The sequence below is a fragment of the Eubacterium sp. CAG:156 genome, from assembly GCF_000434315.1.
GTDB classification, from domain to species: domain Bacteria; phylum Bacillota; class Clostridia; order Lachnospirales; family Lachnospiraceae; genus Eubacterium_U; species Eubacterium_U album.
On sequence record NZ_FR878160.1, the window covers coordinates 1 to 40,961 of the forward strand.

At 30.8% G+C, this 40,961-nt stretch carries 45 protein-coding genes; 42 read left to right on the forward strand and 3 right to left on the reverse strand.

Features of this window, described 5'->3' with window-relative positions; translation table 11 throughout:
- The first annotated feature begins 37 nt into the window (after positions 1 to 37).
- The 3 genes from ABMA45_RS06135 to ABMA45_RS06145 all read left to right on the forward strand — a co-directional run bounded on the left by ABMA45_RS06135 (position 38) and on the right by ABMA45_RS06145 (position 2,418).
- A complete protein-coding gene (locus tag ABMA45_RS06135; protein ID WP_022089006.1) occupies positions 38 to 826 on the forward strand; it encodes a transporter substrate-binding domain-containing protein in 789 nt (262 codons plus the stop codon).
- Positions 827 to 962: 136 nt separating this feature from the next.
- Positions 963 to 1,679: an amino acid ABC transporter permease gene (locus ABMA45_RS06140; RefSeq protein ID WP_117910202.1), complete on the forward strand. Its 717-nt coding sequence runs from the start codon at positions 963 to 965 to the stop codon at positions 1,677 to 1,679.
- Positions 1,666 to 2,418: an amino acid ABC transporter ATP-binding protein gene (locus tag ABMA45_RS06145; RefSeq protein WP_022089008.1), complete on the forward strand. Its 753-nt coding sequence runs from the start codon at positions 1,666 to 1,668 to the stop codon at positions 2,416 to 2,418. Before ABMA45_RS06140 ends, ABMA45_RS06145 begins: the two co-directional genes overlap by 14 nt.
- 189 nt (positions 2,419 to 2,607) lie before the next feature.
- On the opposite strand, the gene rlmH is transcribed toward ABMA45_RS06145, so the two are convergent.
- Positions 2,608 to 3,087, reverse strand: coding sequence for a 23S rRNA (pseudouridine(1915)-N(3))-methyltransferase RlmH (gene rlmH / locus ABMA45_RS06150; RefSeq protein ID WP_022089009.1), 480 nt, complete (start codon positions 3,085 to 3,087; stop codon positions 2,608 to 2,610).
- A 364-nt stretch (positions 3,088 to 3,451) separates the two neighbouring features.
- Here rlmH and ABMA45_RS06155 point away from each other — a divergent pair, with 364 nt between their 5' ends.
- Together ABMA45_RS06155 and ABMA45_RS06160 are read left to right on the forward strand one after the other, a co-directional pair.
- Positions 3,452 to 4,165 carry a hypothetical protein gene (locus tag ABMA45_RS06155; RefSeq protein ID WP_022089010.1) on the forward strand — a complete coding sequence of 238 codons (714 nt, stop codon included), beginning with the start codon at positions 3,452 to 3,454 and terminating at the stop codon, positions 4,163 to 4,165.
- Positions 4,166 to 4,308: 143 nt separating this feature from the next.
- The gene (locus ABMA45_RS06160; protein ID WP_022089012.1) at positions 4,309 to 5,283 is read left to right on the forward strand and encodes an ATP-dependent 6-phosphofructokinase; all 975 of its coding nucleotides are present in this window, start codon (positions 4,309 to 4,311) and stop codon (positions 5,281 to 5,283) included.
- A 182-nt stretch (positions 5,284 to 5,465) separates the two neighbouring features.
- Here ABMA45_RS06160 and ABMA45_RS06165 read toward each other — a convergent pair whose 3' ends face one another.
- Positions 5,466 to 6,515 carry a polysaccharide deacetylase family protein gene (locus ABMA45_RS06165; protein ID WP_022089013.1) on the reverse strand — a complete coding sequence of 350 codons (1,050 nt, stop codon included), beginning with the start codon at positions 6,513 to 6,515 and terminating at the stop codon, positions 5,466 to 5,468.
- Positions 6,516 to 6,678: 163 nt separating this feature from the next.
- Here ABMA45_RS06165 and ABMA45_RS06170 point away from each other — a divergent pair, with 163 nt between their 5' ends.
- The 24 genes from ABMA45_RS06170 to ABMA45_RS06285 all read left to right on the forward strand — a co-directional run bounded on the left by ABMA45_RS06170 (position 6,679) and on the right by ABMA45_RS06285 (position 25,832).
- Entirely contained in the window at positions 6,679 to 7,524 is an 846-nt protein-coding gene (locus tag ABMA45_RS06170; protein WP_022089014.1) for an ATPase, T2SS/T4P/T4SS family, read from the forward strand.
- Complete coding sequence (locus tag ABMA45_RS06175) at positions 7,515 to 8,039, forward strand: stage III sporulation protein AB (RefSeq protein ID WP_022089015.1); 525 nt, start codon at positions 7,515 to 7,517, stop codon at positions 8,037 to 8,039. The genes ABMA45_RS06170 and ABMA45_RS06175 overlap by 10 nt, the downstream gene beginning before the upstream one ends.
- 10 nt (positions 8,040 to 8,049) lie before the next feature.
- The gene (gene spoIIIAC / locus ABMA45_RS06180) at positions 8,050 to 8,244 is read left to right on the forward strand and encodes a stage III sporulation protein AC (protein WP_117910187.1); all 195 of its coding nucleotides are present in this window, start codon (positions 8,050 to 8,052) and stop codon (positions 8,242 to 8,244) included.
- Positions 8,245 to 8,625 carry a SpoIIIAC/SpoIIIAD family protein gene (locus tag ABMA45_RS06185; RefSeq protein WP_022089016.1) on the forward strand — a complete coding sequence of 127 codons (381 nt, stop codon included), beginning with the start codon at positions 8,245 to 8,247 and terminating at the stop codon, positions 8,623 to 8,625.
- Positions 8,622 to 9,746 carry a stage III sporulation protein AE gene (locus ABMA45_RS06190; RefSeq protein WP_022089017.1) on the forward strand — a complete coding sequence of 375 codons (1,125 nt, stop codon included), beginning with the start codon at positions 8,622 to 8,624 and terminating at the stop codon, positions 9,744 to 9,746. Before ABMA45_RS06185 ends, ABMA45_RS06190 begins: the two co-directional genes overlap by 4 nt.
- Positions 9,747 to 9,748: 2 nt before the next feature.
- The gene (locus tag ABMA45_RS06195) at positions 9,749 to 10,054 is read left to right on the forward strand and encodes a stage III sporulation protein AF (protein ID WP_022089018.1); all 306 of its coding nucleotides are present in this window, start codon (positions 9,749 to 9,751) and stop codon (positions 10,052 to 10,054) included.
- Positions 10,044 to 10,607, forward strand: coding sequence for a stage III sporulation protein AG (locus ABMA45_RS06200; protein ID WP_022089019.1), 564 nt, complete (start codon positions 10,044 to 10,046; stop codon positions 10,605 to 10,607). The genes ABMA45_RS06195 and ABMA45_RS06200 overlap by 11 nt, the downstream gene beginning before the upstream one ends.
- A gap of 11 nt (positions 10,608 to 10,618) precedes the next feature.
- A complete protein-coding gene (locus tag ABMA45_RS06205) occupies positions 10,619 to 11,233 on the forward strand; it encodes a SpoIIIAH-like family protein (protein ID WP_022089020.1) in 615 nt (204 codons plus the stop codon).
- Between the two features lie 82 nt (positions 11,234 to 11,315).
- Complete coding sequence (locus tag ABMA45_RS06210; protein WP_022089021.1) at positions 11,316 to 11,687, forward strand: Asp23/Gls24 family envelope stress response protein; 372 nt, start codon at positions 11,316 to 11,318, stop codon at positions 11,685 to 11,687.
- A 142-nt stretch (positions 11,688 to 11,829) separates the two neighbouring features.
- Positions 11,830 to 12,285 (forward strand): transcription antitermination factor NusB, encoded by a 456-nt coding sequence (gene nusB / locus ABMA45_RS06215; protein ID WP_022089022.1) that lies wholly within the window; start codon positions 11,830 to 11,832, stop codon positions 12,283 to 12,285.
- A 3-nt stretch (positions 12,286 to 12,288) separates the two neighbouring features.
- Complete coding sequence (gene xseA / locus ABMA45_RS06220; protein WP_022089023.1) at positions 12,289 to 13,494, forward strand: exodeoxyribonuclease VII large subunit; 1,206 nt, start codon at positions 12,289 to 12,291, stop codon at positions 13,492 to 13,494.
- On the forward strand, positions 13,495 to 13,695 hold the full coding sequence (gene xseB, locus ABMA45_RS06225; RefSeq protein WP_022089024.1) for an exodeoxyribonuclease VII small subunit: 201 nt from the start codon (positions 13,495 to 13,497) through the stop codon (positions 13,693 to 13,695).
- Positions 13,688 to 14,578 (forward strand): polyprenyl synthetase family protein, encoded by an 891-nt coding sequence (locus ABMA45_RS06230; protein WP_022089025.1) that lies wholly within the window; start codon positions 13,688 to 13,690, stop codon positions 14,576 to 14,578. The genes xseB and ABMA45_RS06230 overlap by 8 nt, the downstream gene beginning before the upstream one ends.
- Positions 14,579 to 14,580: 2 nt before the next feature.
- Positions 14,581 to 16,452, forward strand: a complete 1,872-nt coding sequence (gene dxs / locus ABMA45_RS06235; protein ID WP_022089026.1) for a 1-deoxy-D-xylulose-5-phosphate synthase — start codon at positions 14,581 to 14,583, stop codon at positions 16,450 to 16,452.
- Positions 16,449 to 17,255 (forward strand): TlyA family RNA methyltransferase, encoded by an 807-nt coding sequence (locus tag ABMA45_RS06240; protein WP_022089027.1) that lies wholly within the window; start codon positions 16,449 to 16,451, stop codon positions 17,253 to 17,255. The genes dxs and ABMA45_RS06240 overlap by 4 nt, the downstream gene beginning before the upstream one ends.
- 15 nt (positions 17,256 to 17,270) lie before the next feature.
- Positions 17,271 to 18,131, forward strand: coding sequence for an NAD(+)/NADH kinase (locus ABMA45_RS06245; protein ID WP_022089028.1), 861 nt, complete (start codon positions 17,271 to 17,273; stop codon positions 18,129 to 18,131).
- Entirely contained in the window at positions 18,131 to 18,580 is a 450-nt protein-coding gene (gene argR / locus ABMA45_RS06250; RefSeq protein ID WP_022089029.1) for an arginine repressor, read from the forward strand. The genes ABMA45_RS06245 and argR overlap by 1 nt, the downstream gene beginning before the upstream one ends.
- Before the next feature lie 49 nt (positions 18,581 to 18,629).
- A complete protein-coding gene (gene recN / locus ABMA45_RS06255; protein WP_022089030.1) occupies positions 18,630 to 20,318 on the forward strand; it encodes a DNA repair protein RecN in 1,689 nt (562 codons plus the stop codon).
- Positions 20,319 to 20,498: 180 nt separating this feature from the next.
- Positions 20,499 to 21,644, forward strand: coding sequence for a SpoIVB peptidase (gene spoIVB / locus ABMA45_RS06260; RefSeq protein ID WP_022089031.1), 1,146 nt, complete (start codon positions 20,499 to 20,501; stop codon positions 21,642 to 21,644).
- Between the two features lie 88 nt (positions 21,645 to 21,732).
- Positions 21,733 to 22,488: an SseB family protein gene (locus ABMA45_RS06265; protein ID WP_022089032.1), complete on the forward strand. Its 756-nt coding sequence runs from the start codon at positions 21,733 to 21,735 to the stop codon at positions 22,486 to 22,488.
- A gap of 241 nt (positions 22,489 to 22,729) precedes the next feature.
- Positions 22,730 to 23,530 (forward strand): sporulation transcription factor Spo0A, encoded by an 801-nt coding sequence (gene spo0A / locus ABMA45_RS06270; protein ID WP_022089033.1) that lies wholly within the window; start codon positions 22,730 to 22,732, stop codon positions 23,528 to 23,530.
- A gap of 76 nt (positions 23,531 to 23,606) precedes the next feature.
- Positions 23,607 to 25,049, forward strand: coding sequence for a glycogen synthase GlgA (glgA, locus tag ABMA45_RS06275; protein ID WP_022089034.1), 1,443 nt, complete (start codon positions 23,607 to 23,609; stop codon positions 25,047 to 25,049).
- A 341-nt stretch (positions 25,050 to 25,390) separates the two neighbouring features.
- On the forward strand, positions 25,391 to 25,576 hold the full coding sequence (locus ABMA45_RS06280) for a hypothetical protein (protein WP_022089035.1): 186 nt from the start codon (positions 25,391 to 25,393) through the stop codon (positions 25,574 to 25,576).
- 13 nt (positions 25,577 to 25,589) lie between these two features.
- Positions 25,590 to 25,832 carry a spore coat protein gene (locus tag ABMA45_RS06285; RefSeq protein WP_022089036.1) on the forward strand — a complete coding sequence of 81 codons (243 nt, stop codon included), beginning with the start codon at positions 25,590 to 25,592 and terminating at the stop codon, positions 25,830 to 25,832.
- 119 nt (positions 25,833 to 25,951) lie between these two features.
- Here the strand turns inward: ABMA45_RS06285 and ABMA45_RS06290 are convergent, their stop codons facing one another.
- Positions 25,952 to 27,688, reverse strand: coding sequence for an Rqc2 family fibronectin-binding protein (locus ABMA45_RS06290; RefSeq protein WP_022089037.1), 1,737 nt, complete (start codon positions 27,686 to 27,688; stop codon positions 25,952 to 25,954).
- A 174-nt stretch (positions 27,689 to 27,862) separates the two neighbouring features.
- On the opposite strand from ABMA45_RS06290, the gene ABMA45_RS06295 reads away from it, so the two are divergent.
- From ABMA45_RS06295 to xerD, 13 genes are all read left to right on the forward strand, one after another.
- Positions 27,863 to 28,741, forward strand: a complete 879-nt coding sequence (locus ABMA45_RS06295; protein ID WP_118565128.1) for a YicC/YloC family endoribonuclease — start codon at positions 27,863 to 27,865, stop codon at positions 28,739 to 28,741.
- Between the two features lie 5 nt (positions 28,742 to 28,746).
- Entirely contained in the window at positions 28,747 to 29,376 is a 630-nt protein-coding gene (gene gmk / locus ABMA45_RS06300) for a guanylate kinase (RefSeq protein ID WP_022089039.1), read from the forward strand.
- A gap of 3 nt (positions 29,377 to 29,379) precedes the next feature.
- Positions 29,380 to 29,625, forward strand: coding sequence for a DNA-directed RNA polymerase subunit omega (gene rpoZ, locus ABMA45_RS06305; RefSeq protein WP_022089040.1), 246 nt, complete (start codon positions 29,380 to 29,382; stop codon positions 29,623 to 29,625).
- Between the two features lie 77 nt (positions 29,626 to 29,702).
- Positions 29,703 to 31,034 carry a 30S ribosomal protein S12 methylthiotransferase RimO gene (rimO, locus tag ABMA45_RS06310; RefSeq protein WP_347993763.1) on the forward strand — a complete coding sequence of 444 codons (1,332 nt, stop codon included), beginning with the start codon at positions 29,703 to 29,705 and terminating at the stop codon, positions 31,032 to 31,034.
- Between the two features lie 19 nt (positions 31,035 to 31,053).
- Complete coding sequence (gene pgsA / locus ABMA45_RS06315) at positions 31,054 to 31,587, forward strand: CDP-diacylglycerol--glycerol-3-phosphate 3-phosphatidyltransferase (protein ID WP_022089042.1); 534 nt, start codon at positions 31,054 to 31,056, stop codon at positions 31,585 to 31,587.
- A gap of 239 nt (positions 31,588 to 31,826) precedes the next feature.
- The gene (locus ABMA45_RS06320; protein ID WP_022089043.1) at positions 31,827 to 32,303 is read left to right on the forward strand and encodes a CinA family protein; all 477 of its coding nucleotides are present in this window, start codon (positions 31,827 to 31,829) and stop codon (positions 32,301 to 32,303) included.
- A gap of 99 nt (positions 32,304 to 32,402) precedes the next feature.
- Positions 32,403 to 33,692: a hypothetical protein gene (locus ABMA45_RS06325; protein ID WP_022089044.1), complete on the forward strand. Its 1,290-nt coding sequence runs from the start codon at positions 32,403 to 32,405 to the stop codon at positions 33,690 to 33,692.
- 485 nt (positions 33,693 to 34,177) lie between these two features.
- Complete coding sequence (gene recA / locus ABMA45_RS06330; RefSeq protein ID WP_022089045.1) at positions 34,178 to 35,221, forward strand: recombinase RecA; 1,044 nt, start codon at positions 34,178 to 34,180, stop codon at positions 35,219 to 35,221.
- Position 35,222: 1 nt separating this feature from the next.
- Positions 35,223 to 35,837 (forward strand): regulatory protein RecX, encoded by a 615-nt coding sequence (locus tag ABMA45_RS06335; protein WP_022089046.1) that lies wholly within the window; start codon positions 35,223 to 35,225, stop codon positions 35,835 to 35,837.
- 165 nt (positions 35,838 to 36,002) lie between these two features.
- Positions 36,003 to 37,556 carry a ribonuclease Y gene (rny, locus tag ABMA45_RS06340; protein ID WP_022089047.1) on the forward strand — a complete coding sequence of 518 codons (1,554 nt, stop codon included), beginning with the start codon at positions 36,003 to 36,005 and terminating at the stop codon, positions 37,554 to 37,556.
- 128 nt (positions 37,557 to 37,684) lie between these two features.
- Positions 37,685 to 38,482: a pyrroline-5-carboxylate reductase gene (proC, locus tag ABMA45_RS06345; RefSeq protein ID WP_022089048.1), complete on the forward strand. Its 798-nt coding sequence runs from the start codon at positions 37,685 to 37,687 to the stop codon at positions 38,480 to 38,482.
- 56 nt (positions 38,483 to 38,538) lie between these two features.
- On the forward strand, positions 38,539 to 39,081 hold the full coding sequence (locus ABMA45_RS06350; RefSeq protein WP_022089049.1) for an NUDIX hydrolase: 543 nt from the start codon (positions 38,539 to 38,541) through the stop codon (positions 39,079 to 39,081).
- Between the two features lie 837 nt (positions 39,082 to 39,918).
- Positions 39,919 to 40,803, forward strand: a complete 885-nt coding sequence (gene xerD / locus ABMA45_RS06355) for a site-specific tyrosine recombinase XerD (protein ID WP_022089051.1) — start codon at positions 39,919 to 39,921, stop codon at positions 40,801 to 40,803.
- Positions 40,804 to 40,961 lie beyond the last annotated feature (158 nt).

Below are 40,961 nucleotides of genomic sequence, written 5' to 3' on the forward strand. Positions count from 1 at the left end.
GGCGGGGGCAATACATATTATTTAGGAGGAAATTCAAATGAAAAAAGTATTAGTAGTAGCACTTTCAGCAATTTTAGCTGTATCAATGTTTACAGCATGTGGAAGTAAAAAATCAGAAACAGCTAATGGAACAGTTAATGAAGACAAGTTAATTATGGGAACAAACGCAGAATTCCCACCATATGAATATTATGGAGATGACGGTGAAGTTACAGGTATTGATGTAGAAATAGCGCAGGCAATTGCTGACAAATTAGACCTTAAATTACAGGTTGAAGATATGAACTTTGATTCAATCATTACAGCAGTACAGAGTGGAAAAGCAGATGTTGGTATTGCAGGAATGACAGTAACAGAAGACAGACTTAAAAATGTTAACTTTACGGACAGTTACGCAACAGGTGTTCAGGTTGTTATTGTAAAAGAAGGTTCAGATATTACTACAGTTGATGACTTATTTGCAGATGGGGCAAATCATTCAATAGGTGTACAGAGTGGAACGACAGGTGATATTTATTGTACAGATGATATCGAAGGTAAAAAATTAGGAACAGTTGAAAGATTTAACAAAGGTGCAGATGCTGTTCAGGCTTTAATCGCAGGAAAGATTGACTGTGTAGTTATTGATAATCAGCCGGCAAAAGAATTTGTAGCTGCAAACGAAGGATTAAAAATTCTTGATACAGAGTATGTAACAGAAGATTATGCTATTGCTATTAAAAAAGGAAATGATAAATTAACAGAAAAAATAAATGGAGCATTAAAAGAATTAAAGGATGAAGGAAAGGTTCAGGAAATCCTTGACAAATATATTAATGCTGAATAATTAGTAACGGGGAAACAAAATGAACGTAGTTCATTTTATGTAAATGTTTCCGATGAATAGCCGCTGACCGAAGGGCGGGGGCATTACATATTTTATAGGAGAAACAATGGAGAATTTTATTATTAAAGCTTTTTCTATGGCTGACATAAAAGATGATTTTGTACTTAATTTTATAAAGGATAACCGTTGGAAATATTTGACTGACGGTTTGAAAATAACTCTCGAAGTTACATTCTTTGCAGTTATTTTAGGTATTGTTTTAGGTTCGGTAATAGCTATTATCCGTTCTACTTATGATACAAATTATGAAAGTATGAAATCTAAAGTCGGTAAGGCAGTATTAAAGATTTTAAACTTAGTAGCAAAAATTTATTTAACAGTAATCAGAGGAACACCGGTAGTTGTTCAGTTAATGATTATGTATTATGTAATTTTTTCAACATCAAATAATAAAGTACCTATTGCTATTTTGTCATTTGGAATTAATTCTGGTGCATATGTTGCTGAGATAATTAGAAGTGGTATTATGGCAATTGACAGAGGTCAGTTTGAGGCAGGAAGAAGTTTAGGATTTAATTACATTCAGACAATGATTTATATTATTCTTCCACAGGCATTTAAGAATATTTTACCTGCCCTTGCAAATGAATTTATTGTTTTATTAAAGGAAACATCAGTTGCAGGTTATGTTGCTCTCCAGGATTTAACAAAGGGTGGAGATATTATTCGTAGTAGAACATATAGTGCGTTTATGCCACTTATAACAGTTGCTGTTATTTATTTGGTAATGGTAATGTTCTTTACTTATTTAGTTGGAAGATTAGAAAGGAGACTAAGAAATGATGAAAGATAATAGTCAGCCTTTAATTGTTGTGAAAGATGTAAAGAAATACTACAAAGGTGAAGTTATCAAAGCTTTAGATGGTATTAATCTTACAATTAACGAAGGAGAAGTTGTAGTTATTATTGGACCGTCAGGTAGTGGTAAAAGTACAATGCTCCGTTGTTTAAACCTTTTAGAGATACCTACAGATGGAGAAATTATATTTGAAGGTGAAAATCTTTTAGGGAAGAAAACTAATATAGATAAACACAGACAGAAAATGGGAATGGTATTCCAGCATTTTAATCTTTTCCCTCATATGACTGTAATGAAGAATATGACTATAGCACCAACAAAACTCAAAATTAAAAACAAAGAAGAAGCCGAGGCTAAGGCAAAGGAACTTCTTGAAGTTGTTAATTTAGCTGATCGTGCTGAGGCGTATCCAAAACAGTTATCAGGTGGACAGAAACAAAGAATTGCGATTGCAAGAGCTTTGTGCATGGATCCGGAAGTAATGCTTTTTGATGAACCTACATCAGCACTTGATCCTGAAATGGTAGGTGAAGTTTTAAGTGTTATGAAGGATTTAGCACGCAGAGGAATGACAATGGCTGTTGTTACACATGAAATGGCATTTGCTAGAGAAGTTGCAACAAGAGTTATATTTATGGATGTGGGAAGAATAATTGAAGAAGGTACTCCGGAAGAAATATTTGAACATCCAAAGAACCAGAGATTAAAAGACTTTTTATCAAAAGTGTTATAAAGACTAATGGAATTATAAAAGTGTTTTATATAAATCATTTTAAGATTAATTTTTGATATATATATACTAAAAAGCAGTGAGTTAAGGCTCGCTGCTTTTTATATTTTTGTGTAGAATAATTTACTTTTATAAAATTTAGTTTTCAAATGTCAAATTTAAGAATGAAGTGTCGCAAACTTTGTTTATGATTTATTTGTGATAAGGTTCATTATTTATGATTCTGTAACTTCTATATATTTGTTCTAATAAAATTACACGCATTAGTTGGTGTGGAAAAGTCATTTTTGAAAAGCTTAATTTAAAATCAGAACGTTTAGAAACACTTTCATGTAAGCCTAAAGAACCGCCAATAATAAAAATAATATGACTTTCACCGGTTATTCCCAGTGAATTAATCTTTTTAGATAATTCAACGGAATCCAATTGCTTTCCTAAAATTTCTAAAGTAATAACATATGCGTTGTCTGGAACGTGCTTTAAAATTCGTTCAGCTTCTTTTTCCTTAATTAAATTAATTTCTGTATCGGAACTGTTTTCGATTGTTTTTTCATCGGCAACTTCAACAATATTTAATTTACAATATCTTGAAAGACGTTTAGAATATTCAGCAATTGCATCTCTATAAAAATTTTCTTTAATTTTGCCAACAGTAATGAGTGTAATTTTCATATTTAAAATCCTTTCACCTTGTTCAAAAACAAATAATAGAGTATAATGATATAAGGATACCGAAGCGGGAGTTTTTTTTGCTTGCACAAAAAAACTCACATTTATGGTATCCATAAAACATGAGGAAGTAGCCCGATAGGGCGAAATCCGAATGTTTTTAGGATTGAGAAAGCACGAAGTGCGAAACAATCCGTAAATATCATTATACAATAAAAGTAAATGTTTTTAGGATTGAGAAAGCACGAAGTGCGAAACAATCCGTAAATATCATTATACAATAAAAGTAAATGTTTTTAGGATTGTGAGAGCACTAAGTGCAAAACAATCCGTAAATATCATTATACGGTATACGGAGGAAATGTAAATGCCATTTTGCCCAAAATGTAAATACGAATTTGTAGATGGAATAAAAAAATGCAACGAATGTGGTTGCGATTTAGTAGACAACTTAGATGATATAACTAATGAGTCTGATGAAGAAATTATGGATAATGAGAATATAATTAATGCTGAATTAGAGAATGCTAATTTAGGCGAAACATATGAATCTTTAGAGGATGGAAATGTATCAGTTGACAAAGAAGATGAAGAAAGCAGATTTATGAGTTCTGCAAAGACATATCAGAAATTATCAGATAAATATGAAGATGTAAAGTCATCAGCATATACATTGATTTTAGTTGGTGGAGTTGGACTTTTTGTTATGATTCTTCAATGGATTAATGTTATTAAATTTCCAATATCAAGTCAGACTAAATGGTTGTTTAATTCTGTTTTAGGAGGAATGTTTATAATATTCCTTGCTGCCGGAATTGTATCATTTATGCATGCTAAAAAAGTTAAAATTGAGGCTGACATTGAGGATAAACTTATAAATAAAATTAATCAATTTGCAAAAGAAAACATAACAAAAGAAATAATTGATAAAGAAGTACCACAGGATGATCATGTAGAAATATTATTTTTCAACCGTGCTGAGGTAATAAAAAACATATTGATGCATGAATTTGAGGATGCTGATGAGGCATTGATAGATGAACTTATTGAGAATATATATCAGAGTATATATGAAGAATAAATATAAAATAAAAGCTCTTGCATTAATAGATATAAAATGCAAGAGCTTTTTTATGCTTAGTACTAATAATAGATAGTGAAAAATAGGATAATATATGAAGAGAATGTATACGTAATATAGTTAATTTAGAGGAGAAAAATAAAATGAGTGAAATTAAAAAAATTGCAGTTTTAACAAGTGGAGGAGATGCACCGGGAATGAATTCAGCTATAAGAGCAGTTGTATTTAGTGCGGCACGTTTTGGAATAGAAGTAGTTGGAATTTTTAGAGGATACGAAGGACTTATAGATTGGGAAACTATAAAATTAGAGCCTGATGATGTTAGAAATATAAACAATCGGGGAGGCACTATTTTATACACAAGCAGAAGCGAAAGATTTTTAGATGAAAAATTTAGAAAACAGGCCGCAGATAATTTGAGAAAAAATAATGTTGATGCTGTTGTGGCAATCGGCGGAGATGGAACTTTAAGGGGTGCAATTGATTTTGAAAAAGAAGGAATAAACATTGCTTGTATTCCAGGAACAATTGATAGAGATGTTTCATGTAGTGAATATACGTTAGGATTTGATACTGCTGCAAATACTGCGACAGAAGCAATTGATAAAATCCGCGATTCATCTATTTCGCATGGTAGATGTAGCGTTGTAGAAGTAATGGGAAGAAAACGCGGATATATCGCTTTGTGGGCAGGAATGGCAACATCAGCCGATGCTATTATTTTACCTGAAAAATGGGATGGCAATTATGATAATGTAACAGATGCAATAAAGAGACGACATGAAGATGGAAGAAACAGTTATTTAGTTGTGGTTGCTGAAGGCGTAACAGATGCGAATGAACTTGCTGATTTAATAAAGAAAAAAACGGGTATTGAATCAAGAGTTTCAGTATTAGGATATATCCAGCGTGGTGGACAACCATCAGCTAAGGATAGAATGTATGGTTCATTAATGGGGGCTTATGCCGTGGAAATATTGATGAATGGCAATAAGAACAGAATTGTTGCTATAAAAGATGATAAGCTTATAGACTATTCAATAAATGAAGCTTTAAATATTCAGAATAGTCAGATTGATTCATTTCAGTACAAATTAAGTTTATTGTTATCAGATTAGACTCTCAGATTAGACAAATTAATTTATAGATTATAAAAATGCGTAGTGTAAATTAAGCACTACGCATTTTGTTAATTGTACGCCCTGCGACGCACGTTTCAAACCGTATAATATGAAACAATCTCTAGAGGGTACTTGTTTAGTTTAGAAAATATAACAAGATAAATGATGCAATATTTAATTTAATAGCAATTATAATACATTGTTCCAGGTTTTAAGTTCTTTTTATTTAATTTGAATAATTCACTGACAGTTACAAGTTCATAGCCTTTTTTGTTTAATTCGGGCAAAGCTTTAATGAATCCGTCTACAGATGTAGGATGTGAGTCGTGAAGAAGAATTATTTCTCCTTTGTCAGCGCTTTTAATAATTTCTTTATATACATAGTTAACATTTCTATTTTTCCAGTCCAGAGTATCTACAGACCAGTAAATCATAGGAACATCTGCAAGTTTTGATACAGTGTCATTAAAACTTCCATATGGAGGTCTTATAAGTGTAGGATAGATTCCGATTGCAGATTTAACCACAGATTTAGTTTTGTTAAATTCAGATTTAATATCTGATTCTGATAAACTGGTTAATTTAGCATGGTCATATGAATGACTTCCGATTTCATTTCCGTTGTTAAAAGATTCTTTTAAAACAGATTTTTTAGCAGTTACATACTGACCAACAACAAAAAATGTTGAATTATAATTATATTTTTTTAGCGAATCAACTAATTTTTTTGTGTATGGACTTGGACCGTCATCAAATGTTACAGCCATATATTTAAAATTTCCGACAACAACCTTGCATTTGGCTTTAACTTTTTTGGACTTAGACATACAGTAAACATATGTAGTGCCCTTTTTCTTTCCTGTAACAACGCCTTTTTTGTTGACTTTAGCAATAGATGGATTTTTGCTAACCCAGATTATGCCTTCTTTTTTCTTGTCAGTATAAAGTGCTTTAAGACTACGGGAATCCTTTTTGTTTAATCTTAAAACAGTTTTGTTAAGTGAAATTTTTTTTATCGTAGATTTAATTTTAGGCTTTTTCTTAACTATAGTAGTGTCTGTAGGTGTATTTGTAGTAGATGCTACAGTAGTGTCTGTAGTTGAAATAACCGTTGTTGATGTTTCAGGTATAACTGCAGAAGTAGTAATTTCCTCAGCCATTGTTATAGTGGAACATATAAAAATTCCAAGTGCTGTTAAACATAATGTTTTTAAAAACTTTTTTTTCATAAAAATCTCCATTCCATTGCAAGTAATAAATGTAATCCTAATAAAGGATTATACTAATCAGATGCAAAAAATAAATTTATATATATATAACATAAATCCATTTTAAAGTCCAAATTAAAAAAAGTAAATAGCATAATTGTGGCATGTCCTCATATAATTCAATATGGGAAATGAAAGAAAGAATGTATTAGAGTATTTGCCACAAAAAATAGCCTCAGAAATAAAAAATAAAGTGCCTGATATAGAGCAAATATTGGAAATTAGAATAAGGGTAAATAAACCGATTTGCGTTAGGACAATAAAAAAAGAATATGTAATCGATGAAATTAAAATTGAAAATACAGATATGAATCGGATATTTAACATAATTACGGAATTCTCTACATACGCATATGAAAATTCAATAAAAAAAGGATTTATTACCGTAAAAGGTGGGCATCGAATTGGAATTTGTGGTGAAGCAGTTTATGAAAATAATGAAATTAAATATATAAATAATGTATCGTATTTAAATTTCAGGTCTGCAAAAGAAATTATTGGATGTGCAAACGATTTATATGAAAAAATATATAAAAATAACATATTTAAAAATACTTTAATTATATCAGAGCCCGGAAAAGGAAAAACAACATTACTTAGGGACATTATAAGGCTTTTAAGTGATAAAGGTAAGTTCAATATATCTGTAATTGATGAGCGAAGCGAAATTGCGGCAAGTTATAAAGGAATGACTACAAATGATTTGGGAATAAGAACAGATGTTATGACTGCATTTGAGAAAAAAGATGGAATAGTCATGGCAATACGTGCAATGGCTCCCGACATAATTGCTGTTGATGAGATTGGAAATAAAGAAGATATAGAAGGTTTATATTTTGCTAAGCAAAGTGGGGTTGGTGTTATTGCTACAGCACATGGTAGCAATGTAAATGAAAAAGTGACAAAATATAAGGATTTGTTTAAAAAATATATTTATATAGAAGAGATTGGAGAATATGAATGTATATAAAGTTTATTGGAGCAGCATTTTTAATTGTAGCGGGTTGCATGTCGGGCAAAGAGATTAGTTCGAATTATTTAAATCGACTAAGGCAGCTTGAGGAAATAAAGAAAACAATTATTTTTATTTGTGGAGAAATTAAATATAACAATTCGAATCTGGATTATGTTTTTACAAAAATCTCCAAAAATTCCAAAGAATTTATAAAGGAATTTTTGGAAAGTGTAGTTAAGGATTTGAATGGAAATACTGAAAGAGAAATAACAGATGTATGGTGCGAAAATGTAGAAAAAAAAATTAAGACAAAAACCAGTCTTGAAGCATCTGATTTAAATGATTTAAAGGATATGGGAAATTTGCTTGGAATAACGGACAAGGATACTCAGATAAATAATATGAATCTATATTTAGAAAAAATCCAATTGCAAATAGACAAGCTTGAAAAAGAAAAGGATGAGAAATGTAGACTTTATAAAACAGTAGCCTCGATGTTTGGTTTACTTATTGTTATAACGATAATTTAATGGTGATGCTATGGATATAAGTATAATTTTTAAAATTGCTGCAGTTGGAATAATTGTTTCAGTAATAGGACAAATATTAAAACACAGCGGAAGGGAGGAACAGGCTTTTTTAACAAGTCTTGCAGGATTAATACTGGTTCTTATGTGGATAATTCCTTATATATATGAGCTTTTTAATACTATAAAAAACCTGTTCGAATTATAAATGTTTACCGTTGGAGTTTTAGGAATAATAATAGTTATTCTGGCCCTGCAGTTAAAAAATATTAAAAGTGAATATAGTGTTGTAATTATGATTGTCGGCTGTGTAATTATATTTTTTTATTCTATTTCAGGAATAATTAAAGTTGTTGAAATATTGAAAAAAATAATTAATGATACCGGCATAAATGACGAGCAAATTATAATTCTTCTCAAAATAATGGGAATATCTTACATTGCCGAGTTTGTATCAGATATTGCTAAAGATAGCGGATATAGCGCATTGTCAAATCAAATCCAAATTTATGGGAAAATTACAATTCTTGTAGTAAGTGTTCCAATATTAGAATCGTTAATTAATTGTATAAATGGGTTGCTGTTATGAAAAGAATAATATTAGTTTCAATAATTGTAGGAATAATTTGCTGTAAAAGCGTTTATGCAAATGAATTTGAATCAAATACATATATTACACTTGATGATTTCGATTTAAAAGAAACACAAAATGTTATGCAGAGTGAAAAGTATTCCATTGATATAGATGAACTGTTACAGGAAATTTCTAAGGGAAATGTAATGGCTGCGGTAAATATAATTATCGATAATGTAAGAGATAAATTGGAAAATCAGTTTAATGATATAAAACAGGTAATAATTACTATCATATTTACAACAGTATTTGCGGCATTGATTGTTAATTTCTCGTATTCATCATCTAAAAATGGCGTTAATGAAATGGCATTTTATGCTTGCTATGTTTTGCAGATTTCTACACTAATGTATATTTTTCAAATTGCAATGGAAATTGGAGAAAAACTTGTTTTGTTTATATTACAGCTTATGGGTGCAATAATTCCTACATATTTGCTGGCGGTTGGAATTACAAGTCAGGCAACAGCACTTGGTTTCAATAGTCTTATTATGACACTTATAGCAGTAATAGAGGCTGTCATACTGAATATTGTATTTCCTATGCTTAAAGTATATATGGCAATATCCATGGTTAATTCAATTTCAAAAGAAGATCTTTTGTCAGGTATGGCAGATTTGATAAAAAAAGCAATTAATTTTATTTATAAGATTATATTAGGGACAGTTACCGGACTTAATTTGATTCAAAGTCTGATTCTGCCGACAACAGATTTAGCAAAAAATAATATAGCAAAGAAAATTATTTCAAATGTACCGATAGTTGGAAATGGGACTGACGCAGTAGCACAGATAATATTGAGTTCAGTAGGAATAATAAAAAACAGTATCGGGGTTCTTGCAATAATATTGATTGTATTTGTGTGCATTGTTCCAATGGTGAAAATGACTGCATATTCAGCTGTAGTTCAGATAAGTGGTGCAGTATTACAACCAATTGCAGATAAAAGAATATTGAATTGTATTAAGCAGACAAGTGAAGGAATAAAACTATTAAACAGAGGAATAAGTGTTGTTGGCTTTTTATTTATTATTACAATTGCAATAATTTGTATTTCTACCGGCAATGGAGGATAAGGATGTTTGAAGAATTAGCAGGATATATAAAAGGGATAGTTTTTTTTAGTCTTTTTGCAAATCTGATTTTAGATTTTATGCCAAACATAAACTATAAAAAATACATAAAAGTTTTAATTGGAATATTACTTATAATAGTTATTCTAAAACCTATTTTAAATTTTGATTTTTTGTTAAATGAAATTAATGACAAAGTGGATGATGTTTCATTTGAATTAAATAATGATTTACAGGTTGATGAAAAAATAAATGAAATGGAAACAAAAATTTATGAAAGAATTCTAGAAGGAGAGAACTTTGAAAGATGATTTATTTTCGCAGTTGTATGAAAATATAAAAAAAATAGGACTTACAAAATGGATAATGCTTGGAATAGCAGGAGTATTATTGATTGCAAGTTCTTATTTAAAAAAAGATGAAGTAAATGAAAATAAAGCAAGGTATAGTCAGTATGAAGAAAAAAATACATTTAATCAGAAATACGAATATAAAGATGAGATTGAAAAAGAAGTTGAAGAACTTGTTAAAAACATAAAGGGGGTGAATAAGGCAAAAGTGATGATTACTTTAAAATCATCAGAAGAAAGAATCGTTAAAGAAGACAATGAAGTTGTTGTTGAAAATGATGAAAGGGAAACAAACAAAACGGGCAAAGAAAGTAAAAAAAACAACACAGTAATAGTAGATGGAGAGAATGGAGAACAGCCATATGTAGTCAAAGAATTATATCCGCAGGTTGAAGGTGTGGCAGTGTGTATCAAAGGAAATTTTGATAGTGAAATAAAAAATAATATTATTAGTATAATTCAGGCATTATTTGATATTGAATCACATAAAATATCGGTAACAGAAATGAAATGATAGGAGGAATCATGAAAAAAATATTTAAAAAGAATCAGATAATAGTAACAGTTTTGGCAATACTAATTGTAATTGCAGGGTACCTTAAGTATACGGATTCAAATTTTAATGACAAAAACAAAGAAGTCACAAATGAAATATATGAGTCTACATATGGAACTGATGACATATTAAGTAATGGAGAAATTGCAAGCCTCGATGAAAATGAAACAGGTGAAGCAGTGGAAGAAACAACACTTCAGCCGGGAGAAGCTGTAATGACCAGTTCGAAGCTTACGGATTTTATCATTCAGGCACGTATAGACAGAGAACAAATCCGCTCAAAAAACAAAGAAACATTGTTAAAAGTTATAAATGACGAAACAGTAAGTGAAAAAGAAAAAACAAGTGCAGTAGAAGCAATGGTTGAGATTACTAAAAGTAGTGAGTTGGAAAATACAATAGAAACATTGCTTGAGGCAAAAGGCTTTTCAAATGTAATTGTAACGCTTTCGGATAGCCAGGTAGATGTAATTATAGATGAACAGGAAATAACAGACCAGAAGAGGGCACAAATAGAGGAAACGATTAAAAGAAAAACAGATATTAGCGCAGATAAAATTGTAATAACCCCTGCGCATAAGTAAGTAAATTAAGTTGTAAAAATACTGCCGCAATGATATACTTATACGTGACAAGCACAAAGATGAAATAATTAGGAGGCTTTAAATGGAAGAAAAGAGAACTACTTATACTATATATGAAGGTGGAGAAGTTGGAGAAGTTGAAATCAATGATGATGTAATCGCAGTGATTGCAGCTGTTGCAGCAATGGAAGTTGAAGGAGTAGCTTCGATGGCAGGCAATATAACAGCTGATATAGTTGCTAAACTTGGAATGAAGAAACTTTCAAAGGGAGTAAAGGTTACAGTATCAGAAAACAGCATGGTTATCGACTTATCATTAAACCTGGAATATGGAACAAATATTTTAGAAGCTTCTAAAGCAGTTCAGAGTAAGGTTAAAAGCTCTGTAGAGAATATGACAGGATTGAATGTCGATGTAGTCAATGTCAACATCGCAAGTGTAGAAGTAAAATAATAATACCTTAAAAGCGGGTGTCATTTATGACACCCTTTTTTGGGATATAGATTGATGATTGTATGACATGATATGATTTATATAGATATACTAGTTGGGTTATGAAAATATTCGCTTAGTAATTAAAACTTAGGAGGCAGATATGAATAGAACGGAAATAAGAGAAAACACATTTAAATTACTTTTTTGTAAAGAATTTCATAGTAAGGAAGAAATGGGAGAACAATATAAACTTTACATGGAATCTTTAGAAGATGAAGAAAGAGAAAAGACTAACAAGATTATTAGTGAAGATAGTGTAGAAGAATTAATTCCATTTGAAGATAAAGAATATATAGTAGAGAGAGTTAACAAAATAATTGATGCAATTCCTGAAATTGATAAAGCAATTGATGAAGTCGCAGTAGGTTGGAAGACTGACAGAATGGGAAAAGTTGAATTGTCTATATTAAGACTTGCATATTATGAAATGGCTATGGATGATGAAGTTCCGGGAAAAGTTGCAGTTGATCAGGCTGTTATATTAGCAAAGAAATATGGAAGTGATAATGCACCTGCATTTATTAATGGAATTTTAGCTAAGTTATTTCAGGAGTAAATAATGAAATCAGTATATTCAGTATCTCAGGTAAACTCTTACATTAAAAATATGTTTACTCAGGATTTTGTTTTGAACAGTATATATATAAAAGGTGAAGTAAGTAATTGTAAATATCATACGTCAGGTCATATTTATTTTTCGCTAAAAGATAAAGGTGGTGTTATTTCCGGTGTAATGTTTGCAGGTAACAGAGGCGGACTTAATTTTACATTAAAAGAAGGACAAGATGTTATTGTTCTTGGAAGTGTTTCAGTATATGAAAAAAGTGGAGCATATCAGGTATATGCAAAACAGATAATGCTAGATGGAGCAGGACAACTTTATCAGAAATACGAAGAATTAAAGAAAGAATTAGAAGAAATGGGCATGTTTGACATTATGTACAAACAGCCTATTCCTAAATATGCCACAAAAATCGGAATATGCACAGCAAGTACAGGAGCAGCTATTCAGGATATAAGAAATATATCTTCAAGACGTAATCCATATGTTCAATTATATTTATATCCGGCAATCGTACAAGGCGAGAATGCAGCTGCAAGCATTGTACAAGGACTTAGGTATTTAGATGAAATGGACATGGATGTTATAATTGTAGGACGTGGTGGTGGTTCTATAGAAGATTTATGGGCGTTTAATGAAGAAGCAGTTGCAAGAACAATTTTTAATATGAAAACGCCGGTAATATCAGCTGTTGGGCATGAAACAGATACTACAATAGCTGATTATGTAGCTGATTTGCGAGCACCAACACCATCAGCAGCTGCAGAATTAGCTGTTTTTGATTATAATGAATTTAAAAATAAGTTATTCCAATATAAAAGAACTCTTGAAAATAAACTTGAAAGAGAAATTCAAAAGAATAGAATTTTAGTTAAAAATTATGAGGCAAGAGTAAATTATGCAAGTCCTAAAAATCAACTGTTAACAAAGAAACAATACGTAGATGAACTTTTTACTAAAATGGAGAATTTATTTAAAAATAAATTGACAAATGATAAACATACTTTGGGAATTTTAGCAGAACGCTTAAACGGTTTATCACCATTAAATAAATTATCTAATGGATATGCGTATATAACTGATGATAATTTGCATACTATTACTTCTGTCGGACAGATTGATGTAGGAGAAAAGGTATTGTTAAATCTTAAAGATGGAAAAGTAACAAGTGTCGTAGAAAAAATAGAAAAAGGGAGTTTATAAATGAGTAAGGCAAGTACAATCGAAGAAAATTTTACTAAACTCGAAGAAATAATTGAAAAAATGGAGTCAGAAGATGTTACATTAGAAACATCTTTTGATTTATATTCAAAAGGATTAAAATTAATAAAAGACTGTAATGATAAGATAGATAAAGTTGAAAAGGAAATGAAAGTGATTGAAGGTGGTAGTGAAGATGAATAATTATGCTGAACAGAAAAAAACTGAAATTTCCAAAATTGAAGATATTATTAAACAGTATTGCCCTAAAGAAGAAGGACTTCAGAAAATAATTTTTGAAGCAATGAATTATAGTGTTGAAGCTGGAGGAAAGCGCCTTCGTCCAATGCTTATTTTAGAATCATGCAGACTATTTGGTGGAAATGATGAAGAAGCGTATCCGTTTATGGCTGCAATGGAAATGATTCATACATATTCATTGGTGCATGATGATCTTCCAGCAATGGATAATGACGAATACAGACGTGGAAAAAAGACAACACATATAGCGTTTGGTGAGGATATGGCTATTTTAGCAGGAGATGCCTTGTTAAATTATGCTTTTGAAATTATGTCTGAAGCTGTTGTTAACAGCAAGCAGCCTGGAAAAATGGCAAAAGCCATGAGCACAATCGCTAAAAAAGCAGGTGTTTATGGGATGATTGGCGGACAGACAGTAGATGTTTTAAATGAAGAAAGACCTATGGATATAGATACTATTAATTTTATATATAAGTTGAAAACTTCAGCTTTAATAGAGGCGTCTATGATGACAGGTGCAATACTTGGAAATGCAACCGATGATGATATCAAAAAAATGGAACAGATTGCAAGAAATGTGGGACTTGCATTCCAGATTCAGGATGATATTTTAGACGTTACAAGTACAACTGAAGAATTAGGAAAACCGGTTCTTAGCGATGAGAAGAATCACAAAACAACTTATGTGACTTTAATGGGAATTGATGACGCAAAGAAAAAAGTTGAAGATTATTCTAATGATGCATTAAATTTATTAGATGAATTAAATTATAAAAACGAGTTCTTGAATAATCTTATTAATGAATTGATAAACAGAAAGAAATAGATATGAGCAAATATGTATACTTAGATGAAATAAACAATATAAATGATATAAAAAAGATACCACACGATAAGTATCCGGTTTTGGCTCAGGAGATAAGAAATTTTCTTGTAGAAAATGTAAGTAAGACAGGTGGACATTTAGCTTCTAATTTAGGAGTAGTAGAGTTGACGATGGCATTGCATCTTGTTTTAAATCTTCCTAAGGATAAGATAGTGTGGGATGTAGGACATCAGGCATATACACATAAAATTCTTACGGGCAGAAAAGATGATTTTACTACATTAAGATGCTTTGAAGGGTTAAGTGGATTTCCAAAGAGAAATGAAAGTGAAGCGGATTCATTTGATACAGGACATAGTTCGACATCAATTTCAGCTGCATTAGGAATTGCAACAGCAAATAAATTAAATGGTAATGATGACAAGGTAGTAGCTGTAATCGGAGACGGTGCACTTACAGGTGGACTTGCTTTTGAGGCTTTAAATAATGTTGCTGCATTAAAAAGAAATTTTGTTATTGTTTTAAATGACAATAATATGTCTATAGCTGAAAATGTAGGTGGAATGTCAAAATACTTAAATAAAATACGAGTTGGCGAACATTATAATGAATTTAAAGTTGACGTTGAACATTTACTTAAAGGTATTCCAAAAATTGGTGATAATTTAAGTGCCGGAGTAAAAAGGGTTAAGGATAACTTTAAACAGTTCTTTGTACATGCCAAATTTTTTGACGATATGGGTGTAACTTATATAGGACCTGTAGATGGACATAATATAGATGAACTAATTAGAATTACAGAGGATGCATTAAAAATTGAACATCCTGTATTAATTCATGTACTTACCAAAAAAGGAAAAGGCTATTTGCCGGCAGAAAATAATCCTACTAAATTTCATGGAATTGATTCATTTGATGTTAAAACAGGTGAAAAAATTAATGAGAGCAATGTAAAAACATATACAGATATATTTTCAGATAAGATATTAGAATTAGGCAATGAAAATAAAAATATAGTTGCAATAACTGCTGCAATGCCGGATGGAACAGGCTTGAAAAAATTTGGTGATAAGTATCCGGATAAATTTTTTGATGTAGGAATAGCAGAAGAACATGCTGTTACTTTTGCAGCCGGTTTAGCAGCAAATGGCAAGAAACCGTTTATATCAATTTATTCATCGTTTTATCAAAGGGCATATGATCAGATAATACATGATGTATGTTTGCAAAACTTACCGGTTACATTCATTATCGACAGAGCAGGGTTGGTTGGAAAAGACGGTGAAACTCATCAGGGTATATTTGATATATCATTTTTCTCAAATATTCCTAACATGACCATAATTGCTCCTAAAAATGGAAGAGAATTAGAAAAAGCATTGGAATTTGCTCAAAAATATAATGGACCGATAGCAATTAGATTTTCGAGAGGTAAAGCAAGTAATGTATTTGAAAATTTGAATAATGAACTTGTTATGGGCAAAAGCGAAACGTTAATAGAAGGAAAACACGTTGCAATAATTGCGGTTGGAAATATTATTGAAGAAACGTATAATGCAGTAAAGAGTCTTAATGATAAAGGATGTAATCCAACTCTCATTAATGCATTGTTTTTAAAACCGTTTGATAAAGAAATGATAGATTCTATAGCTAAAAAATATAAATATATAGTTACTATAGAAGAAGGAATAAGACATGGTGGTTATGGCGAAGCAGTTATATCTTATATGGCTGACAAAAACTATAAAAATGATGTTATGAATTTAGCTATAGAGGATGAATTTGTAGAGCAGGGAACTGTAGAAGAATTGAGAAAAAAATTGCAGTTAGATGCAGATAGTATATGTGAAAGGATTTTAAATTTCATAAAATGAAAGAAAGATTAGATGTTTTATTAGTTAAAAGAGGTTTAGCAGAATCAAGAGAAAAGGCAAAGGCAATTATAATGAGTGGAATTGTTTTTGTCGATAATGAAAGAGAAGATAAAGCCGGTACATTTTTTAAAGATACAGTTAATATTGAAGTTCGTGGTAAAACATTGAAATATGTTAGCCGTGGAGGACTTAAACTTGAAAAAGCAATGGACAAGTTTGGAGTTACTTTAGATAAAAAAATATGTATGGATGTAGGGGCTTCTACAGGTGGCTTTACAGACTGCATGCTTCAAAATGGGGCTGTAAAAGTTTATTCTGTTGATGTTGGACATGGTCAGCTTGCATGGAAACTTGTTCAGGATGAAAGAGTTGTATGCATGGATAAAACAAATATCAGATATGTTACAAGAGATGATATAGATGATGTCATAGAATTTGCATCGATAGATGTATCATTTATATCTTTGACAAAAGTTTTACTTCCTGTAAGAGAGCTTTTAACTGATGATGGTGAAATAGTATGTTTAATAAAGCCTCAGTTTGAAGCAGGAAGAGAAAAAGTAGGGAAAAAAGGTGTTGTTCGAGATAAAAATGTACATATCGAAGTAATAAATAATGTAATAGAGTATGCAAAAAGTATTAATTTTAAAATTTTAAATTTAGATTTTTCCCCTGTAAAAGGACCGGAAGGAAATATTGAATATTTATTGTATTTAAAGAAAAAATTAAATGAAAATGAAGAAGATGTCGAAATTACCGTTAAAGATGTAGTTGAAAATTCCCATAAGGAATTGGACAAATAAATTTGGAGTAAATAAATGAAAAATTTTTGCATAATTACAAATAATAATAAAGATAAAGATTATGTTTTATCAAAAAAAATCGAAGGCTTTATTACTGAAAAAGGCGGAACGTGCTTTATTTCTGAAAATTCAGATTTAACAGATGAAAAATACAATTACACAAATCCGGATAAGATGCCTGAAAATCTTGAGTGTGTCATTACAATTGGTGGTGATGGAACGCTTTTACAGGCAGCACAGGATTTAATGTCAAAAGATATTGTGTTTTTGGGGATTAATAAAGGAACTTTAGGTTTTTTAGCAGAAGTCAGTGTTGAAGATATAGAAGATGCATTATATAGATTGCTTATGGATGATTTTAAAATTGAATCACGAATGATGTTGAAGGGAACAATAATAAGAAATGATAAAGAAATATATTCAGCATCTGTATTAAATGATATTGTAATTCATAGAGGTGCAGACATTAGAATTTCTGATTTTTATGTTCATGTAAATAATCAGTTACTTGGTAAATTTCAGGCTGATGGCATAATTTTATCAACACCTACAGGGTCTACGGCTTATAATTTATCGGCAGGAGGACCTATTGCAAGACCTAATTCAAATTTAATTATTCTTACACCAATTTGTGCTCACTCAATAGGACAGAGAAGTATAGTGTTATCAGATGAAGATAAGATAGAAGTTACAATAGGTACATGTAAGAACCCAAAAGGAGAATTTAGAAGAATTTCTTTTGACGGAGATAATATAGTTGAGGTTGAATCAGGAGATGTTATAGCAATTGAAAAGTCACAGGTTTCAACAAAATTAGTGAAGCTTGATGATAGCAGTTTTTTACAGACAGTAAAGAAAAAAATGGGAGATAAATAGTGAAAGTTCAAAGACAGCGAAAAATTGTAGAGTTAATAACTGAAAAAGACATTGAAACACAGGAAGAATTGGCAAAATGTCTTGTTGATGAGGGTTATGCCGTAACGCAGGCAACTGTTTCAAGAGATATAAGAGAACTTAACCTTACTAAGGTATCTATTAATGGTGGAAAACAAAAATATGTATTACCTCACAGTAAAAACATGACTATTAACAGCAAATATATAAGGGTTTTAAAAGATGGAATACTTTCCATGACATGTGCAGGAAATCTTTTGGTAGTACGAACTGTTGCAGGGATGGCAATGGCTGTAGCTGCTGCTATTGATGCAATTAATATGAAGGAAGTTGCAGGATGTATTGCTGGAGATGATACAATTATGTGTGCGATAAGAGATGCACACGATACTGAAAATGTAAAAAAAAATTTAGAAAGTTTTATTATATAATGGCTAATTAACCTGTGAATTTGGAGAGATGTGCAGGCTAGGAGGAAATATGTTACTTAATTTACATGTAAAAAATTTAGCATTAATAAAAGAAGTTGATGTTGATTTTACAAATGGTCTTGTAGTTTTGACAGGGGAAACCGGAGCAGGAAAATCGTTAATTCTTGGTTCAGTGAATATTGCTTTAGGTAAAAAAGTTGAAAAAGACATTATTAGAAAAGGTGCAGAATATGCACTTGTTGAATTAACGTTTTGCATTGATTCAAGATTGAAAGAAAAGTTAGAACAATACGATGTTTATCCGGAAGATGAAAATATAATAGTGGTTTCCAGAAAAATAACCTATGGTAGAAGTGTGTCTAAAATAAATGGAGAAACTGTTAGCCTTACAACTTTAAAAAATGTAATGGATTTACTAATAGACATACATGGCCAGCATGATCATCAGTCTTTACTTTATAAAAATACACATCTTCAGATTTTAGATAAATATGCAGGTGAAGAGGTAAAAGAACTAAAAAATACTATTTCCGACAAATACAGTCAATATATTGAAATTAAAAAAGAATTAGACAAATTCGATATGGACGAAACAAAAAGGCTTAGAGAATGTGAATTTGCCGAATTTGAAATTAATGAAATTGAAGCAGCCAATTTAAGTTTAGGTGAAGATGATGAAGTAGAGAATGAGTTTAAAAAATTATCAGGTTCTGAAAAGATTATGTCTTCGCTTTCGGATGCATATCAGATTATGGGATATGAAGGTAATCAGGGTGTGTGTGAGTGTATAAGTCGTGTTGGATATGATTTATCGGAAATATCAGATATAGATTCTAAATTATCGGATTTACAAAAACAGATATATGATATAGATGATATGTGCAAAGGACTTGCCAGAGAAATATCAGATTATATAGATGAAGTAAATTATGAGCCTCAAAGAGTTGCTGAAGTTGAAGAAAGATTGAATCTTATTAATCATTTAAAATTAAAATATGGACAGTCAATTGAAAAAATATTAGCTTATAAAGGTGAAAAGCAGGCATATTTGGATAGTTTAAATAATTATAATTTGATGAGAGAAGAGACAAAAACAAAATTAGATAAAGAGATGAGCGAGTTAGTTGTATTATGTGATAAACTTTCATCTCTTCGTAAAAAATATGCTATAAAACTTGAAGAAACGGTTGTTAAGGCTCTTGAAGATTTGAATTTTTTATCTGTTAAATTTAAAATTAATGTATCGAAAAAAGAAAATGTATCAGCTAATGGACAGGACGAAGTTGAATTTTTAATTTCTACAAATCCAGGAGAAGAAGTAAAATCTTTAGCAAAGGTCGCTTCCGGAGGTGAGTTGTCAAGAATAATGCTTGCTATTAAATCAATACTTGCCGGTGAAGATGAAATTGATACAATGATTTTTGACGAAATTGATACAGGAATTAGTGGAAAAACTGCACAGATGGTAGCGGATAAATTGATGGGCATAAGTAAGGAACATCAGGTTATTTGTATTTCGCATTTGGCTCAGATTGCGGCTATGGCAGATTCACATTATCTAATTGAAAAAAATACTGATGATGAGTCAACTGAAACGAATATATATAGATTATCAAGAGAAGATTCGATAAAAGAGCTGGTAAGAATTAGCAGTGGAGGAGAAATTACCGAGACAGCTATAAAACATGCTACAGAAATGAAAGAAATGGCAGAACGTGCAAAATTAGGTCAGTTTTAAAGTTATATTACTACATAAACTAAGAAGGAATAAAATATTCCTTCTTTTTTTATTTGTGTAAATAATAATAAAGTATATTTTATGCTGAATTGGTGTATATCACAAAAAATAATCAGAAAGTAACAAATAAAGGCTTTCTTATATTTGTTAAAAAGAAGGAGAATAGGAGGATAAATGAGTATGAAACAAATAAATAAAAATACACGTAGAGCTAAAATTTATAAAAGATATCTGATAGTTTCCATAATTATAGGGTCGATTATGGTGTTTGTAACAGGTAAAGAATATATAGAAAAAAATATTCCTAAGGAACTTACGGCAGCTTACAATTCTTCAAAAGATTACGATAGTGGAATTAATTATGAGTATGATGTAAAAAGTGCCAGCGCTCAGATAAATGGAAGTGATACTAAAATATATGCATGTGGAATGCCTGTAGGTCTATATCTTCACACAGATGGAATAATGATTATAGATTATGCAGGTTTTGAAAGCATAGATGGCAACAAGGTTACACCATTGAAAAATAAAGTAAAAAAAGGCGATTATATTGTAAAAGTAAATGGAAAAAAAGTAGATTCAAAACAGGAAGTAATTGATTTAGTCGAAAAAAGCAATGGGGAAACAATAGAACTTACTATAAAAAGAAATGATGAAGAAATAACAGAAAAAGTAAAACCTGTGAAGAACAAAAATGGAATATACAAAATTGGACTTTGGGTTAGAGACGATACACAGGGATTAGGAACTATTACTTTTGTTACTTCAAATGGAATTTTTGGGGCATTAGGACACGGCATAAGTGATTTAGATACAGGAGATATGGTTACTTCATTTTCAGGAAATCTTTATTATGCAAATATATGGGGGATTAAAAAGGGAAAAATAGGAGAACCGGGAGGATTTTGTGGAAGCATAGATTATAACGAAGAAAATAAGGTTGGTACAATTACAAAAAATTGTGAAACAGGATTGTTTGGCAATGTTGATTTAAAGAAAATTGATGTAGAAAAATTTAAAGAGGTTTCAGTTGCTAAAACAGATGAAGTAAAATGTGGAAAAGCAAAAATTATAATTTATAAGGATGGTAGATATAACGAGTATGATATTAATATTAATAGAGTTAGAAAGAGGGCAAATCAGAACAAAAATCTCGTGATTGAGGTTGTAGACAAGAAACTTTTAAGTAAAACAAATGGCATAATTCAGGGGATGAGTGGAGCACCAATTATTCAGAACGATAAACTAATAGGTGCGGTTACTCATGTGCTTATAAATGACCCACATCAAGGGTATGGAAGCCTTATAAGTAACATGATTCAATAATTTCATTGAATAAAAAACATTTTTTTAATATAAATTGTCATAAATATGGTATAATTATTCATAAGTATAAATTACAAAGGAGAGACAAATGGCTTCAAGACGATCAGAAAATATTAGTGAAATGAGTAATTTTGAAATAATTAAGGAAATGGAGGACTTGTTAAAGAAGTATAACAGAAAAACTGATAAGGCAATTTACAAAAAAAGCATTGTTAAGTTATTACAGAGTGCAGAAGTAATATTAGCTGCAGATGTTGATTTTAAGAAAGCTCAAACAGATGGGGAATTTTTAGAAAAAGTAATTCTGAAAACAGATGTAGTTAAAGATTCTGAAAGAAAAAGAATGTTACCTATATTTACTTCTTTTGATCAGATACCGGATGATTATGCAGAACACTTTTCATTGATAAGAGTTCAGTCAAGAGTATGTTATAATCTTATGAATGAAAGAGATGACATCGATGGATTGGTTATAAATCCGTTTACAAAATCAATGCCATTAATAAAGAAAGTTGATGATAATCCGATAAGAAAAACAGAAGTTAAGGCTGAAATTGATGACTTTGTTTTAGTACACAATGGCGAAAGATATGTAGTTAATAAATGGCCGTTTACTATTGGTAGAGTGGGAACGGATATTGAAATTAACGAATCATATATTTCCAAAATTCACACTATTTTAGTATATAAGGATGGAAAATATATTATTGCTGACAACGATTCAACTAATGGAACTAAGGTAAATGGAATCTTACTTAAACCAAAGGTACCTGTTGTATTACACAGCGGATATAAAATACTTATTGCGGATGAAGAGGAATTTGAAGTCTATATAAACGAATAAAGTTTTTGACTTTTGTAAACCTGTTTCGACATTTTGTTTATCGTTTATTGACATAAATAATCGTTATATAAAAATTAAATCCAGATATGTAAACCACAATGTCATATACAGTCGAATATTGCGATTTGTTTAAGTTGAATCGCGTTTAATAACTAATTATAATTTATCTTGTTGAATGAACAGATAATTCGTGGCGCTGTGATTAAGTCATTCTAAACAATAATGTATTAGGAGAATATATATGGATAAGATTAGGGTAGCAATAGTAGATGATAACGATAAAATGGTTGAAATGATGGATGAGTATTTAGGCTCAGATGATGAAATAAATGTAATTGGCAGAGCAAAAAATGGAGAAGAAGCATTTGATTTGATTAAGGGGACCAGTCCTGATGTAGTATTACTTGATTTGATTATGCCTAAAATGGACGGTCTTTCTTTGATGGATAAGATACATAAAGACGGAACTATGATAAGGATGCCTTTTTTTATAATAACTTCTGCAATAAGCAATGAAGCGGTTATTCAGGATTCATTTAATTATGGAGCGGGATATTATATGTTAAAGCCTTTTGAAATGGATATGATTGTAGACAGGGTAAAAAGTGCAAAAGGAATTAACGGGAAAAAAATTCCAGAAAATAAAAAGATAATTGCTCCACTTGAAGATATGCAGAAATTTATGGAGAGAAATATTGAAAGCGACGTTACTAATATTATTCATGATGTTGGAGTTCCAGCGCATATTAAAGGGTATCAGTATTTGAGGGAAGCGATTATAATGTCCGTTAACGATAATGAAATGTTAAATTCCATAACAAAAATTCTTTACCCATCAATTGCAAAGAAATTCCAGACTACACCAAGTAGAGTTGAAAGAGCAATAAGACATGCCATTGAAGTTGCATGGAACAGAGGAAAAATGGATACAATTGATGAATTGTTCGGATATACAATAAATGCAGAAAAAGGTAAACCGACAAATTCAGAATTTATAGCATTAATTGCTGATAAGATAAGAATTGAATATAAATGTAGATAGTTGTACTTTAAAATAGTCACAAAATACTATATACTAGATAATAAGAGAAAATCTATATGTACAGGAGGTTCTAGATATGAAGAAAATATTATTTGCGGCATCGGAATCTGTACCCTTCATTAAGACTGGCGGGCTTGCAGATGTAGTAGGTTCGTTACCTAAGTGGTTTGATAAAAAAGAATATGATGTACGTGTTATTATTCCAAAATATATGTGCATTGATGAAAAATGGAAAAGCAAAATGCAGTATGTAGACCATTTTTATATGGACTTATGTTGGAGACGTCAATACGTCGGAATTTTGCAGATGGAACTTGATGGAGTAACATATTACTTTATTGATAATGAATATTATTTCTCAGGACCAAAGCCTTATGGAGATGTAAGATATGACCTCGAAAAATTTGCATTTTTCTCAAGAGCAGTATTGTCAGCACTTCCTGTTATTGGATTTAGACCTGATATTATACATTGTCATGACTGGCATACAGGACTTATACCTGTATATCTCAAAGATAGTTTTGCGTATAGCGAGTTCTATCAAGGCATTAAGTCAATTATGACAATACATAACTTGAAATTCCAAGGTGTTTGGGATATTAACACAATTAAAGATATTGCAGGACTATCAGATTATTATTTCACATCGGATAAATTAAAAGACTATGATAATGGTAATTATTTAAAGGGTGGAATAGTATATGCAGACTGGGTTACAACAGTAAGTGATACATATGCAGAAGAAATAAAGATGCCTTTCTATGGCGAAGGGTTAGACGGCTTGCTTAGAGCAAGGTCTAATTGCCTGTCAGGTATTGTTAACGGTATAGATTATGATGAATATAATCCGGAAACAGATGAGAATATAGCAAAGAATTACAGTGTAGCTAATTTCAGAAAAGAAAAAGTAAAGAATAAAGTTGCTTTACAAAAAGAATTAGGATTAGAAGTAGACCCTAAGAAGATGATGATTGGTTTAGTAAGCCGTTTGACAGATCAGAAAGGTTTGGATTTAGTTGCATACATAATGGATGAACTTTGTTCAGATGCAATTCAGTTTGTTGTTCTTGGAACAGGTGAAGACCGTTACGAAAATATGTTCAGACATTTTGATTGGAAATACGGACAGTCAGTTTCAGCAAATATTTACTATTCTGAAGCAATGTCTCATAAAATATACGCAGCATGTGATGCGTTCCTTATGCCTTCATTATTTGAACCATGTGGATTAAGTCAGTTAATGAGTTTAAGATATGGAACAGTACCTATTGTAAGAGAAACAGGTGGATTAAAAGATACTGTTGAACCATATAATGAATTTGAGGGAACAGGAACAGGATTTTCATTTGCAAATTACAATGCTCATGAGATGTTAGGAACAATAAGATATGCTGAAAAAGTATTCTATGATAAAAAGAGAGATTGGAATAAGATTATAGAAAGAGGAATGAAAGTCGATTTCTCATGGAAAACTTCAGCGGAAAAGTATAAGAATTTATATGACAATTTAATAGGATAATATATTCAAAAAAGTTTTAAACGATATTAATGAATATATATGATATAGAAGGAAAGATTGCTTATGCAGTCTTTTCTTTTTTTGGATTTTTTTAAAACATGGGTGGTCCAAATGTTTATAGAAATTTTTTGCTTTTTATTAAGCATGGAAATCCAGATTTTTATAGAAATTTTTTGGGCCTATGTCAAGTGTAGGAATCCGAGTATTTATAAAAAATTTTGCACATATATCAAGCATAGGACTCCAAGTTTTTATGGAAATTTTTTGATGTTAAAAAATTACGAATAAATAATTTAAAAGAAGAAATACTAAATTAGGTAATGATAATTAGGAGGTACAATATGAGTAATTTATCAGAACTTGATTTACAGAATTTAAGACATTTAATTACAGGATATGAAACATGTGGTGAAAAGATGTCATGTTATGCAAAAGAAGCTACTGATCCTGAAGTAAAAAAATTTTTTGAAGATGGCGTTAATTCAGCAACACAAAATAAAGAAAAATTAATGAAATTTTTAGGATAGGAGAAGTAATAAAATGCAGGAAAAATATATGGTTATTGATTCATTAGAAGGAATTAATTCTGAGATTGAGAAGTTTGGGAATATGATTCCTCAGACGGAAAATAAAGAATTAAAACAGACATTAAAAGAGATGAGAAATAAATGTGAAATGTCACAGGAACAGTTAGCACAAATTGCTACAGCAAAGAATTATTATGTTCCGGCAGCACAGGCATCAGAACAGGAAATTCAGTCAGTAAAATCTATATTTCAGTAGTAAAGTTAATTTAGTATACAAATAAAGTAGTAAAAATACTTTAATAAAAACATGTTTTAAATTAAATTTATCAAATTAAAAAAATCCGCCATCTTTTTTGATGGCGGAAAATGTACATATTAAATAATCTCCTGTATACCTGTTATATCAGGAGTGATTGCCATAGAATAGTTTGTATGGTAAATAACAAATCCTGGCATAGCACCGGCAACTTTTTTTACCTGTTTTCTTTGAATGTAATCAATTTCGACTTTATCCTGATTACATCCCTTAGAAAAATGAGCAGCAAGTCTTGCAGCCTCTTCAAATGTAGCGTCAGGTAATTCCTTACCCTCACATTTGACAATTACGTGAGAACCCGGGAAGGTTTTGCTATGGAACCACCAGTCATTACCGTTTGCAACTTTAAATGTAAGGTTTTCATTTTGAATGTTGTTTTTTCCAACATACATATGAAATCCATCAGAGGAAATGAAATGTAAAGGCTTATTTACTATTTTTTCTTTTTTTCCTGTTCGCTTAAATTTAATATATCCGGTCTGAATTAATTCATCCTTAATCGCTTTTAAGTCATTTTCGCTTGTAGCAATATCAATTGAAGCACTGACAGTTTCAAGGTAATCAATAGATTTTTTTGTCTCTATAATAATATCTGATAATGCTTCATTAGTACGTTTTAATTTTGCGTATTTGTCAAAGAATTTTTTCGCATTTTCAATTGGTGAAATAGTAGGGTCAAGCGGAATTGATATTGGCTCATTAGTATAAAAATTAATTGTATCGAATTTCTTGGCGCCGGGTTCAATTGAATAACCATAAGTTGTAAGTAATTCACCATATACTTTATATTTATCTTTTTTTAATGTATCTTTCATTTGCTTTTCCTGAATAGCAAATTTTTTTCTGTCTTTTTCTAATGCGTTTGTTACGACACGCCTTAAGTCAGAAGATTTTTGCCTCATACGTGTATGCAAATTTTTCTTGGCATAATAGTTCCTTAACAAAGAACTCATGTCGTCGTAAATAATTTCATTACAGTCTGAATGAGTAGAAAGACGTACAGCTGAAAAATCTACAGGTAAATCATCTTTTTCATATATAACAGGTGTAAATTCACCTTTTTTAATTTTGTTCATTAATTCATAAAATTGAATCCAGATTAAGTTTTGATTCCCATGTTCTAATACGTTTGCAGGAATTGATGAATCAAATTTTGCAGCATAACATATGCTTTCAGCAATAGTTGGACTAATTCCGGTAAAGGAAGTGTAAATTGCTTTTGAAAGATTAATCGGTTTAGAGAATACTGTGTTAAAGAATTCTTCTTTTGAAACTGATAATGGGTCAAATTTATCCATTGTATCAGGAATGAAATAGTCTTTTCCGGGGAGAACCTGTCTTACAGAACTCATAACGGCTGATACATGTTTTATGCTGTCTAATATCATATTATTTTCATCACAGAAAATAATATTGCTGTGTTTGCCCATTAGTTCGACAATTAAATGCTTTTGTCTTATGTCTCCTAAATCATCTAAATGCTGTATTTCAAAATCCAGGATTCGTTCAAGTCCCGGCTGTGTAATGTTTATGATTCGTCCATTATTTATATGTTTTCTGAGTAACATACAAAAGTTAGGAGCTGTCATTGGACTAGGTTTAGATTCTTCAGTTATGTATGTTAATGGAAGGCTTGCATTAGCTGAAATTAAAAGTTTGTATTGAGCTTTGCCATTTTTAATAGTTAATGTGAGCTCGTCATTTTCTGTCTGGGCAATTTTATACAGTCTTCCATCTGTAAATTTATTTTTAAATTCCTGTGCCAAAGCAGCAACAGTTATTCCGTCAAATGCCATAATTTGAAATTCCTTTCGTATATCGAAATTTTAAAGTTACTGATAATATAATAATGTATTTTTCATTTTATTATTTTATGAATTTCAAGTCAACCTTGACTGAATATTTCAAATGAATTATAATAAGTTGAATTATGGCATTGTATGCTTAAAAAGAAATGAATGGTGAATGATATGCTATGTAGTATGACGGGATTTGGAAGAAGTGAAGTGTCAGTAGGAGAGAGAAAGGTTACTGTTGAAATTAAATCAGTTAATCATAGATTTCTTGAGGCAGGCATAAAACTTCCAAAAAAATTAAATTATTTAGATGGAGATATTAGAAGAATATTAAAATCTAAGATTGAAAGAGGAAAAGTAGATGTTTTTATTACTTATGAAAACACAGGTGAAGGAAATGTCTGCTTGAAGTATAATTCTGAACTTGCAGCTGAATATTACAATATATTTAAGAAAATGAGTGATGAGTTAGGAATAGACAATGATATAACAACATCTAAATTAGGACGTTGCCCTGAAGTTATAATGATGGAGGAGCAGAGTGAAGATGAGGATGAATTATTACACATTGTTGAAGATGCAATGATACAGGCATGTGATAAGTTGGTTCAGGCAAGAAATGCAGAAGGCGAAAGACTTAAAGCTGATTTAATGAATAAGTTAGACAATATAGAAAAAAATGTTTTATTTATTCAGGAAAAGTCCCCTTTAATTGTTGCGGAATATCGTGAAAAAATTAATGAAAGATTGCATGAATTACTTGAGGATAATCAGATAGATGAAGGCCGAATTGCACAGGAAGTAACAATTTATGCAGATAAGATATGTGTAGACGAAGAGATAATAAGACTGCTTAGTCATATTAAGGCTATGAGAGACAGTCTTAATAGCAATAAAGCTATAGGTAGAAAATTGGATTTTATTACTCAGGAAATGAATAGAGAAGCTAATACTACTTTATCAAAGACGTCTAATCATGAAATTGCAGATGTGGCAATCGAATTAAAGACTGAAATCGAAAAGATTAGAGAACAAATACAGAATTTGGAGTAAGAGTAATGAGTAAACAGGGTAAATTATTAATTATTTCAGGTTTCTCAGGTGTTGGAAAAGGAACTGTAGTTAATAAATTAATAGATAAATACGATGATTACACAATTTCAATTTCAGCTACAACGAGAAAACCAAGAGTTGGAGAAGTTGATAAGGTAAATTATTTCTTTGTTAGTAAAGAAGAATTTGAAGATATGATAGCTAATAATAAATTGTTAGAATATGCACAGTATGTTGACAATTATTATGGTACTCCGCTTGAATTTGTTAATGAAAAGTTAAATGAGGGCATTAATGTTATTCTAGAAATTGAAACTCAGGGCGCTTTGAAGGTAAAAGAGATAATGCCTGAAGCAATGATGATTTTTATTCTTCCTCCAAGTGCAGAGGAGTTAAAAAAACGTTTGGTCGGCAGAAACACAGAGTCTATGGAAGTAATAAATAAAAGACTCATGAAAGCAGCTGAAGAAACAATATTTATGGATAATTATGAATATTTCGTTGTTAACGATGAAATAGAAGGTTGTGTCGAAAAAATCAATTTAGTTGTGAATAACGATACAACAGGAACAGCTTCAAAAAAAGAAGTTGAAGAAATTAAAAATGATATTAAAAAATTTTCGAAAGGAGAATAAATTATGTTACATCCATCATATTCAGATTTAATGGCAATAGCAAACAGCGACGTTGAGGAAGGTGAACATCCGGTAGTACAAAGCAGATATTCAATTGTTATGGCTACATCAAAGAGAGCAAGACAGATAATTGCAGGTGATGCACCACTTATTGATGATGCTGATGATAAGAAACCACTTTCTATCGCAGTAGAAGAATTATACAAATCTAAGATTAAAATCTTAGGAGACGACGAAAGCGAAAATTAGAAAATAAGGGAGGCTTTTGTAGAATGACATATAGAATGATTCATTTTACAAAAGTCTCTTGTTTTGTAGGAGATAAAATGAAAATCTTATTTATTTCATTAGGTTGTGATAAAAACTTAGTTGATTCAGAGCACATGATAGGACTTTTAGGAAAAGCAGGATATGAATTTACTTCTGATGAAACTGAGGCTGATATTATAATTATAAATAGTTGTAGTTTTATTAAAGATGCAAAAGAAGAAAGTATTGAAACAATATTTAATATGGCAAGAATGAAAGAAGAAGGAAATTGTAAAGCTTTGGTTTTAGCAGGATGCCTTGCGCAAAGATATCATGAAGAAATTAAAGATGAAATTCCTGAAATAGACATTGTTGTTGGTACTACGGCTATTGATGATATTGTAACTATAGTAGAAGATTATTTTAATAAGAATGAAAAAAAGCAATATATTAAAAATATAAATCTATTAGCCGGTACAAAAGCACCACGTGGTAATGCTGGAACAGACAGATATGCTTATTTAAAAATTGCAGAAGGTTGTGATAAACATTGCACATATTGCATTATTCCAAAAATCAGAGGAGACTATAGAAGTGTGCCAATGAAAGATTTAATTGCTGAAGCAAAAGATTTAGCTAAGTCAGGCATACGCGAGTTGATTTTGGTTGCCCAGGAAACAACAATGTATGGAAAAGATATATATGGAGAAAAAAGACTTCATATTTTATTAAAGGAATTATGCAAGATTGAAGATATCGAATGGATTAGAGTGTTATACTGTTATCCGGAAGAAATATATGATGAATTGATTCATACCATTGCAAGTGAAGATAAGATATGTAATTACTTAGATATTCCTATTCAGCATGCAAGTGATAATGTATTAAAACGGATGGGACGAAGAACAACTAATCAGGAATTAAGGGATGTTATTGCAAAACTAAGAAAAGAAATACCTGACATAGTACTTCGTACAACTTTAATTACAGGATTTCCCGGAGAAACACAAAAGGATCATGAAATTCTTATGAATTTTGTGGATGAAATGGAATTTGAAAGATTAGGTGTATTCACATATTCAAAAGAAGAAGGAACACCTGCTGAAAAGATGGAAAATCAGATTCCGGAAGAAGTTAAAGAAGAACGTAGAGATGAAATTATGGAACTTCAACAGGAAATTGCCTTTGATTTTTCTGAAAAAATGATTGGAAAGGTTATGAAGGCTTATATTGAAGGAAAAATTTCAGGAGAAAACGCATATATTGCAAGAACATATATGGACATACCGGGTGTCGACAGTAATGTTTTTGTAATTACCGATGAAGAATTAATGACGGGTGATTTTGTAAATGTATTAATTACAGGCTCAAATGATTATGATTTGATAGGTGAACTTCAATACAAATAGATGAGAAGGAGATAAAAAGATGAATTTACCAAATAAACTAACGGTTTTCAGGGTGATTTTAATACCGTTTTTTGTATGTTTTATGTTGGCTGATATTTTTGGAGGTATAGACAAATATATCGCTGTTGGAATATTTATTGTTGCAAGTTTAACAGACTTACTTGATGGAAAGATTGCAAGAAAATACAATCTTGTTACAAATTTTGGAAAATTTATGGATCCATTAGCAGATAAACTGTTGGTAAGCGCTGCTTTAATTTGTTTATCAGAAAATAAAATTCCAGTATGGATTGTAATTATAATTATCAGTAGAGAATTATTTATCAGTGGATTTAGAACACTTGCTGCAGATAAAGGAGTTGTTCTTGCTGCAGGTTGGTGGGGTAAATTTAAAACAACATTCCAAATGATTATGATTATTGTATTAATTATTGATTTGCCTTATACATTTATGGGAGTTATAGGAACTGCTTTAATATATATATCATTAGCTCTCACGATTATTTCAATGGTAGATTATGTATATAAGAATGTAGATGTACTAAAGGGATAATATTTTAAAAATATTTATATGTACAACAAATATACGTTGTCTGAAATAGTCAGGCATTTAGCTTAAAATAAATTAAGTAAAAATAAAAGGATAGGTGTCTGCTTAAGTAGGCATCTATGTTTTTATATAAATATATTTGGCTGGTCTTAATGCAGTATGCTAATAATAAAATCCCACAACTGACCGGGAGAAAGGAGTATTCAATTAATATATAAGATAATTGAAGTGGATGGAATAAAATGAATTTAGAGGAAAGATTAGTTAAAATGTTATTAGATAGAAACGAAAAAGTTTCTACAGCAGAATCATGTACAGGAGGCTTAGTGGCTGGAAAGATTGTAAATGTTTCAGGAGCATCTGAAGTATTTGACGAAGGATATGTAACTTATGCTAATAAATCAAAAGCAAAATTATTAGGGGTAAGTAAAGAAATTTTGGACAATGAAGGAGCTGTAAGTAAAGAATGTGCAATGGAAATGGCAATTGGATGCGCAAAAGCAGCAAATGCCCAGCTTGGATTATCCACAACCGGAATTGCGGGACCGGGAGGAGGAACACCTGATAAACCTGTAGGGTTAGTTTATTTTGGATGCTATTATAATGGAGAAGTTTCCTGTGAAAAGCATATATTTAAAGGAGATAGATATGAAGTACGTACTCAGGCTGCAGATAAAATTTTGGAAATTGCCTTAAATAAAATGACTTTAAAAAATTAAGTAAATGCTATACAAAACAAAATATTATAAAAAATGATTGAATAATACTTAATTTTATTATAGAATCTTATAGACGAAAAAAGGATAGGAGGCCCACTAATGTTTTATAATGAATATAGCAAAGAAAAATTGCAGGAAGAATTAGAAGGACTTTACAAAGAGTACAATAAGATTAAGGAATCCGGAATTAGTTTGGATATGTCAAGAGGAAAACCGGGACCTGACCAATTAGATTTGTCAATGGATATGTTAGATGTATTTAATTCAGAAAGTGATTTAAAGACATCAAACGGTTTAGATTGCAGAAATTATGGCGCTTTAGACGGAATTCCGGAAGCTAAAAAAATGATGGCTGATATTATGGATTGTAATCCGGAAAATGTTATTATTGGCGGAAATGCAAGTCTTAGTTTAATGTATGATGCAATTTCAAGAGCATATACACATGGAATTATGGGTGAAACTCCTTGGTGTAAATTAGATAAAGTAAAATGGTTATGCCCGGTGCCTGGATATGACAGACATTTTGGTATTACAGAACATTTCGGTATTGAAATGATAAATATTCCACTTAAAGAAGATGGACCTGATATGGATATGATTGAAGAATTAGTTTCTAAAGATGCATCTATAAAAGGTATTTGGTGTGTACCAAAATATGAAAATCCAACAGGATTGTCTTATTCAGATGAAGTTGTAAAAAGAATGGCAGCACTTAAACCGGCAGCTAAAGACTTTAGAATTTTCTGGGATAATGCATATGCTATTCATCATTTATACGATGAAGAAGAAAAACAGGATACTATATTAAATATTATTGATGAATGTAAAAAAGCAGGAAATGAAGATATGGTGTACGAATTTGCATCAACATCGAAAGTTACATTCCCAGGTTCAGGGATAGCTGCGATAGCTTCATCTGTAGCAAATGTTGATGAAATTAAGAAGAGAATGTCAGTACAGACAATCGGATTTGATAAAATGAATCAGCTTCGTCATGTAAAATATTTCAAGAATGCTGAAGGTGTAAAAAAACATATGGCTAAACATGCAGCTAAATTAAGACCAAAGTTTGAAGCAGTATTGAAAATGCTTGATGCTGAATTAGATGGATATGGAATTGCTACATGGACAAAGCCAAATGGTGGATATTTCATATCTTTTGATGTTATGGAAGGCTGTGCAAAGAAAGTAGTAAATATGTGCAAAGAAGCAGGAATGGTTCTCACAGGGGCAGGAGCACCTTTCCCATATGGAATAGATCCTAAAGATAGCAATATTAGAATTGCACCATCATATCCTTCACCTGAAGAATTGATCGATGCAAGTAAAATATTGATTGTTTGTACAAAAATTGCAGCAATTGAAAAATTGCTTGAAACTAAGTAAAATAATAATATTTTGAAATATTAGGATTAAGTTTGCTTTTGATGTCATTATGCAATTATTATTTTTGATAATTTATGATAAAAAATAAATCTAAAAATAAATATATAAATAAGCCGTATGAGTAATTAGTGCGATAGAATGCAACATAATTTTCATACGGCTTTAATTGTATCCGGACGAATGTTTGAAGATGGAATCGTTAGTTGTCATGCATTGGAGAGACTAATCTTATGGTTTGATTAGGATTGGTTTGTAACTATTCAAATATATACTTAAATTGTTAATTGTCTGTAATATATATTTAAAATGCTGATTGTGACGATAAAGTTTTAATAAAAATATTTAAACAATAAATTTAATATTGCAATTTAAATATAAAATGTGATATTATAATAGCGTCCGTAATAAAAAAAGGTTGACATTGGTTCAATGTTATAATAAGATAATAACATAACGAACATAAGTTCGAACAGAAAGGGAACGAAATGAATAAAGAAGATAAATTAAAAGCACTCGATGCAGCGATTGCTAAGATTGAGAAAGATCATGGTAAAGGATCAATTATGAAACTTGGGGATTCAAGGGCGCAGATGAATGTAGATTCAACACCTACAGGTTCATTAAGCCTTGATATAGCACTTGGAATTGGAGGGATTCCTAAGGGAAGAATTATTGAAATATATGGCCCTGAATCAAGTGGTAAGACAACGGTTGCATTACATATGATTGCTGAAGTACAGAAACAGGGCGGAGTTGCAGGGTTTATTGATGCTGAACATGCACTTGATCCGGTTTATGCTAAGAATATTGGTGTTGATATAGATAATTTATATATTTCACAGCCTGATTTTGGTGAACAGGCATTAGAAATTGCCGATACAATGGTTCGTTCAGGAGCAGTTGATATAATTGTTGTTGATTCAGTTGCGGCATTAGTTCCTAAAGCTGAAATTGATGGCGAGATGGGTGATACACATGTAGCACTTCAGGCAAGACTTATGTCACAGGCATTAAGAAAATTAACAGGTGTTATAAATAAGACGAATTGTTCTGTTATTTTCATTAACCAGTTAAGAGAAAAAGTTGGGGTTATGTTTGGTAATCCGGAAACCACAACAGGTGGTAGAGCATTGAAATTCTATTCATCTGTAAGACTTGATGTTAGAAGAGTTGAAACATTAAAAGCAGGTGGAGAGATGATTGGAAACCGTGCTAAAGTAAAGATTGTTAAGAACAAAGTAGCTCCTCCGTTTAAAGAAGCTGAGTTTGATATTATGTTTGGTAAAGGAATATCTAAAGAAGGAGATATTTTAGATTTAGCATCTAAAATTGGAGTTATTGTAAAGAGTGGCGCATGGTATGCATATAATGGTGAGAAGATTGGTCAGGGTAGAGAAAATGCCAAGATATATCTAAGAGAACATGAAGCTGCTATGAACGAAATAGAAAAGAAAGTTCGTGAACATTTTTCTTCACATGATGAGGAAAGTGAATCAGAAAAGCAGGATAATGGTAAGGTAGAGGAATAACATGCACTATATTACTGAAATAAAAGATATAGGAAAGAAATGTAGAATTATAATCGATGACGATATCGTAGTTCAATTATATAAAGGAGAAGTTCGAAAACTGGGAATAAAAGCAGATTCTCAGTTTTCGAATGAGTCTTATAATGAAATGTATAATATCTTAAATAAGAGAGCGCGTGAGCGCTCATTATTTTTATTAAAAGATATGGATAAGACAGAAAAACAGATAAGAGATAAGTTAAAATTAGGTGATTACCCGGAAGATATAATAAATAATGCAATTGAATTTTTAAAGAAATATGGTTATGTAGATGATATACGATATGCGAAACTCTATATATCCTCTAAACAAAATTCGAAAAGTATAAAACAAATAGAACTTGAATTATATAAAAAAGGAGTTAATAAGGAAAATGTCAGTAAAGTTCTTTTAGAAATGGATTTATCTAATGAAGAGGCATTAAATAAATTAATAGAAAAGATTATAAAAAAATATGATTTGAATGATAAAACACAGTATAACAAGATGTGCAGATATCTGTTAGGAAAAGGATTTTCTTATGGAGAAATACAGGAAGCACTATTTAAGTACACCAACTATGATACGGAATGGTAATGCACAAATGTTAGTTTGTTCAATTAATATTTATACAATATGTAGTAAGAAATGATGGTATATGTGACAGGATAAGTACCCCTTTTTACTTGACATAACATTGATTTGGGAGTAAAATTAATTTGTTGTGTTTGTACAATGAAAATTTAATAAGGAGGTGCTCCTGTGAAACCAGAATTAGTGGCTATTATAGTAGTTGCAGTCGCAGTTGTATTCTCTATTATTTCCTCAGTTATCACTTCGTTATATAGAAAGAATGTAAGTGAAAAGAAGATTGGAAATGCTGAAAGCAAAGCAAGAGAAATCATAGATGAGGCAATTAAAACAGCAGAATCTAAGAAGAAAGAAGCTTTATTAGAAGCAAAGGAAGAAAATCTCAAGACAAAGAATGAGTTAGACAAGGAAGTAAGAGAACGCAGAGCTGAGATTCAACGTTACGAAAAAAGAGTTCTTAACAAAGAAGAAACCATTGATAAAAAGATGGATAGCTATGAAAAGAAAGAAGCTGCACTTAAGGTTAAAGAGGAAGAGTTAGCTGTTATGAAAGCTAAAGTTGAATCACTTAATGAGCAGCGTGTACAGGAATTAGAAAGAATCTCTGGATTAACCTCCGAACAAGCAAAAGATTATTTATTGAAAACTGTTGAAGAAGAAGTAAAACATGAAACAGCGAAATTAATCAAGGAAAATGAAGCAAGAGTAAAGGAAGAATCTGAAAAGAGAGCTAAGGACATAATTGTTAATGCAATTCAAAAATGTTCAACAGATCATGTTTCAGAAACTACAATTTCAGTTGTAAATCTTCCTAATGATGAAATGAAAGGTAGAATTATTGGTAGAGAGGGAAGAAATATTAGGACAATAGAAACTCTCACTGGTGTTGATTTGATTATAGACGATACACCTGAAGCAGTAATTCTTTCAAGTTTTGATCCAATTAGAAGAGAAGTTGCAAGAATTGCACTTGAAAAGCTGATTGTAGATGGACGTATTCATCCGGCCAGAATCGAAGAGATGGTTGAGAAAGCTCAAAAAGAAGTTGAAACAATGATTAGAGAAGAGGGTGAAGCAGCATCCTTAGAAGTTGGAGTACATGGATTACATCCTGAACTTATAAAACTCTTAGGAAGAATGAAGTTCAGAACAAGTTATGGACAGAATGCCTTAAAGCATTCAATTGAAGTTGCTCATTTATCAGGGTTGATAGCAGCTGAAATCGGATTAGATGTTCGAGTTGCTAAGAGAGCAGGTTTATTACATGATATAGGTAAATCTGTTGACCACGATATGGAAGGAACACATATTCAGTTAGGTGTTGATATTTGTAGAAAATACAAAGAATCTGCAATTGTAATTAATGCAGTTGAAGCACATCATGGTGATGTTGAACCTGAAAGCCTTATTGCCTGTGTAGTTCAGGCAGCTGATGCGATTTCAGCGTCAAGACCGGGTGCTAGAAGAGAAACACTTGAAACATACACAAACAGATTAAAACAGTTAGAAGATGTTACGGACTCATTTGAAGGAGTTGAGAAGTCTTTTGCTATTCAGGCAGGAAGAGAGATTCGAGTTATGGTAGTACCTGAGAAAGTATCTGATGCTGATATGGTACTCATGGCAAGAGATATTTCTAAACAGATAGAAGCTGAGTTAGAATATCCTGGTCAGATTAAAGTTAATGTAATTCGTGAAAGCAGAGTAACAGATTATGCTAAATAGATTTTAATTACATAATCATTCGGCTATACGAAATAATACTTTATAAAATTATAAAAAAGTGCAAGTTAATTGCACTTTTTTTTTATTATGATATACTTTTACAGAAAAGATGTTGGAGGTAAATATATATGGCTAAAATTGGATTTATCGGAATGGGTAATATGGGATATGCAATGTTAAAGGGTGCTTTACGTGAATTTGATGTACAGGATATTGTATTTTATGATGTAAATGTAGATAGAATGAAGCAGGTTTCTAATGAAACTAAAGTTGATTATCTTGATTCTAATGTACATGTTGTACGTAGTGTTAAATATTTAATACTTGCGGTTAAACCTCAGTTTTATAATGATGTCTTAAAAGATATAGCAGATGAAATAGAAAAAGAAAATGTTGTTATTTCCATCGCACCGGGAATTACAATTAAACAATTGAAAGACAGAATTGGATTTGATGCAAGAATTGTTAGAGCAATGCCCAATACTCCGGCGTTAGTTGGTGAAGGTATGACAGGAGTTGCTTATAATCCTACAGAATTTAATCTGGAGGAAAAACATATTATTGAAAAGATATTTAAAGCAATTGGTAAGATGAAAATTGTTAATGAAAAACTTATGAGTGCAGTTACATGTGCTAGTGGAAGTTCACCAGCATATGTATTTATGTTTATTGAAGCACTTGCAGATGGAGCAGTAAGATGTGGTATGAGCAGACAGGATGCATATGAATTTGCAGCTCAGACAGTTTACGGCTCAGCAAAGATGGTTTTAGAAACAAAGGCACATCCGGGAATCTTAAAAGATATGGTTTGTTCGCCGGCAGGAACAACAATAGATGCTGTTAAGGTTTTAGAAGATAATGGATTTAGAAGTGCAATTATGAAAGCAACAGAAGCTTGTTTTGATAAGTGTGAAAATATAAAATAATTTGTCGTTTTTTATAAATGTCTATTTGATTTTTGAAATATGGAGTGGAGAAATATATGAAGGAGTTTAATAGAATAAATAGAGAAATTGTTTATAAAGGTGCCATAATTGATTTTTGTAAGGATACAATTATTACACCGAAGAATCATACTGTGAAATGGGATTTGATAAAACATAAAGGTGCTGCAGCAATTATTCCTGTAACGAATGATGGAAGAATAATTATGGTGAGACAGTGGAGAAATGCAGTAGACAAGTTTTCATTGGAAATTCCGGCAGGAGGTTTAGATGGAGCAAATGAACCTACTAAAGTATGTGCAGCCCGTGAACTTGAAGAGGAAACAGGTTATACATCTGAAAAAATCGAATTTTTACAGACATTAATTCCTGCAATAGCATATTCTCAGGAAAAAATAGATGTATATGTTGCTTTTAATTTAAAAGAGTCTCAGCAGAATTTCGATGAAGACGAAGATATTACATTAGAAATATATTCTGTAGAGGAATTGTTAGAAAAGATTATGAAAAATGAAATTAACGATGCCAAAACTGTTTCGGCAATTTTAACATATTATAATAAGTATTGTTGTAATAAGTGATAAAATAAATGTAATTGCATATTATATAATACACTTTAATGAAGAGTGATTATATGGTAAGATGGCAGTTCTCAAAAACTAAATTTAGAATCTGTGCATTTATACTCGGAAATATTATAGGATTTATGATGTTTAGGTATTTATGGACAGATTCTTATTTTGTAAATAAATATTGTGAAAGTTTGTTGATAGATAGAAAGTTTGTTCAAATAAAATTAGATAGTATGATTTTTTTTACTATATATTACGAAATGAAAAAAATGATATTTCTAAATTTTATTGGAATAACGAAATATAGAAAATATTTTATAGATATATATATTGTTTATGTTGGTTTAACTTTTATGATTCAGTTATGTATGTTGTTGAAAAGACCTGGGTTTATTTTCATAGTATCAGTATTCATATATATATTGGAAAAAAGTCTTCAATTGCTTTATGTTTTTTTTATCGAAAAATATATGATTAATTATGAACAACAAACAAAAACAAACATAAAATATAAATGCGTTATTATGGGAAATCTCCTTTTCATAAATATAGGATTTATAGGAATTCTTAGTTCCTTTATTGCATTTATATTTAAAATTATATTTTTTTAATAAAATATTTTGACCAATATGTAGTTGATTAAAAATGAATCAAACGATATATAGTGTATTTATTGCAAAAATAATATATTTATATAATTTTGAATGTAAATAGATGCAAAAATGTGTTTGATTTTATCGTAAAAGAAATATATAATTAATAGTAATCGACTATAAAATGACACATAATATGCGACTATAAAATCTTTTGTGTGATGTTGTTTTAGGATGAATTAGGAGACGGAATATGCATTTGGAAATTGAAAAATTTATAATAAAATTGCATAAAGAAAAAGATATTTCTGAAAATACTGAATTATCATACAGAAGAGATTTGAAGAAACTTGTGGATTATTTAGAAAATAAAGGAATAGATGATTTTAAACAGATAAATGAGAGTGATTTAGTTGGATATGTTGAATGTTTGCATAAATTAGGACGTAAATCATCTACTATAACAAGATCAATAGTAAGTATAAAATCCTTTTTTAACTATCTGTTTAACGAGGGATTGGTCGAGAAAAACTATGCCTTAAAATTAGTAGCTCCTAAAATAGAAAAACATGCACCTAATGTATTGACTTTAAATCAGGTTGATGCACTTTTAAGTGCACCTAGTGGAGATACTCCAAAAGAATTGAGAGATAAAGCAATGCTAGAATTACTTTATGCTACAGGAATGAGAGTTACAGAGATTATCACATTAGAATTAAAAGATGTTAATCTTGAGTTAGAATATGTAGTTTGTCATGACAGAACAAAAGAAAGAATGATTCCATTTGGTAGCGATGCAAAAAAAGCATTAGTAATGTATCTGAGAAATGGAAGAGATTATTTGCTTGGCGATAATGAAAGTGATTGCCTGTTCCTTAATTGCTCAGGAAAAACAATGAGCAGACAGGGCTTTTGGAAAATTATAAAACAGTATGGTAATAAAGCGGAAATAGATATGGAAATCACTCCGCATGTGTTAAGACATACATTTGCAACGCATTTAATTAATAATGGTGCAGCATTAAAGTCTGTACAGGTTATGCTTGGACATTCAGATGTGTCAACAACCCATATGTATTTGAATCCTGAAAACAGGCAGATAAGGGAAGCTTATGATAGGGCACATCCTAAAGCATAGGTTATATAAAAGAGTAATTAGTATATATGAATTGAATGCAATAAATAAAACTGTGGTTGATAAAGCCATGGTTTTTATTATCCGGTAAAGTTTTAGATAGTTTAATATAGAAAAATCCGACAGTACTAAAATGTGATATGATACCTCTAAAGTAGACA

Excerpts from the sequence above, each read along its gene's own strand:
- ABMA45_RS06135 (WP_022089006.1), top strand. The coding sequence starts at position 38 with ATGAAAAAAGTATTAGTAGTAGCACTTTCAGCAATTTTAGCTGTATCA.
- ABMA45_RS06140 (WP_117910202.1), top strand. The coding sequence starts at position 963 with ATGGCTGACATAAAAGATGATTTTGTACTTAATTTTATAAAGGATAAC.
- ABMA45_RS06145 (WP_022089008.1), top strand. The coding sequence starts at position 1,666 with ATGATGAAAGATAATAGTCAGCCTTTAATTGTTGTGAAAGATGTAAAG.
- rlmH (WP_022089009.1), bottom strand. The coding sequence starts at position 3,087 with ATGAAAATTACACTCATTACTGTTGGCAAAATTAAAGAAAATTTTTAT.
- ABMA45_RS06155 (WP_022089010.1), top strand. The coding sequence starts at position 3,452 with ATGCCATTTTGCCCAAAATGTAAATACGAATTTGTAGATGGAATAAAA.
- ABMA45_RS06160 (WP_022089012.1), top strand. The coding sequence starts at position 4,309 with ATGAGTGAAATTAAAAAAATTGCAGTTTTAACAAGTGGAGGAGATGCA.
- ABMA45_RS06165 (WP_022089013.1), bottom strand. The coding sequence starts at position 6,515 with ATGAAAAAAAAGTTTTTAAAAACATTATGTTTAACAGCACTTGGAATT.
- ABMA45_RS06170 (WP_022089014.1), top strand. The coding sequence starts at position 6,679 with ATGGGAAATGAAAGAAAGAATGTATTAGAGTATTTGCCACAAAAAATA.
- ABMA45_RS06175 (WP_022089015.1), top strand. The coding sequence starts at position 7,515 with ATGTATATAAAGTTTATTGGAGCAGCATTTTTAATTGTAGCGGGTTGC.
- spoIIIAC (WP_117910187.1), top strand. The coding sequence starts at position 8,050 with ATGGATATAAGTATAATTTTTAAAATTGCTGCAGTTGGAATAATTGTT.
- ABMA45_RS06185 (WP_022089016.1), top strand. The coding sequence starts at position 8,245 with ATGTTTACCGTTGGAGTTTTAGGAATAATAATAGTTATTCTGGCCCTG.
- ABMA45_RS06190 (WP_022089017.1), top strand. The coding sequence starts at position 8,622 with ATGAAAAGAATAATATTAGTTTCAATAATTGTAGGAATAATTTGCTGT.
- ABMA45_RS06195 (WP_022089018.1), top strand. The coding sequence starts at position 9,749 with ATGTTTGAAGAATTAGCAGGATATATAAAAGGGATAGTTTTTTTTAGT.
- ABMA45_RS06205 (WP_022089020.1), top strand. The coding sequence starts at position 10,619 with ATGAAAAAAATATTTAAAAAGAATCAGATAATAGTAACAGTTTTGGCA.
- ABMA45_RS06210 (WP_022089021.1), top strand. The coding sequence starts at position 11,316 with ATGGAAGAAAAGAGAACTACTTATACTATATATGAAGGTGGAGAAGTT.
- nusB (WP_022089022.1), top strand. The coding sequence starts at position 11,830 with ATGAATAGAACGGAAATAAGAGAAAACACATTTAAATTACTTTTTTGT.
- xseA (WP_022089023.1), top strand. The coding sequence starts at position 12,289 with ATGAAATCAGTATATTCAGTATCTCAGGTAAACTCTTACATTAAAAAT.
- xseB (WP_022089024.1), top strand. The coding sequence starts at position 13,495 with ATGAGTAAGGCAAGTACAATCGAAGAAAATTTTACTAAACTCGAAGAA.
- ABMA45_RS06230 (WP_022089025.1), top strand. The coding sequence starts at position 13,688 with ATGAATAATTATGCTGAACAGAAAAAAACTGAAATTTCCAAAATTGAA.
- dxs (WP_022089026.1), top strand. The coding sequence starts at position 14,581 with ATGAGCAAATATGTATACTTAGATGAAATAAACAATATAAATGATATA.
- ABMA45_RS06240 (WP_022089027.1), top strand. The coding sequence starts at position 16,449 with ATGAAAGAAAGATTAGATGTTTTATTAGTTAAAAGAGGTTTAGCAGAA.
- ABMA45_RS06245 (WP_022089028.1), top strand. The coding sequence starts at position 17,271 with ATGAAAAATTTTTGCATAATTACAAATAATAATAAAGATAAAGATTAT.
- recN (WP_022089030.1), top strand. The coding sequence starts at position 18,630 with ATGTTACTTAATTTACATGTAAAAAATTTAGCATTAATAAAAGAAGTT.
- spoIVB (WP_022089031.1), top strand. The coding sequence starts at position 20,499 with ATGAAACAAATAAATAAAAATACACGTAGAGCTAAAATTTATAAAAGA.
- ABMA45_RS06265 (WP_022089032.1), top strand. The coding sequence starts at position 21,733 with ATGGCTTCAAGACGATCAGAAAATATTAGTGAAATGAGTAATTTTGAA.
- spo0A (WP_022089033.1), top strand. The coding sequence starts at position 22,730 with ATGGATAAGATTAGGGTAGCAATAGTAGATGATAACGATAAAATGGTT.
- glgA (WP_022089034.1), top strand. The coding sequence starts at position 23,607 with ATGAAGAAAATATTATTTGCGGCATCGGAATCTGTACCCTTCATTAAG.
- ABMA45_RS06280 (WP_022089035.1), top strand. The coding sequence starts at position 25,391 with ATGAGTAATTTATCAGAACTTGATTTACAGAATTTAAGACATTTAATT.
- ABMA45_RS06285 (WP_022089036.1), top strand. The coding sequence starts at position 25,590 with ATGCAGGAAAAATATATGGTTATTGATTCATTAGAAGGAATTAATTCT.
- ABMA45_RS06290 (WP_022089037.1), bottom strand. The coding sequence starts at position 27,688 with ATGGCATTTGACGGAATAACTGTTGCTGCTTTGGCACAGGAATTTAAA.
- ABMA45_RS06295 (WP_118565128.1), top strand. The coding sequence starts at position 27,863 with ATGCTATGTAGTATGACGGGATTTGGAAGAAGTGAAGTGTCAGTAGGA.
- gmk (WP_022089039.1), top strand. The coding sequence starts at position 28,747 with ATGAGTAAACAGGGTAAATTATTAATTATTTCAGGTTTCTCAGGTGTT.
- rpoZ (WP_022089040.1), top strand. The coding sequence starts at position 29,380 with ATGTTACATCCATCATATTCAGATTTAATGGCAATAGCAAACAGCGAC.
- rimO (WP_347993763.1), top strand. The coding sequence starts at position 29,703 with ATGAAAATCTTATTTATTTCATTAGGTTGTGATAAAAACTTAGTTGAT.
- pgsA (WP_022089042.1), top strand. The coding sequence starts at position 31,054 with ATGAATTTACCAAATAAACTAACGGTTTTCAGGGTGATTTTAATACCG.
- ABMA45_RS06320 (WP_022089043.1), top strand. The coding sequence starts at position 31,827 with ATGAATTTAGAGGAAAGATTAGTTAAAATGTTATTAGATAGAAACGAA.
- ABMA45_RS06325 (WP_022089044.1), top strand. The coding sequence starts at position 32,403 with ATGTTTTATAATGAATATAGCAAAGAAAAATTGCAGGAAGAATTAGAA.
- recA (WP_022089045.1), top strand. The coding sequence starts at position 34,178 with ATGAATAAAGAAGATAAATTAAAAGCACTCGATGCAGCGATTGCTAAG.
- ABMA45_RS06335 (WP_022089046.1), top strand. The coding sequence starts at position 35,223 with ATGCACTATATTACTGAAATAAAAGATATAGGAAAGAAATGTAGAATT.
- proC (WP_022089048.1), top strand. The coding sequence starts at position 37,685 with ATGGCTAAAATTGGATTTATCGGAATGGGTAATATGGGATATGCAATG.
- ABMA45_RS06350 (WP_022089049.1), top strand. The coding sequence starts at position 38,539 with ATGAAGGAGTTTAATAGAATAAATAGAGAAATTGTTTATAAAGGTGCC.
- xerD (WP_022089051.1), top strand. The coding sequence starts at position 39,919 with ATGCATTTGGAAATTGAAAAATTTATAATAAAATTGCATAAAGAAAAA.